This window comes from Flavitalea plasmicola, from assembly GCF_030546645.1.
Classification (GTDB): Bacteria; Bacteroidota; Bacteroidia; order Chitinophagales; family Chitinophagaceae; genus Puia.
Window position 1 is genome coordinate 1 of the sequence record NZ_JAUOTO010000003.1, and the last position, 57,671, is coordinate 57,671.

The following is a 57,671-nucleotide window of genomic DNA, read 5'->3' on the forward strand; positions in this document are numbered from 1 at the left end:
GCTGAGGCAGGAATTCTGCTGCTATGGGTATAAAAACATGACGGCCGAACTCCGGGATCTGGGATGGATCATCAACCACAAAAAGGTCTACCGCTTGATGAAAGAAGCCAGGCTGCTGTATGGGGCCAGGATCAGACCTGCACCGTTTAAGCGTAATTTTATCCGGTTCCGGAGCCTGAAGCCGGAAAGACCCTTGCAGTACCTGGCGATGGATATCAAATATGTGTATATCCATGGGACGGGCAGAAATGTACTCCTGCTGACGGTAATAGACATCTATAGCCGAAAGGTGTTGATCTATCAGCTGCGAAGCCATATCCGCAAAGGAGATGTCCTAGTGATGCTGTCGCTGATGCTGCTGGAGTACCCGGCCGAAGGCATGTCCATCAGAAATGACAACGGATCGCAGTTCATCGCTCAGGTGGTTAGGGCTTATCTGAAAGACAAGGGTATCCTTCAGGAGTTCTCTCACGTGGGCACACCGGAGGACAATGCTTATATCGAAGCGTTCCATTCCAACCTGCAGCGGGAGGTGATCGACAGGTATGAATTTGATTCTATCTATCACGCTCAAATGGTTCTGGATCGCTATTACGAGTGGTACAACGAGAAGAGGCGCCACGGTGCCTTAAATAGGCGAACCCCGAACCACGTGTTCAAAAATATTAATCCGGTCCCTTTTGAAAATGAAAAACTACTAAACTACCTTTAGAAAACTGTCCAGGTTATATGGGGTCGATACAAGAGTAGCAGCTTTTTCTTCTTTCAAGCCAGGGTAAAGGAATTTTCAATGGAGTTTTCCACATATATACTAACCTAGGTAATATGCGCAATATTGACAAATTTTTAATGAATTAATACTCGTCTTTTAGGATATAGTAGTTGTGCACAATTATACATCTTGCTCCATTCTTGTGGAATGGCTGATTTAAACAAGCCAGGTGGATGTTTGGATGATTTATATATATTACAAGGCATTGGATGTTACTTATCAGCATTCCAAATTCGTACTGTACCATCTACGGAAGTAGTAACGATTTTCCCTATATCAGATAGAAATATTGCATGGTTGACTGCTAGGTTGTGACCTACCAGTTGCCCTTGGATATTAAAATCTTTATCCCAAATAATAGTGGTGCAATCAGTTGAAGAAGTTAATAGATATTGACGGTCCGTTGATAATGAGAATCCATTAACTCCGCTGAAAAACATATCCAGTATGCTGTCATCATGCCCTTTCAAGATACGATAGCTGTTGTCATTAAAAGAATACACAATTGTTCTAAACCGATCGCCCGATATAAATAATCTATTGCTATCATCCAAAAATTCTACGAACCTTGTTTTTATGCCTAAGTCCTTCTTTTTAACCTTGTAGCTTTTGTCGCCAGTGGGGTGTACGTCAATCCTAAATGAATTGGCGCTAATTAAATTATAGGCAGTTAAAAAGCTCTTTCCTGAAGAACTAGCAACCAAATAATTTCCATCAGGGGAAATTGCATGACTAGTATCTTCCTTTTCGCCGGAAAATTCACCTTTTAGTTGAAAGGCTGAATCATATACCTTATATAGGGCCTTTGATTTGTGATAGGTAATTAGGTCACCGGCTATAGGATTAGTCGCCACCAAACAAAATCCCTTTTCCAGCTTTAGTTTTTGCATTTTGCCGTTGGCCCTGTCGTATTTTGCGATAAAGCAGGTACCCCAGCTTTGCCCATATCCGACAAAGACAAAGTCATTTGTAAACATTACGGGTGAGCCATTGGAGAAAGTAAGTACATTTTTATTGTGGATAATCTGATCCGTTTTAAAGATAGTATCGAAATGTTCATCCAAGGCGTAAACCTGGTTGTTATTGAATATAAAAAGCTGGTTATTTTTCTTGTCGACCATACTAAACGAATATGTATCTGTGCAGTCAATCTTTTTTACGAGATTGCCCGAGAAATCATACACGGCACTGAGGCTATTGATAAATAATAAATCTTTAAAGGCATGGAAGTAGCTTCCTCCTTTACAACCCAGATCTAGTATAATTTCTTCCTGAAAATGTAACAAATGCCTTGTTGACGATCGTTTGCCTTCATGCAGTTTTTCAGAAGATAAATGAAAAACAGGTTCCAAGACGAGTGTGAACCCAATTTCATTAGGTTGTAGCAGTTGGTCAGAAGAGGTTAACCCCCTGTCTATTAATGAACGAGTGGCATCACTAATATAGACCTGATCATTGTTGTCTTTAATTATTTTCATCTGAATGCTACTAATGTTTATTGGTAGAACTATTAATTCGAGGCTAAATTCCCTTCGAGTATTGAAAATCTATTAGATATCTCAAAAAATACAAAAATATCGGCCTCAAGCAAAAAACCGCACCGGGCAGTCGCTGGAACAGTTTTTCAGAAAGGTAAGTTAACCTATTACTTTTATGTCAGCGCCTTTTCCCGGTTTTTTACTGTTCAGCCGGTTCCTGAGCAATTCCATATCCATCCCAATCTTGGACTGCGTCTCCAACGGGACGCCATTTAACAAGGTGACGGTAGTAGCAAAAGTGTGCCGGGCGCAATGAAAAGTAAGGTTTCTCGGAATTTCGCAAATCCCGGCGATTTGTTTCAAGCTCCGGTTCACTTACTGGTTACTGACATAAGGGAATACTGTGTCCCGCGGCGTGGTTCCGGGCTCGATCCTGTATTTTTCCAGGATTGTCAAGGCTTGGAGCAGGAGCGGAACATTTACTGGAATATCTGTTTTCTTCCGCGTGGTCCTGATCCATTGCAAGCCATCGGCGGTGGTTAGGATATTGTGCGGTTTTAAGGCTATGAGGTCAATATAAGCCAGACCCGTATAACAGCTGAAAATAAAGAAATCCCTCACCCTTTCCAGCATGGCCGTGCCAAAGGTTTTTTGCTCTATTCGGGCCAGTTCTTCTTCCCGCAGATATTCCATAGAAGATGGCCTGTACCGGAGTTTGAAGGTCGAAAATGGATTTTTCTCTATCTATTCATTTTTGATGGCCCAAAGCAAAATTTTCTTTAACCGCTCCAAATTCTTCATGGCACCGTTATTTGTACATGGGCATTCCTTTTTGATCGGATTGTTTCGGATGTAGTATTCGAATGCCGTGATGAATTGGTAGTTGATGTCCTTCAAATGAATGTCCTTAGCAGGATAGGTCCGGTCCAGGAACTTGCGCACGTACATGGCCGTTCCCCGGTAGTTCTTCATGGCGCCGGGTTTAATGACGCCTTCCATATGCTGGTTGTGTAGCTCGACCAGTTTCCGCAAGGTCATATTTCCTTTTTCGCCAGAAGTGTGTACGCCCAGGTAGGCATTTTTGACAGCTTCGACGGTAATGAGCGTACCAGATACGGAAAAATCCTGGTAGTTATGGAACAACTTCGCTCTGATCTCTTCCAGGTAGTTGTTCAAATGCCTCAGTTCATCGGTACGGGGCTTGGCGGCGCCCTTGCCGGTATTCCAATCACCATCAGCCAGGTAATACTTTAGGGCCAGCTCTCAGCGGCTGCCATTGACGGTGATGCGGCAATAAAGAGGGGATTTCCCATTGACGGGACGGTTACGGCGCAGCGTAAAGTGTACGCCGAACGTGTTGGAGCTTCTCATAACAAATACATTTTTACGTGATGAATCAAAACTGCACTTACCGGGTCGCACGACCACGAAAAATGAACTCCGGTGAACAAAGATACTGTTCACCGCTGCGGAAAACCTGTTCACCGGATTGGCACCGGCTTTACTGGTCCCTATTGCTCCCAACTGACCTCTAAAAAATGCAAAAGCCTGTAAATAATCACTATTACAGGCTTTGGGTCCTTAATGGACCTTAATGATGCGGAGAGGGAGGTACTTGAACTTACTCTCCAATATTTTGTGAATCAAAGCGTTGCAAACCTGTGTCAGTAGACTCTTGAATTTCCGGCAATATAGAGCGTATCAATTTCTGTCGCTTTAAAGTTAGGCATTTGGAACAATTGTTTGGAAATGTAATTGGCAAATTTGATCAATCGGTTATCGATTCTACTAAAATTTTCGAAAATTCAATGTCTAAAGGCTCGGACCAGTTTGCTGGCAGAGTGAATTCCTCTGGGTCATATAATTGTCGAGCCATTGGAATGGTTGCATCTTTATGCATCTTTTTTACCATTTTTTTGATATTTTCAATTTCCACTTCGGGAATGCCGTTTGGTATTATCATCCCGCAACTCCGATCTGGAAAAGCAACTTTGTATCCCTTCGGGAACGCCGACGCAAGCTCGTTTTTGAAGAGAATTCGACTTGATCCTATACCATCCTGATTTAGAAATGATAAAAAGATTATTCGTTTCTTATCTTCGCTTTGTTTGGAGTGAGTATAAAAGTTGCCTGACTTCCTCGATAAATTTCTTAAATTCTCAAACGAATGTTGTTGCCAAATGGGGGAAATGGAGGTTAGAATTTCGAACTGTTTCTCAGTGATGTATTGCATCGAATCATTACCTTCAAAAACCACCCAGGTAAGTATAAAGTCTTGGATTGGAAAAACATGATGCGGTAGTTCCCATGTACCTTTCAAATAATAGTCTTTCGGTACGATCAGAGGATATACTTTGCTTATTAGTTCCATTGCTAAATTTTTATTCCTAAATAATCTGAATTCCGAAAATTACGGAAATAATTAGAGATTAAAATTTTGAAGTGTCGATAAGGTATGCGGCCTTCTGTCAGGTATATTTTTCTTTTCCTCAGCATCTTTATCAAACTATGCACTCGAAATCTAGGCCAGCTTTTGAGCTCACAAAATCTTCTTTAGGGCTTCCGAAGGCGCGACTCCGGAGTGCCTTCTACCTGGTCGGAGACCCCGTTGTCTGACAACGGTACATCTGGCCGATTGCACGCGAAGCAGGCAATCTCAAAATGCTGCGTTTAAATGAATATCGGAAAAATCACTGGATGTTGAAGGAAAAACCAGAAATTGCACAAGGCAGGAAGCCCCTGTCCAATTGATTTCAAGTTCTATCGATATCGTGTTTCCGTCCAAAATTGAATATTAAATGGAAAAGCATTTCTTACTTTATGTTCTTTATATTTCGATCGTAGAAATACGGGAAAAGAGCTATAAAAAAGGCGATAACCAGACATTCGGGTTGTGCAATTTATTGCATAATATTCCGCTTATGTTAGGGTCGGAATCGGATGCCGAAAAAGCTTACACAAAATTGATCGACGACGTTGAATTTTTGGGTATTCATAGCTGGCTGGAGAACCGGAAAAAAGAGTTCTACAGTCGCTATCCTGAATATGATCCAACCGAACATTAAAAGTGCTTGGGAAAGGAAAAAAATTATCTTTTTTCGCCGCCCTTTTCGGCGCAATGATAAACTTTCCCATTCAACTTTTCTTTAAGTACCTGCATGTCCTGACTTACCTTTCGATCCAGGACTTTCGCATAGTGCTGGGTTGTCTTCAAATTCTTATGTCCGAGCATCTTTGAAACCGTTTCAATCGGCACGCCATTGCCCAGGGTAACGGTGGTCGCAAAAGTGTGCCTGGCGATATGAAAAGTCAGTCGTTTGGTGATCCCGCAGCAGTCCGCAATTTCCTTCAGATATGCGTTCATTTTTTGATTACTTAATATGGGCAATACCCGATCTTTTGTCTGACATATAGGATGGTTGGCATACTTTTCCAATATGCGCATTCCGGCAGGTAAAATGGGCAATCGGGTGGGCGATTCGGTCTTCTGCCGACGGGTAAAAATCCACTTCTCTCCATCGATACCCGAACTGATCTCGGAACGTTTCAATTTGTGGATGTCTGCGTAGGCTAAACCGGTATAACAACTGAACAGGAAGGCATCCCGGACCTGGCCGAGTCGGTCTGTTGCGAAGGTCTTGGCGGCCATCACCTGCAATTCGTCCTCTGTCAATGCTTCGCGATTTACCTCCCTCAGAGCCATGTTAAAGCCAATAAAAGGATCTCTCAACAGCCAGCCATTCCGGATGCAGCGTAAAACGATCTTTTTGCAGCAGGCTATGTATTTCATTGTGGTGTTGTGATCACAGCGCTGTACACTTTTGAACCAAAACTCAAACTCGGAAATAAACTCGTAGTTCAATTTTCGAATATCCAGATCGAGAACCTTGAATTTCCATTCTAAATAGGCTCGCGTATGGGCCAAAGCTGTTTTGTACCTGGTTAGTGTCGCCGGGGCATATTCTTTTCCGATCAGGGCGGCGATCTGGTCATTATGATGCTGGAAGACCTCCAATAACATTCTGGGGCGTTCTCCGTCGACAGCTCGGCCTTGTAAAAGATTGCGGACAGCCGCGGCAGTGACAGTCTTGCTATCCAAAATGAGCTGGTGACGGGCTTCGTGGGCCTTGGCTTCCAAGGTGTCGAGATAGGCATTCAGCGCTCTTGCATCGTTTTTAGTTCCGGTTGCCCGTCCGCTGTCGGAATTCCATCGGTCAGGGTCCCAGGTTCTTTGGAGAGAGGATTCTTTGGCAATGCCATTGACAGTGATTCTTAGATAGATGGAGCGATTGCCCTTGACATAACCTTTCGGCTTTTTGAGGTAGAAAAGCAGACCAAAACTCTTCGAGTTCATACACAAATGCTTTAATGGTTTTAAAATTAGCAATTGTATACGCCCTTTATCGAGGGTTGCCTATGCAGAATCCGCAGTGGTGGCCTGTTTCAGTGATTTCCAGTGAGTCATTTTGTCGGACGATCCACGACTCATGAATTACTCACTAAGAAAACGGGACAAAACGGAACTTTCCGGCAGTGCCTGCAAAGCAAAAAGCCTGAAAACACCAGGTTTTGCAGGCTTTTGATTCGGTTGAGTATCTACTCAGCGGAGAGGGAGGGATTCGAACCCTCGGTACGGTTGCCCGCACAACGGTTTTCGAGACCGCCACAATCGACCGCTCTGCCACCTCTCCGGTCGGGCTTTTGAAAAGCCGGGCAACAAATGTAGTGTTTTTCGCCTAGTTTTGCACCCTAATTTCCTTTTCATGTCTACCGGTATCGTGCTCATCATCGACGACGAAGAGAAACTCCGCACCCTTCTGGCCAGGATCATCCGTCTGGAGGGATACGCCGTGCTGGAGGCCGAAAACCTAAAACAAGGGGGTAAACTATTGGAAAAAGAAGCCGTCGATGTCCTGTTCTGTGACGTGAAGCTGCCGGATGGCAATGGTGTCGACTTTGTGCAGGACGTGAAGGCACGCTTCCCCTCCCTGGAGGTGATCCTGCTCACCGCCTACGGAAATATTGCCGACGGGGTGCGTGCTATGAAGAACGGCGCTTTCGACTACATCACAAAAGGCGATGACAATGATAAAATTATCCCTCTTCTGTCCAGGGCCATGGAAAAAGGGCAACTCCAGAAACGGGTACGTCAGCTGGAACTGCAGGTGGGAAAAAAATATACGTTCGAAGGTATCCTGGGTGAATCGCCCGCTATCATCGACGCAATCAATATGGCAAAAAAGGTGGCGCCCAGCGAAGCCAATGTGCTGCTGCTCGGTGAGACGGGCACTGGAAAGGAAGTCTTTGCCCAGGCCATCCACAACGGTAGTAAACGCAGCGGCAAGCCCTTTGTCGCGTTGAATTGCAGCGCCTTTGGCAAAGAGTTACTGGAAAGCGAGCTCTTCGGTCACAAGACGGGCGCGTTCACGGGGGCTACAAAGGACAAAAAAGGCCTTATCGAAGAGGCCAACACCGGGACCCTCTTCCTGGATGAGATAGGTGAAATGCATATTGACCTCCAGGCCAAACTGCTGAGGGTCCTGGAGACCCACGAATTTATTAAAGTAGGGGACACCCGCCCCACAAAAGTGGACGTCCGGATCATCGCAGCCACCAATAGGGACCTGCAGCTGGAAGCAACGGAAGGTAAGTTCCGGGAAGATCTTTATTACCGCCTCAATGTATTCTCCATCTCCCTGCCTCCTTTGCGGGAAAGAAAAAAGGACATACCCCTGATCGCCACTTATTATCTGAAGATATTCGCCGCCAAGGGTGCTAAACGTATCGACGGCATGAGCAAGGATTTCCTGGCCCAGCTCCAGCAGCATGACTGGAAAGGCAATATCCGGGAGCTGAAAAACATCATCGAAAGAGCAACCATCCTCTCCGATGGGCCGGAGCTGACAGTGAACGATCTTCCCACGGACCTCAGGTATGCTTCTTCAAAACATCATGGCCCTCTCTCTGCGTTTGACCTGGCCAGCGTGGAAAAGCTCCACATCCAACGAGTGCTGAACCACACCAAAGGCAATAAGACAGAAGCCGCCCGCCTGCTGAATATCGGCCTCACCACCTTGTACAGGAAAATAGACGAATACCACCTCAGCTTCGAAGCCTGAGAACGGTGATCCCAAGTCTCCGGGCATTTCCATTTTGAAAATTACCTTTCCATTTTGGTACGGCGCCATCTCATGGCCGGCCGGGATAAAAAACTATATGTAATTAATAACCATCCTTCTATGAGCCCTTACCTGCTTCGGGCACCTCGTTTGGCCTATCCTGGCAGACTAAATTAGAAAAGCTATGCTGACAATCATCCTGATCCTGGCGGGGCTCGTCTGCTTCGCCCTCTTCTTCAAAGCCATCGATTTCTTTGACAAAATATAAAACCATGTTACTCCTTTTTATTATCTCCATCCTGGTCTTCGGTTACCTCTGCTATGTACTCATAAGACCGGAAAAATTCTAAGCCTTAAAACGAAAGATCATGAACACAGAAATAACAGGCGTCATCGCCATGTATGCCATCACGATCCTGCTGGCCATCCCGCTGGGGAAATTCATCGGCAAGATATACATGGGTGAAGCCAACTGGTCCGACCGTCTTTTCAACCCTATTGACAAACTCTTTTATAAGTTGAGCGGGATCAAGCCGGAAAAGGAAATGAACTGGAAACAACACCTGGCGGCCCTGCTAACCATGAACCTGGTGTGGTTCCTTTTTTCCATGCTCATCCTGATGAACATGAGCTGGCTGCCCCTCAACCCCGACGGGAACCCTTCCATGCCGGCGGACCTGGCTTTCAATACCACTATCAGCTTTGTATCGAATACAAATTTGCAGCATTATTCCGGTGAAACGGGCGTCTCTTACCTGGGACAGATGGTGCTGATGCTTTTCCAGTTCATCAGCGCCGGCGCCGGTATGGCCGCCTGTGCCGTGGTGTTCAATGCTATGCGGGAAAGAACCACGGAAAAGCCGGGGAATTTCTATTACTATTTTGTACGCAGCTGTACACGGGTGTTGCTGCCTCTTTCCATCATCCTGGCGGTCATACTTTTATTCAATGGAACACCGATGACCTTCCAGGGGAAGGATCAATTCATTTCCATGCAGGGAGACACGGTGCATGTCAGTCGCGGACCGGCGGCGGCGATGATTGCCATCAAGCAATTAGGTACGAATGGGGGCGGCTTCTTCGGCGCCAACTCTGCCCAGCCGATGGAAAATCCCAACTATCTCACCAATATGGCGGAAGATATCAGCATTATCCTTATCCCGATCGCCATGGTCTTTGCCCTGGGGCATATCCTGAAAAGAAAAAAATTCGCCTGGGTGGTCTTCGGCGTGATGACTGTGGGCTTCCTCCTCTTAGTAATCCCTTCCATCTACTATGAAATGAAAGGCAACCCGGCTGTCGCCGGCATGGGCGTCCATCAGAACCTGGGCAGTATGGAGGGCAAGGAAGTTCGCTTTGGTTCTGCGGCTTCGGCTTATTGGGGCGTGACAACGACGGTAACTTCCAATGGCTCGGTGAACGCCATGCACGACAGCTTTACCCCATTGACAGGCATGTTCGCCCTTTGGGGCATGATGATCAACTCTTTCTATGGCGGTGTGGGGGTAGGTTTCCTCAACTTCTATATTTTCATCATCATCGCGGTCTTTATCAGCGGTCTGATGGTAGGCAGGACACCGGAGTTTTTGGGGAAAAAGATCGAGGCAAAGGAAATGAAGATCGCGACGATCATCGCCCTGCTGCATACTTTGCTGATCCTTTCCTTCACGGCATTATCCTCGTATCTCTTTGCGCATGACCCGAAAGCTTATGCCAGCTGGCTGAACAACCCCGGCTATCATGGCTTTTCGGAGATGTTATATGAATACACTTCCTCTTCGGCCAACAACGGCAGCGGCTTTGAAGGGCTGGGCGACGGCGTTCCTTTCTGGAACATCACCTGCGGGATCGTGATGATCCTGTCTCGTTTCCTGCCCATCATCGGGCCCCTCGCCATCGCCGGTATCCTGGCCAAAAAGAAATATGTGCCGGAGAGCGCCGGTACCCTGAAGACCGACACAGGCACCTTTGGTATCATGACTTTCGCGGTCATCATCATCGTGGCGGCCCTATCCTTCTTCCCGGCCCTGGCATTGGGACCCATTGCGGAATTTTTTGGTATGACCCATCCTTAAATTGAAAGAAAATGGCAACACATAATAAAGCAAATAAATTGTTCGAGCCGGCCCTGGTACGGGAGGCGATCCGGCAATCTTTTATCAAGCTCAACCCCCGTATCCTGTTTCGTAATCCTGTCATGTTCACCGTGGAAATAGGAACAGCTGTGATGCTGGCGGTCTGTATTTGGATCCTGGCAGGGGAAAAGTCACAAGGCAGCTTTGTTTACAACCTGGTCGTCTTCATCGTACTCTTTGTCACCCTGCTCTTCGCCAACTTCGCAGAGGCCATCGCCGAAGCAAGAGGCAAAGCCCAGGCGGATAGTCTCCGCAGGACAAGAGAAGACACTCCCGCCAAAAAGGTCTTTCCCGTAGGAGAGATCTACGTAGGCGAAATAAAGACCATCCCTTCCTCGCAATTAAAAAAAGGCGATGTCTTTGTTTGCGAAGCGGGCGACACTATCCCCATGGATGGAGAGATCATCGAAGGACTGGCTACCATCGACGAGAGCGCCATCACCGGCGAAAGCGCACCCGTGATCCGGGAGGCAGGCGGCGATAAATCGAGCGTCACAGGGGGCACCAAAGTGCTGAGCGATAAAATTAAAGTACGTGTGACCACGCAACCTGGCGAAAGCTTCCTGGATAAGATGATCGCGCTGGTGGAAGGCGCTTCCCGGCAGAAGACGCCCAATGAGATCGCCCTTACCATCCTGCTGGCAGGCTTTACCATCATTTTTATCATCGTGTGCGTGACCCTGAAACCATTCGGGGACTATGCCAGCACACCTATTACTATTGCGGCCTTTATCTCGTTATTCGTATGCCTCATACCCACCACCATTGGCGGATTGCTGAGCGCCATCGGTATAGCCGGCATGGACAGGGCCTTGAGGGCAAACGTCATTACCAAGAGCGGTAAGGCGGTGGAGACCGCAGGAGACCTGGACACCCTGCTCTTAGACAAAACAGGGACCATCACCATCGGCAACCGTAAGGCTACGCACTTCTGGCCTGCACCTGGTGTGGACGAGAAAGCTTTTATAGAGGCCTGTGTACTCGCCTCGCTGGCGGATGAAACACCTGAAGGCAAGTCCATCATCGAACTGGCAGGACTGAACCCGCATGCTTATGCTACAAAGAGCGCCAGGTTCGTGGCTTTCACCGCCGAGACCCGGTGCAGTGGAGTGGACCTGTTGGAGACTGCCCAGGAGACCAATGGAGGACAAGGGGTTTTTATCCGAAAGGGCGCCTTCGATGCCATCAGGACCATCGTAACGCGCGCCGGCAATAATTTTCCGGATGCCACGGAGCTGAGAGTGAAAGAGATCGCCTCCAATGGGGGGACGCCCCTGGCCGTAAGCCAGAACGGAAAAGCGCTGGGCGTCATCGAGCTCCAGGACATTATCAAGCCTGGTATACAGGAACGCTTCGAACGTCTCCGTAAAATGGGCGTGAAGACGGTGATGGTCACGGGTGACAACCCACTGACGGCAAAGTTCATTGCCGAAAAAGCAGGCGTGGACGACTTCATCGCGGAAGCCAAGCCGGAAGATAAGATGAACTATATAAAGCGAGAACAACAGGGTGGCAAGCTGGTAGCAATGATGGGGGATGGTACCAATGACGCACCGGCGCTGGCCCAGGCCGATGTAGGCGTAGCCATGAACAGCGGGACACAGGCTGCCAAAGAAGCGGGAAATATGGTCGACCTGGACAACGATCCCACCAAGCTGATAGAGATCGTAGAGATAGGCAAGCAATTGCTGATGACACGGGGTACGCTGACCACTTTTTCCATAGCCAATGACGTGGCGAAATACTTTGCCATCGTACCGGCTCTGTTCATCGCCTCCATCCCCGGATTGCAGGCCCTGAACATCATGCACCTGCACAGTCCTGAAAGCGCCATCCTATCGGCTGTCATCTTCAATGCCATTATCATTCCCCTGCTGATACCGCTGGCCCTTCGGGGGATCAATTATAAACCCATTGGCGCCAGCGCCCTGTTGCGCCGCAACCTGCTGATCTATGGGTTTGGCGGGGTAGTGGTTCCCTTTATAGGAATTAAGCTAATTGATTTAATAATATCAAACTGGTTTTAAAATGCGACAACATATTCTGCCCGCCCTGAAGCTTACCGCCGTCTGTATCGGCTTCTTCTGCGGCGTCTATACCTTACTTATCTGGGGCATTGCCCAGGCATCTCCGGCCCATGGGCAGGGAGAGAAGATATCTGTCAATGGAAAAGTGGTAGGCTTTGCCCTTGAAGGACAAAGCTTCACCCAGGACAAATATTTCTGGGGCCGCCCATCCGCCGTGGGATACAACGCCGCCGGCAGCGCCGGCAGCAACAAAGGTCCGTCCAACCCGGATTACCTGAAGGATGTACAGGCGAAGGTCGATACCTTTCTTGCGCACAACCCGGGCGTAAAGAAAGAAGATATTCCGTCGGAATTAGTAACTTACTCAGGCGGCGGCCTGGACCCCGACCTGTCGCCGGCCGGAGCAAAAGTGCAGGTGAAACGCATCGCTGCCGTCCGGAAACTTACGGAACAGCAGCTGCAGTTGCTCATAGATAAAAATACGGAAGGGCCGTTGATGGGTTTATTGGGGCCTTCCAAAGTAAACGTGCTGAAATTGAACATCGCATTGGATAATCTACATTGATGGCGGACGAAGAAACCATAACCGGCAATCATGATCCCAACGTCCAGCACTTCCTGGAGCTGATACGGAATTCCCGCCGGGGTAAATTCAAGATCTACATCGGCATGAGCGCGGGCGTGGGCAAGACCTACCGCATGTTGCAGGAGGCCCAATCCCTTCTGCGCAATGGCGTAGATGTGAAGATCGGGTATATCGAGACACATGGCCGCAAGGAGACACACCTTCAACTGGAAGGCCTGCCGGTCCTGCCGAGAAGGAAGCTGTTCTACAGGGGCAAAGAGCTGGAAGAGCTGGATGTCCAGGCGGTGATCAACCTCCATCCGGAAGTGGTGGTGGTCGACGAGCTGGCCCATACCAATATCGAAGGCAGTAAAAATGAAAAGCGCTGGCAGGACGTGATGGATATCCTGGACGCCGGCATCAATGTCATCAGTGCCGTGAATATCCAGCATATAGAAAGTCTCAACGAAGAGGTGAAGAACATCACGGGCGTGGAAGTCGCCGAAAGGATCCCGGACAGCGTATTGCGGTCGGCCGATGAGGTGGTGAACATCGATCTTACGGCCGATGAGCTGGTTACCCGCCTGAAGGAGGGCAGGATCTATGCGCAGGACAAGATCGCCATCGCCCTGAAGAACTTTTTTCAGCCGGACAAGATCCTGCAGCTGCGGGAGCTGGCCCTGAAAGAAGTGGCTTCCCAGGTGGAAAGGAAGATCGAGACCGAATTGCCAAGAGGCGCCCACCTGCGGCCGGAACGTTTCCTCGCCTGCATCAGCAGCAACCATGAGACGGCTAAAAAGGTCATCCGCAAGACGGCCAGGCTGGCCACGTACTATCATTCAAAATGGGTCGTGCTATATGTACAGACGCCGCGGGAGGACGGGGACAAAATAGGCCTGGCGGCACAACGGCACCTGATCAATAATTTCAAGCTGGCGACGGAGCTGGGCGCCGAGGTTATTAAAATAAAACAAAGTAATATTGCCAAAGGGATCATGGAGACGGCGGAACAGCATGCCATCACCACCATTTGCATCGGCAAGCCGCACCTTAGTCTATATAATGTCATTGTGAGCACGGCTGTTTTCAACCAGCTGTTGACCAAGCTGGCCGCATCCGACATTGACGTGGTAATACTTTCCTGATATGAGCATACGACTAAAAACAAAATTATCCCTGGGACTGGTCTTCCTCTTTATCGTCATCCTGTTGTTTGGCGTCCTGGGTCTTTTTTATATCAACCGCCTCAGCAATGATGGCCGGCAGGTCCTGAAAAACAACCATGAATCCCTGGTATATTGCAACCGGATGCTTGGCGCGCTGGAGAATATTCACATACAGAAGGATGCGGAACAGATATTCCGGGACAACCTTCAAAAGCAACAGGCGAATATCACCGAAGTAGGGGAGAAGGAAGTGACAGACGAGCTGACAAAGAACTTTAAAGAGATGCTGGCCACCCCTACGGACACCTCCAATTTCATCGATATCCGACGGGCTATTTACCAGATCCAGGAATTGAATGAAATGGCGATCCAGCGGAAGAGCAACGCCGCCCAGCATACAGCCGAAAATGCAAAAAACACGCTGACCGTCGTCTTTACTATCCTCACCCTGGTGGCTTTTACGTTTATTTTCAACCTGCCCGGGGTGATCTCCGGACCCATCCGCAGTCTCTCCGAAGGCATCCAGGAGATTGCCGGTAAAAATTACAAGAAACGGATCTATCTCAAACAGAAGGACGAGTTCGGCGACCTGGCCAACGCCTTCAATATTATGGCAGGCAAGCTGGATGAGTACGAAAGCAGCAACCTGGCCAGGATAAAATTCGAGAAGAGCCGGATAGAGACCATCATTAACCAGATGCGGGACGGCATCATCGGGCTGGATGAAAAGAGGGGCGTGCTTTTCATGAATGCCGTGGCAGAAAAGCTGCTGGGGCTGAAAGAGACGGATATCGCCGGCAAATATGCACCCGATGTCGCGCTGACCAACGATTTGATGCGGACGCTCCTGCAGGAAGAGGCGTCAAAAAAGGAATTGAAGATCTATGCTGACGGCAAGGAAAGCTATTTCAATAAAGATGTGCTCGACGTTACCAATAACGCCGCCGTCATCGGGCAGGTGATCGTCCTGCGCAACATCACTCCTTTCCATGAACTGAACGAAGCGAAAACCAATTTCATCGCCACCGTGTCCCATGAGCTGAAGACACCCCTTTCTTCCATCAAGATGAGCGCCCGGCTATTGACGGACCTGCGGGTGGGGCAGCTCAGCGGAGAACAAATGGAATTGATCCAGGGCATCACCGAAGATGCCGACAGGCTGCTGAAGATCACAGGAGAGCTGCTCAACATGTCGCAGGTGGAGACGGGAAAGATCCAGCTGAAGCTGCAGTCCGCGGATCCCGTGGCAATTGTCGCACAGGCCATACATGCCGTCCAGTTCCAGGCTCAGCAGAAGCATGTGCAGATACGGACCTCTGTTGCAAGCAACCTGCCGATGATCCAGGCCGATGTGGAGAAAACGTCCTGGGTGCTGATAAACTTCCTGACTAACGCCATCAAGTATTCGCCGGAAAGGTCGGGCGTCGAGGTGATCGCCGCAAAAAAGGGAGACAAGATAGAGTTCCTTGTAAAAGACCATGGCAATGGCATCGAAGAGAAATACCTTCCCAGGATCTTCGACAGATATTTTAAAGTACCGGGCTCACACGACCACAATGGCACCGGACTGGGGCTGTCCATTTCCAAAGAATTCATCGAAGCACAAGGAGGAAGCATCTGGGTCGACAGCCATCTCGGGGAAGGCAGCCAGTTCGGCTTCGCCTTTACGGCCGCATGATATCCTTCTGCAAAAGGCCACTGTCCTATGAGGGATAAACGTCAAAAAAACAGGTAAAATCATGTCATTTGACGGCAGAAAAGGGCAAAATGAACGTCCGGAAGGAGCCCAAAAAAAAATTACAAAGTTAACTACATCATTAATAAGTGTTTATACCTACCGTTTTTAGGATTTCGGCACAAATGACCGCAGAAGTTTTTTGTCTGTTATTGGAAAAAGAAGTACATTCATGTTCTAATAGGATAAGGTTTAATGGTTATGGTATTTGATTAGTGCATCCCCCGCTAACACGGGGGATTTTTATTACCCGGAAGGGCTGTTTTCCCACCAGGTTTTTGTTACTTTTTGTATCAAAAATCCTATATTTAGTGACGGAAACAACCTTGTCTCAATACCCCTCCACACGGTAGTCTTTCAGAAAAGGCAAACAAACTTCTTTAACAGGCATCCTGGTTAGCAGCGTTAGAATTTAGCGGTAATTTTTTGGATAATTTCCAAACGAAGTCCTGATGCATAAAATGAACAACAGTCTCAGTATCCTGACTGTAGAAGATAATCCGAGTGATCTATTCCTGGTGGAACGCATGCTCCGGCAGTCACTGCTTGACGTTGGCAAATTGTTTTTCACGGATAGGGTTGGGCGAGCCTGCGACATACTAAAGTCGGAAGAGATCAATCTCGTCCTGCTGGACCTGACCTTGCCGGATAGTTTTGGCATTAACTCCTATCTCCATCTAAAGTCCGCCGTACAAAAGATCCCCGTGATCATTCTTACAGGTCTTTCCGACACATCCCTGGCAGTAGAAGCCATCAAGGAAGGTGCGCAGGATTACCTGGTGAAAGGGGAGTTCAATGAGAAACTCCTGACCAAGTCCATTCAATACAGTCTGGAACGCAAGCGTACGCTGGAAAATCTTCGTGAGAGCAATGAGCGATTCAATACCGTGGTGAAAGCGACCAACGACGCCATCTGGGACTGGGATCTCGGTTCCAATGAAGTATTCCTGGTGGGGGATGCCTATAAGCAGCTGTTCGGCTATGACATCGTCAATGCCATCAGTCCCCAGGATTTTTGGGAGAGCATCCTGCACCCGGACGACAGGTCCAGGGTCATGGATAAGCTGAAAGGCATCATCCGTGAGGCCCGGGTGACGAAATGGGAAGATGAATACCGCCTTAAAAAAAGCAATGGAGAATATGCATATGTGCATGACCGGGGGTATATCATTTACTCCCCCGACCATCGTCCTCAGCGCGTCATCGGCGCCATACAGGACATTACGGCGCGCAAGCGGTCCGAGGAGATCATCAGGACATCCGAGGAGAAGTATAAAAAGATCTTCTACAAAAATCCTTATCCCACCTGGATCTATGACCTGGACTCACTTCATATCATGGAGGTCAATGATGCGGCCCTGGAAAAATACGGATTCGACAAGAATGAGTTCATGCAGCTGACCATGCGGGACCTGCACCCGCCAGGGGAGGCGGAAGAGTTCCTGGAAAGCATGAAGTGCCTGGCCAATATGCAGCCTGTGGAAAGGAAGCTATGGCATCACAGCAATAAGGCAGGGGAGACCATGATCGTCGAGATCACGTCCCACCTGATCGATTATTTCGGGAAGACGTCCATGCAGGTGATCATCAATGACGTCACTGAAAGGGTGCGGCTGGAAAAAGAGCTGGCGCTGCAGCAAAAGCTCAAGCAGCAGCAGATCACCGAAGTGGTGCTGGGCGCGCAGGAGCGGGAGCGGTTTGAGCTGGGCCAGGAGCTGCATGACAATATCAACCAGATCCTGGCCACTTCCAAGCTCTACCTCGATGTTGCCATCGAAGAGCCGGAACCCCGCATAGAGCTGCTGGCTAAAAGCCGGAAGAACATCTCCATGGCCATTGAAGAGATCCGCAAACTATCCAAAGAGCTGATAACCCCCACCCTGAATGACCTGGGATTGGTTCAGTCCATCAAAGAGCTGATCCGGACCATTCTCTCCGTTAAGAAAATGAAGATCAGGCTCAACGTTTCCGGACTGGACGAGAACACGCTCCTGCCGGAGCAAAGGATCAACGTCTACCGTATCATACAGGAGCAGCTGAATAATATCCTGAAACATGCCCAGGCTACGACGGTCATCATCGAATTGAATAAGGAAAAAGAGCAGATCTCACTGCTGGTGAAAGACGATGGGAAGGGTTTCGACCCCCGGGTACGCCGGAAAGGCGTCGGTATTTCCAACATCATCAGCAGGGCTGAGCTTTATAACGGGAAGGTAGAGATCGATTCGGCACCGGGTAAGGGATGCAGGCTGGAAGTAATTTTGAACTCCAAGGCTTTGCCGGAACAATAGTTCCCCTTATAACAGGATACTATTCGTGCCCTTGTGCCGAATGCAGAAGGGATATTGTTTAGCCAGGAGGTTCAGACGCTGGATCGTCTCCTCATCGGGAGGTGTCAGCAATACGTTATCCTTGGCCTTTTTGGCCTGGGGATGGCGGACAATCTTGGCGGTTGGCAGAGCAGTCAGGGAAGAACTGACGGAATTTACTGTAGCGGTAAGTGCATTCGGCTTCATCTGATAGAGGTGTTAAAATTGAAAAAGATAATTGGAGACAACACTCATCTTTTCTTATGCAAGCTGTTTTTCGTAAGGGGCGGGGGGCTGTGAAAAGGGCAAGTTATTCACATGTTATAAAGGTAATACAAAAGCTGTATTCAGTCAATCATTGCCTGCATTTATTTTGAAATTAATTTTATGCAATCGGGTGATTTTTAAATGCGTGCGTAAGAAGTACACAATTAAAACGGTTTAGCAATACCTATAGCGTTGTGCATTATTTCGGATGATACAGTGCCTTCCCCATTGCTATCCTGTATTTTTTGTACAGCTGCAGTGCTACATTTACTGTCTTTCCTGCAGGGGTGGTGGGGAAGTCTTTCCTGGCGTTTACCCAGGTCCATTCCCATGCACGGATATTCTTGTCGAATGCTTCCGGGTCCGGCTGTACGGTTCCAACCGATGCCTGCAATAGCTGGAAGAATTGTTCCCATCGGGCCTTATAAAAGCCTGAGAGCAGCCCGCTCCATTGCCGGCAGGAGTATTCATGTAAGGGGCTATTGGCATCTCCCCAAAGAGTGATCAGGTCGCGGGCGTTCCTTTCATACAGGTCCTTTTCTGCTGGCGTCGCGCCCCAGTGCCGTGCATCCGCGATCCAGGGGCCCAGGAGAAAGTCCTTACGGGTGGCCAGCAGCTTGTCCATATCGTCTATCAGTTCCAGGAAGGCGCCGCTGTATCGGGCAAGGTCGGCGCTGTTCTTTTCCCGGAAAGCCTGTACCCATTTCTCCTGCAGCGGCCTTGCATAGTTGGCCAGCGTCTGCCGGGTGAGGTCCGCCAGGTCGTATTGGAAGCCGTCGCTATTGTGACAGGCCGGTATGGCCTTCATAAAAAGGTCCCAGGCGCCCAGGAGGTCGGCCGGATCATAATTTAACCTGGTGCGTGTCCAAACGGTAGCAGCCGAAAAGGTGGGCCTTCCCGTTATGATAGATTCCGCCCCGTCCCTTATCTCCTTACCGTTGTATACGGTGCTCCTCAGCTTTCCCCAGCCCGCAATGGCCGCCTTGTCTGCATGTCCATAACGGTTGGTGACATAGGATGTCAGCCATTTTTCCGGGTCGATGGCGTCATCCCGCCAAACATGGGCCGTCATCAGCTCGTACAGTACGGGGTTTTGTTCGATGCCCTCCATGGTAAGGCCAATCCCCTGCATCCGGCCTGAAGCCGTGTCGTGCAAGGCTCCTGCGGGTCCGGCGGCTACGCCGTCCATCCGCCCGAACATACTGATATTGCCGCCAAAATTGTGCAGCATGTTCCAGATCCAGGGCTTGCCATAAAAAGCTTCCGTCCGCCGCCAGACGGGCTCAATCTCCGCCGCCAGATCCAGCAGCAGCATATGCCTGTCCGGGACGGCATCCAACAGTGCCTTGATCTGCGGCGCTTTCCAGAATTTGCGGTCACTGTAGAACAGCCATCCCTGCATGACCCAGGTCGCGGCTGTGTCCGCAGCCTGCATGCCTTCATAAAGCCGCCGGCTCAGGCCGCTCAAATAAGAGGGGTCGTCCGAAGGTGGCTCATTTTCATTGAAGGTGTCGGCGGAATACAGGTGATCGGTGCCAAAGATCCGGGCCTGCGTGATCAAGAATTTTTTACCGATGTCTCCAAAGAGAGGATCCGCCGGGTCCAGAATATAAGTGTCCGAAAATCCATTCTTCCAGTTGGTGGTTTTGACCTTTGCCGAGGGGAAATGTTTGGTAAAGGCGGCAGGGACATGACCGGTGAAAGCAGGAAGTACGGGTTTCATGCCCAGCGCCCGCTCGCGCTGCAGGATCTTCTGTTGCAGGTCCGCATGGCTTTTGATCCAGCTCAGGGGTAGGGGGCCGCCCCAGCCGTCCAGGTTGCCCATCCAGTGCCAGGCGAAGTAGGCAGGGCCGCTGAAAAAATCCTGCAGCTCCTCGTCGGTGAACCCCATTTCCTTATATACGGTATACCAGGTGTACTCTTCCCCTGTGATGGCCAGCGGCGTGTTGATACCATGCAGCGCCATCCAGTCGATCTCCTTCTCCCAGCGCGGCCAGTCCCACCAGCTCATACTGTAATTGAAAGTGCAGTAGTTGAGATAATAGCGGTATTCATAAGGGGTGCGCTTATGCACTTTCGCCGGCACATCAGGCAGCCGCTGGTCCGGGAAGAAATCCAGGTGCGTACCATTCCAGGTGATCTGGAAATGGCAATATTCATTCAGGTAATAATATAGGGCGGAAGCAAGGGCCACACCGTTGTTTCCCCGTAAAACGATCTTGTGTCCGGGACCCTGCTCCACTTCGAAGGCGTCTCTGCCTAAGTCGTCTGCCGCGCCGGGCAATGCTTCGAGTAGAATGTCATTAGCTTGTCCGGCAGGCAGCGTACGCCGTACCAGCTCATCGGTGGCCTTGATAAAGCCCGGCTGGGCGTTGCAAATGAGGGTGGCCGTTAGGGTCGTCGTCAGCAGCAGGAGAATTTTCTTGGACATACAGGAGTAAAGCTAGCGATGATCCGGGGAATAGGACACTTTCGCGCGGGAATATTTACTTATCCGGTTTCGTTATTTCGGCGTCACCTTATATATGTAATGGTAACCGCCTGGCATCCCGCCCGGTTTCGGCGATGGAAGATCGATGTTCAGCTCCGGACCCTTGTCATTGCTTTGCAGGATGCCGATGACCAGGTAGCTGCCATCTGCCGTGATCTGCATGCCATGTCCCTGTCCATCGACGACCTTCCACCAGCGTATGCTTGTCGCTGTCACGGCCTCCTTCAAAAGCTTACGATAGATACCCGTGTAGGCGAAGGGACAGGATGTAGCATAATCTTCCCGCTGACCCGGTGCATCATAAATGACGGAATCGAAACCCGCCGGGAGCATCCATTTCATGCCCGACGGGGGAGGCGGTCTGGAAGCGCTACGATCTGCCGTTGTATCGCGCAATAACGTACTGTCCGTTTCGAGCACTTGCTCTACCTGCATCTCTCCTTTCGCATTGACGGTGTAACTGACATGCAATAGCCATGCAGTCTCGGAAAGGACATAGTCCGCCTTCACTGTCGCCATATCCGAGGAAGTGCTGGTGGAAAATAGCTGCAGCCTTAGCTCATGGGAACTATCCTTCCCGGGATCCGTCCTGAGCCCCGGCGTATCCAGCAGCATATGACCGCCCACAACATAATGCTCGAGCCACCCGGTCTGTTTGTTGAATCGCATATTCAGTTGCGTAGCAGGCGAGCTGATAGTAAAGCTGCCGACTTCATCCGTAAAGACCAGGTCTCCCGCGGGCGCTACCGACAGATCGCCTGCGTACGCCCGGAGGCGGAATTGCTCAGCAGCCATCAGGTTTCCCGCGGACGCTGTCCGCTCAGATTTTTTCAACCGGTAATATACAGTAAGCAACACCTCACCGGGGCTTACCGGCATCCTGACGGGCAGACGGATCACACCGGATCGCCGTGGACCAATGGTCAGCGTTGGCACCTTCCCCTTTTGAACAATGTTTCCATTCAACGATACTTCCCATTCCAATAAAAGGTTGGATAGACTGGCGGCAAGATATTCGTTATATACCCTTATACCCACGCCGGGAGCAGCTTTCACCGAGTCGGCCAACCGGGTGATCACCGGCCCGCAACTTCTATTGTGATCCCATCCGGAGTCCGCTCTGGTCGGCACCTGGGACGACGACAGTAAATGATATAGCAGTAAAACAGCAGTGAATACTGGCTTTTTCATCTATAAGCAGCTTAGGTAGACTAATAATAAGGAAAAAAAATAAATTACGGTAGCTAAAACGATTTAGTTATCTTTACTTTATCGTAACCCCATAAGTAATGAAGAAAGTTTCTATCAGCGACATCGCCCGCAAAGCAGGAGTTTCCGTCTCCACCGTCTCCTTTGTGATGAACGATAAAGCTGTTAAGATGCGCATCAGCCGCGAGGTCATCGAGAAGGTGGAGAATGTCGCCCGTGAAATGGGCTATCGTCCCAACCAGCTTGCCAGGGGGCTGCGCACCGGCAAGACAAAGACCATTGGCCTTATCGTCGAGAACATTTCGAATGCCTTCTTTGCGTCGATGGCGAAGACCATCGAGGACGAGGCTAAAAAATACGATTATAAGGTTGTTTACTGCAGCACTGATAACGACGAGACAAAGGCCCGTGAGTTGATCAGCATGCTGTCCCAGCGGCAGGTGGACGGGTATATTATCACTCCTACGCTTGGTCTGGCAGAGGAGATCCGAAAGCTGCAGGCGGAGAACAAACCTGTCGTCCTGATCGACCGCTATTTCCCCGAACATGAAGAAATACCCTCTGTCCTGGTAGATAACTACGCCGGCGTTACCGAAGGTATGGAATATCTCATTAACAAAGGTTACCGAAAAATTGCACTGGTGACCATCGAAGTGGATATGGCCCATATGCACGACCGCCTCCAGGCTTATTACGACACCCTGAAAAAGCATGACATATCTGTAGATCCCCGCCTGGTCAAGCAGGTGCCTTATGGCTATGTACGGGAAGCCGCGCTGGAAGAGATAGAAGACTTCTTCTCCGGCGATGGAAAAGACTCGGATGCAGTCTTCTTTCTCACCAACTATCTTGGGGTGCTGGGCATCGAGACCACTAAAAAAATGAATATCCGCATCCCGGAAGACAAGGCTATGCTTTGCTTCGACGACAACGATATCTTCCGACTGTATACACCCACCATCTCCGTCATTCGTCAGCCTATTTGCGAGATCGGCCAGCAGGCTATGACGGCCCTGATCGAGCGGCTTCGGCATACAGGTACGGAGGCCTTGCCGGAAAATGCACCGGTGAAGCTTTCCGCAGAGCTGGTCCCCAGGGACTCCATTTAAAAAAATAAAAAGTTACGTAACCGGTTTCGCTCCACAACGTATTATCTTTTTCTCTATTTTCGTTGGATATCTTTCCACCGATTGCTGACGACTGCGACATACGACGAAAAAATGCTCTTCTGCCGTCTGGCGAATGGAGATGAAGATGCCTTCCGGCAATTGTTCCACCATTACAATAAACTGCTGCAGCCTTTTGTGGCGAAATTGACGCGCAGCCCGAACGCGGCTGAGGAGGTGCTGCAGGAGGTCTTCCTCAAAATATGGGCCCATCGGAAAAAACTGGCTGCGGTGGATAATCCCAAAGCGTATATCATTCGCATCGTCTCCAACGAGTCAATGAATTACCTGCAGGCTCAGGCAAAGCATGAGCGTCTGGCAAAAGAGATGCTGCGCATCCCCATTGATGCTGCGCCTTCCCCTGAGCAATCCTTCTTTCACCGGGAGACGGAACAATGTCTGCAACAGGCCGTTGAGCAATTGCCGCTGGCCTGCCGGCAGATATACAGGATGAGCCGCGAACAGTACAAACGTATACCGGAAATAGCTTCCGAGCTCAATCTCTCGCATAGCACTGTTAAGAATCAATTGGTAAAGGCGTTGAAGACCATCCGGCTCCATCTGGGCAATATATTGCCTTCGCTGATCGCCTTCTTTATGTTGCAGCGCTGAACATTATATATTTTTTTTTGTTCCCCATAGTCCTATCTTCCCTGACGCCGGTCTTGAAACCATATGCACACTGACCGGATCACTTATCTGTTACAACAATACCTGAGCAACAGGCTCACGCCGGACGAGACGGAAGAATGGGGCCGCATCCTGGAGGACGACCTCACCGGGCAAGTACGCCAGGCGCTGGAAGGCCGCATCCTGCAGGAACAGGACGTTCCTGCGTACCAGGAAGCTGAATGGGACCCCCTCTTCGAAAAGATCCTGGCCGGGACCCGCCCGGTAAGGCGGATGCGGCAGATGAGAAGAAACTGGCTGATGGCCGCTGCTGCGCTGGTGCTCCTGTCCATCGCTGCCTGGCTGATCACGGGCAGCCTCCGGGGCAGCCCCCAGCTGGCAGCGCCTACGCCCGCAAAACAAACGCCTCCCCAGGACATTATCCCGGGGAGCAATAAAGCCACGCTCACGCTGGCAGACAACACTTCGATCAGCCTGGACGATGCAAAGGACGGCGTGTTGGGACAGCAGGGCAATACGAAGCTGATCAAACGGAAAGACGGGCAGCTGAGCTATCAAACAGCTGCAAGCTACAAGCAGCGAGCTACAAGCGAGCCTGTATATAACCTGCTCACCACTCCCCGTGGCGGCCAGTATCAGCTGATCCTGCCCGATGGCAGTAAGGTTTGGCTGAATGCCGCCAGCCGGCTGAAATATCCCACCAGCTTCAGCGGAAAAGAAAGGGTGGTGGAGCTGCAGGGAGAGGCTTACTTCGAGATAGCCCACAACCCTTCCATGCCATTTAAGGTATTCCTTCCACAGGCAAAAGGGGCCATGCCTTCCCATGTGGAGGTCCTGGGTACGCATTTCAACATAAAAGCCTATCCTGATGAGCCGGCCATCCATACCACGCTGCTGGAAGGCTCGGTAAAGGTGCATAAAGGCAATGCCGCTTCCCTGCTCCGGCCCGGACAGCAAGCCCGCTGGAATGACAATATGGATATCAGCGTGGCGGCGGCCGATATAGAGGAAGTGATAGCATGGAAAAATGGCCTGTTCAAATTCGACGAAGCCACCATCGGCGATGTCATGCGGCAGCTGGCCCGTTGGTATGACGTGGAAGTGGTTTATGTCAATGGCGTTCCAAGCGACCTCTTCCAGGGGGAGATCTACCGCAACGTAAATGTTTCCAAGGTGTTGAAAGTACTGGAAGCCAGCGGCGTCCACTTCACAGTAGAAGGTAAGAAAATATTGGTAAGAGCTTAATAAAACAAAGCCAAATGGATAAAGCACCCTAATCAGAGCGGGTATGGCCCAAAAAAAACCAGGAGCGCTTGAGACCGCTCCCGGTGAAAGTCCGGGCTAATACTGAACGACATCCTGTTAACGATTATCGAAAGTTGTAAACCCAAACACTGCAAATCTATGCAAATGGATCGTCATGTAAAAGCCCTCCTTTTAAAGTGGCTTTTGCAAACCAAAACGAATGCAGCCGTCGCTTCATGGACGGCCGGCAAGCTTAGTTCGAAAAGAAAAATTTTTCTTGCCATGAGAATGACCGCTTTTCTGCTTACAGTAGCCTGCTTGCAGCTTAGCGCCGGAACTTACTCCCAAAAGGTGAGCCTCTCGGTCAAAAAGCAATCGCTGGAGCAGGTCTTCAGGGAGATAAAGTCGCAGACGGGCTATGTCTTCTGGTATAAGCTCGATATGCTGAAACAGGCTAAGAAAGTCACCATCAGCGTGGTTTACCAGGATCTTCCCAAAGTCCTGGATGAGATCTTTAAGGATCAGCCATTGACTTACGAGATAGTGGATAAAACCATTGCCATAAAGTTAAAAGAGCCTGCGGGCCCGGTGACGGAAATCGCCGCCCCCCCTCCGGTGACGGTTACCGGAAAGGTCACCGATGAGAAGGGAAATCCCTTATCCGGCGTTTCCATACAGGTGAAAGGGGCAAAAGGCGGCGCTCAGACGGGAGCAGACGGGACATTCACCATCTCCGGCATCAGGGAAGATGCGGTGCTGGTGTTCAGCTACATCGGGTACCAGGCGCAGCAGCTGCCCGTGAGCGGGCACACTACGATGAATATCGTTCTCCACGCAGAAACACAGAGCCTGGGGGATATGGTAGTGGTGGGATATGGCCGCGCCACCCGGAAGAATCTTTCCAGCGCCGTCACCACAGTGAAGCCCGAAGATCTGAATAAGGGCGCCATCACCGATGTCGGACAATTGCTGCAGGGTAAAGTCCCGGGGTTGAACATCACGGCCAATGGGGATCCCAATACGCCTGCTGCGGTGATCCTGCGGGGCACTTCCACCCTCAACAGCAATCAGACCCCCTTTTATGTCATCGATGGTGTTCCGGGGACCGATATTTCCCTTATTGCACCGGATGATATTGCTTCGATAGACATTTTAAAGGATGCCGCAGCCACTGCCATTTATGGTAACCGTGCTGCGTCCGGTGTGATCATCGTGACGACCCGGAAAGGCAAGATGGGGCAGTCGCAGGTGAGCTACAGCGGATATGTAGGCGCCGAAAAAGTAGCCAGCCGGCTGAAAGTAATGACCGGAGACCAGCTGCGCGCCTATATGACGAAGAATGGTTCAGCCTTATTGCCTACCGATGATAAAGGCGCCAATACCGACTGGCAGAAGGCCATCCAGAGGAGCACGGCAATATCTCATAATCACAACATTTCATTCAGCGGTGGAGGTGAGCACGGTAGTTATATTGCCAGCCTGAACTATGCTTATAAGGAGGGGATCCTGCAGAATAGCTCGCTGGAGCGTGTCATTGCCCGACTGGCAGTGGAGCAGTATGCCCTAAACGATAAAATAAAATTCGGGGTGAATATTACCAATTCCAACAGCAATGCTAACGATATCCCGTACCGCAATACCGTTCTGCTGCAGGCTGCCCACTATCTGCCGACCTCCCCGGTGAAGAATCCTGATGGATCTTATTTCGAGAACTTTACCAACCAGAATTATTACAATCCCGTCGCCATGATGAACCATGGCCAGCTGAACACCAAGTACAATAACCTGGTGGGTAATTTCACCACCCAGGTGAAGCTGCCGTTGGGGTTCACCTATGACGTCAGCCTGGCATACATGAACCTGTCGACGTTAGTTGGACAGTACCTGGACAAGTACTTTACGAACAATTACACGAATATGTACGACAATCCCAACCCTGCCCTGAATTTCCATTCCCAGCAGACCTTCGGGAAGAACGGGCAGGCGACAAGGCAATCGTACACCAATACCAGCAAGATCCTGGAGACCTATCTTACCTGGAACAGGAAGTTCGGTTATCACAACGTGAATGCCGTGGTGGGTTATTCCTGGCAGAACAATGTGCTGGGTAACGGCTTCCAGGCTACTACTTTCAATTTTGCAGTGGACAACACCAGCTTTAACAACCTGGCTCTCAGCAATCCTTATGCTTATTCCTCTCCCCAGATAAGCTTCGGCTCGGATACTTATCAGCAGACCCGGCTCATCTCGGATTTTGCACGGGTGAATTATAATTACAAGGACAAGTATCTGCTGCAGGGATCTATCAGAAGGGATGGCAGCTCAGTCTTCGGCACCAATAAGCAATGGGGGTATTTCCCTTCTGTCGGTGCGGCATGGAGGCTGATGGAAGAGAACTTTCTGAAAGGGCAAAGCACATTCAGCGACCTGAAGCTAAGGGCCAGCTATGGTGTAGCGGGGAATTCCAGCGGATTCAGCGCTTATACGGCTCAGTTCATTCAGGGGAACGTAGGGTCCTATTATAGCCAGGGTGCTACCAGCGCTGCCTATGGACCACTGCAGACCCAGAATCCTAATCTGCAATGGGAGAAGACGGCTACGACCGACATCGGTGTGGATTTTGGCATTGCGCATGGGAAGGTCGCCGGGTCTTTGGACGTGTATAATAAAAACACGACCAATATGATCTGGTTTTACACGGTAGATCGTATTCTCGTGCCTACCGGCAGCATTACAGCAAATGGAGGCAGCATGAATAACAAGGGCATTGAGCTGATGCTCACGGCATCCATCGTGGACAGAGGAGATTTCACCTGGACCAGCACGCTGAACCTCGCTCATAACACCAATAAGATCACAAGCATGGTAAATCCTTATTTTGCCGGTGGAGACTCAGTGGGATCTGCGAAACCGGAAGGCGGCGGGAGGTCAGGCAGCAGCCTGGAACTGGTGAAAGCCGGGTATCCGCTGGGCCAATTCTATACCCTGCAGTGGGCAGGGAGACAGACGGCGGGTGACACTTCCCAGTTTGTGGCCCGTGATGGCAAGACACTTACCACCGCCCCTGTCATTGGCACGGACTATCATTACTTCGGGAATGCACAGCCAAAGCTGCTGCTGGGCTGGTCGAATACTTTCCGTCTGCGGAATTGGGACTTCGCCTTTTTCGTAAGGGCTGTGTTCGGGAACAAGATTTTCAATGCGACCCGTGCCGACCTGTTCAGTCCTGCTCTTGCGCAATTTGGGAATATTTCGCCCGATGCCATGAATGAACCCATCAAGGACATCAATGATTATAATTATTCCAATCGTTTTATAGAAAGCGGCACCTACCTGCGATTCGACAATGCTACCCTCGCGTATAATTTCAAAAACCTCAGTCAGTATATCAAGAAGCTAAGGGTATATGGTTCGGTGAACAACCTGTTTGTGATCACGGGCTATAAAGGCATCGATCCGGAGGTGAACCAGGGCGGCATAGCGCCGGGGGTGGATTATAACAATTTCTATCCCAAGACCCGCACCTTCCTGGTGGGAGCCAGCGTGACCTTTTAACCCAGAATAAAACGAATACTGTTATGAAAAAGATACTATTAAAATATACAACCCTCCCTGTACTGCTTATGGCTATACTGGGGTCCTGTCATAAGCTGAATGTACCGATCACCACCGAATTGACCCCGGATGTATATCCCCATGATTCGGCATCCTTTATTTCCGCCAGCGGTCCTGCTTATGTGGCTTTACGCGGGAATTATGCAGTGGAGTATTTTTTCCAGCAGACCTTGAGTACGGATGAAGCCATTCTTACTACCCATGGAGGCAACTGGTATGACGGCGGTCAAAATGTTCAGATGCATTATCATACTTATACGCCGGACAACGGATATATCACTGGTAACTGGGGATGGATGAGCGCCATCATCGGGGCTGCCAACCAGACCATTTCCATTCTGGGCAAGGCAATGCCCGAAGGCGCCTCCAAGAGTCAGGCATTGGCCGAAATGAAGCTGGTAAGGGACTTCGCTTATTTCATGATGATGGACAATTACGGCGGTGTGCCTATCGATACGGTCTATGGAGATTTCGCTCCGAAGGCAAAGTCCGACCGGGCTACGGTATTCAATTTTATCGAAAGCGATATAAAGGCTGCCATACCCAGCCTCAGCGCAACGGCGGACGTGTCCACCTATGGCCGGCCGACCAAGTGGATGGCCTATGCCCTGCTGGCCAAGATGTACCTGAATGCGGAGGTCTACACAGGCAGCAAGCGTAATGATGATTGTATCGCCGCGTGTGACCAGGTGATCAATTCGGGGCTGTTCTCCCTTCAGCCCATGAACAGCTATCTGAAGATGTTCTATCCGAACAATGGTCCACAGATACCGGAATTCATATTTGCAATTCCCTATGATCCCAATTTCGACAACGGCAACTGGGGTTTCAGGGGCGTAAATATCCATTCACGGTATGATGTGCCCCGCAGCATGGGCAAGGTGTCGGCAGGCGCAGGGTATAATTTTTTCAGTATCCCTTTTACCCCCAGTGCCCCTGTAAGCACAATCCCTTCCTTTTACAGGCACTTTTATGATGCGGGAGATGTCAGGAACGGGCAATGGCTCCATGGTTTGCAATATCAGCCGGATGGTGTGACCCCTATCACAATCTCGACCACTCTTGCTGGATACGATGCCATCGCCCATCCGAACGACAATACGCCGTATACGTATCAGCTGAACCTGGATTCGAACGTAGTATTGCGTGCCAGCGCGAGCACCCTCGATGTAGGTAATGACGAAGTGGGCTGGAACATGGGATACCGCTGTATCAAATTCTATCCGGATGCCACTTCCTCTTCGAGGAACCAAAACAATGATATTCCCGTGTTCCGGTATACGGATATTCTCATGATGAAGGCGGAGGCCATCTATCGCGGAGGAACGGCCACAGGAGGGACCGATGCGTTGACACTGATAAACCAGGTGAGGGCACAGCGCACTACTTCTCCCGCCTGGGCGAACCTTACCCTGGACTCCATCTATAATGAACGTAGCCGGGAGTTCACGCAGGAGAACTGGCATAGGAATGACATGATCCGGTTTGGCAAATACGAAGGCAGTTGGGGCTTCAAGACGGATGCCGACGTGAAACATCGTGTATTTCCCATACCCAACTCGGCGCTGCAGCTCAACCCGAAGCTGAAGCAAAACGACGGGTATTGAAAACGCTGCTATTTCCCGGTGTGTAGAGAGAATATTGGAAAACGATACTACGCATGAAAAACCTAGTGTTCATTGTTACTTGTACATTGGTGGCGGGTTCCTGTTTCGCACAGGCCCGCTCCTTTTTTAATGTACTCTCTTACGGAGCCAGGGCGGATGGCCGCACCATGAACACCAGGGCCATTCAGAAGGCCATCGACGCGGCCTCCGACCATGGTGGCGGCATGGTGCTCGTGCCTGCAGGCAGGTGGGTTACAGGAGTCCTGCGCCTTCGGTCAAACGTCGATCTGCGCCTGGCGGAGAATGCCGTTCTCCTGGGCAGCGCCCGGCGGATGGACTATGGTCCCGGGTCCGCCTCCGCCCTTATCGTCGCCGACAGCCAGCAGAACATCGCCATCACGGGTAGAGGCACCATCGACGGGCAGGGGCCGCTGCTGATAAAGGATATTTACAGGATGCTGGAAGCAGGCACCTTGCAGGACGAGGAATGGAAGACCTACAACCCCTGGCACCAGATGAGACCCGAAGAAAGGAACAGGCCCAAGCTCATCGAGATCCGGCATTGCCAGGGAGTAGTCGTAAAAGGCATTACGATCAGGGATGGGCTTTGCTGGATACAGAATTATAAAAGCTGCTCCGATATCACGATCGACAGTATCCAGGTCATCAGCAATGTCATGTGGAACAATGACGGCATCGATCTTGTGGATTGCCGAAAAGTGCGGGTGACCCACTCCTTTATTAACGCGGATGACGACGGTATCTGTCTCAAATCGGAGGATGCGCAGGGCCGCTGTGAGGATATTTATATCGCGGATTGTACCATTCGTTCCAGCGCCAGCGCTTTAAAGCTGGGGACAGTCTCTCACGGAGCTTTCTCCAACATCCGGGTCAGGGACCTCAAGATCTATGACACCTACCGTTCCGCCATTGCACTGGAGACCGTGGATGGCGCCACCCTGGAAGATATCGATATCCGTAATATAACAGCCACCAATACGGGCAATGCCATCTTTCTGCGACTGGGACGACGCAACCGGCGGGCGCCCGCAGGGAAACTACGAAGGGTCTACATCGGAAATGTCCATGTGGAAGTGCCCGCGGGCAAACCCGACAAGGGATATGAGATGGAAGGCCCTCCTGTGGATGAGCCGCACAACATTTTTCCTGCTTCTATTACAGGTCTTCCGGATCACCCGGTGGAGGACGTTACATTGGAGGACATTACCGTCATTTATCCTGGCGGAGCGTCAAAAGACACCGCTTACCGCTGCCCCGATTCGCTCTATCTCGTGCCGGAGCGGGAAGAGGCTTATCCCGAATTCTCCATGTTCGGGGAATTGCCGGCGTCGGGTCTGTTCGTACGGCACGCAAAAGGCCTGCGCTTTAAGAAAGTGCGTTTTATTTACAAACGGGAGGATTTCCGGCCGGCCTTTGTTCTCGACGATGTATCAGGCCTGGTGATTGAGCGCAATTGACGTTTGGTTCGTTCTGATGGATCAATAGCTGCGCCGGAAAAACTTAAAGAAAAGGACGGCGGTCAGTACGCCTGCAAGGAACCAGAATATGAGCCTGACATACATGTTTTTCACAATGTTGTCGAGGACTCGGATGGCTAAGTTCATAGTCCAGGGGTTTATGGGGTCGGGGTAAAAATAAACAAAAAGTCAGGCATTTTTGTCCTATTTTTGGCAACAAATTTTTGTACATGAACTTGCATGAATATCAGGCTAAAGAACAACTGAAAAAATATAATGTGCCCGTACAGGAAGGAATTCCGGTCGATAATGCGGGCGCGGCAGAAGAAGCTTACAAGCAGTTAAAGGTACAGTTCGGCAACAATTTCGCCGTGGTAAAAGCCCAGATCCATGCCGGCGGTCGCGGTAAAGGAAAGATCCAGGGCACCGAACAGAGAGGGGTAGCCGTAGGCAAAAGCGCTGAAGATGTAAAGCAGATCGCTTCCAATATCCTTGGCGGCACCCTGATCACCATACAGACGGGACCGGCAGGGAAAAAGGTCAACAAGGTCCTCGTGGCCCAGGATGTGTATTATCCCGGCCCCAACCCGGTGAAGGAATTTTACCTCTCTATTCTCATGGACAGGGCCAAAGGACAAAATGTGATCATGTACAGCACGGAAGGCGGCATGGACATCGAAGAAGTTGCCCACAACACCCCGGAAAAGATCTTCAAGGAATGGGTCCACCCCGGCGGCGGGCTGCAGCCCTTCCAGGCAAGGAAGATCGCTTTCAATCTCGGCCTTGGCGGAGAAGCTTTCAAGAATTGTGTGAAGTTCGTTACCAATCTGTATAATGCCTACGTAGGCCTGGATTGCAGTATGCTGGAGATCAACCCGCTGTTCAAGACCAGCGATGAGAAGATCATTGCCGTGGATTGTAAGATGAACCTGGATGACAACTCCCTCATGCGTCATCCCGACCTGGAGGCCCTCCGGGACATCAGCGAAGAAGATCCTACCGAAGTAGAGGCGGGGAAATATAACCTCAATTTTGTCAAGCTGGACGGTAACGTGGGCTGCATGGTCAATGGCGCAGGTCTGGCCATGGCCACGATGGATATGATCAAGCTCAGCGGTGGTGAGCCTGCGAATTTCCTGGACGTAGGCGGCACTGCAAATGCGCAAACAGTGGAGGCAGGGTTCCGCATCATCCTGAAAGACCCGAAGGTAAAAGCGATCCTCATCAATATCTTTGGCGGTATCGTTCGTTGCGACAGGGTGGCCCAGGGCGTCATCGACGCCTATAATTCCATTGGCGATATCAAAGTACCCATCATCGTCCGCCTGCAAGGCACCAACGCGGAAGAAGCCAAACAGCTGATTACACAGAGCGGGCTGAAAGTACAGTCTGCCATTCTCCTCAGCGAGGCGGCAGCCCTGGTGCAAAAGGCCGTATCCGCATAAAGAACAAAGACAACAGTATATCGAAAATCCCTCGCAAGAGGGATTTTTTTTATCTTATTATCGTGACCGACCCGCTGATCTGCCGTCTTCCATTCCCGGGCCGGATGATCCAATAGTATGTTCCCACGGGCAGGGGTTGTCCATTATAGGTCCCATCCCAGGGGGTCGAATAACCTACCACGTGATAGACAGGTTGACCATAGCGGTTGAATACCTGCAGATCCGCCGACGGATATGCACCGAGATACCGTATCACCCAGGTGTCGTTGATCCCGTCGCCATTGGGCGAAAAAGCATTAGGCACTACTGGTGGCTTCAATACGGTGACCTTCACCTGCGAGCTATCCGTACAGCCATCCACGGATGTCACCGTAAGTGTATACACGAGATCGTCCTGGGGCGCGATTTGCGGACGGGCGACACCGGGACTGCCTAATATGCTGTCAGCGGGCTGCCAGCTGAAGGTAACATTATTGCCGCTGCCGCTGCCGGCTAAAATGCCTGTTTCGCCCTGGAGTAAATATTGGGCTGGTCCGGCATCCGCCATTGGCTGCGGGTACACCAGGATGGTCTGGTCCGAAAATGAGGTACAGCCATTGGCGGCCGTAAATGTAAAACGCACGGTGTCGGCCCCGGGTCCTGCCAGCCTTGGGTTAAAGAAACCCAGCTGGCTCACGCCCCGGCCGGTGTAAGCGCCGATGCCGGCAAAACCCTCTGTCTCATGGCCTCCCTTCAGCGGGAAAAAAGGGATCTCCTCGCAGACATTACCCAACGCATCGAATTGTGTCCGCGGACTGGCCAGCACTGTGATAGACTGGTCGACCTGGTTCATACAAAGACCGCCGGAATACACCACATAATGGAGCCGGAGATTGCGGCTGGCAGGACTGCTGAAATCAGGATAAGCGTGATCATATTGCTTTCCGGAGGAAGGATCATCGTCCCGGGTATTGATGGCCGGGTCATTTTGATAATCCCAATATATTTCCGTCCTGACGATGCTGCCCGGCGAGACGGTGGAGCCGTCGGTGAGGACTACGGGTTGGTTGCTGCAAAGCAAGGCGGCATTCGCGATAGTAAAATGCGCCTGCGGATTGTCGCCATTGACAATAAAGCTTTTTACGGTGTCTTGCACACAGCCGGCGCCGGATGTCACCTTCAATGTGACAGCGTAGGGGCCTGCCGCCTGGTATTTATGGGTAGCGTTCTTTTGGGAGGAAGCATTGGCAGCCCCAGACACCGGCTCGCCAAAGTCCCACGCATAGGTAAAGGAAGAGGCGGTGCCGTCCGCAATGGTGGAAGAATCGTTAAAAAGCGCCTGCGGATCGGTGATACAGATCTTCGGCAGGCTGAAATCAGGGTGCGGTCTGGCATGTATAGTGAGGGTATTTACCTGGACGAGGTTGCGGCAGCCTTTATCGGTTGTAAGAATAAGGCTCACCAGGTAATCGCCTGTCGTAGCATAGGTATGGCCGGGGTTCTGCGCTGTGGAAGAATCCCCATCGCCGAAATACCATTTCCAGTCCGTGATGGCCTGGTTCAAAGCAGAAGAATGGTCCGTAAATCCAAGCGAAGTCTGTTCGCAGGCAGGGCCTGCGGTCGTGAACTGCGCGGTGGGCCTGGGGTAGGCAAGGACGGTAGTAACGCCCGTCTGCGTACAGCCATAGCTGCTGGTGACCAGCACCTGGTACTGTCCGGATTCCAAAGAAGCAACATTACGCAGTACCACTGAGTCCCCGCTGGCAGTAAAGCCGCCCGGACCCGTCCAGTTATAGCTGGCGCCATCGGAGGCTTTCAACGTAATGGTGTCGCCCGCGCATTTGGGTCCATCGTTAGCGGCCTGCGGCACAGGCTTGGGATTCACTTGTACGGTGATCATGTTCGAGGAAACGCGACAGCTGGGCAGGATCACATTGGCGCCTTCTCCCACTACCAGCCTGTAAAGATAATATCCGGCTGCTGCACCCGGGATGCGGGTGTAGGTGGTGCTCACTTCTCCGGCTATGTCGGACCAACTCCTGCCTGTATCCCGGCTCATCTGCCATTGATAACGGGGAGCGTTGTAACCGGGGGAGAGTGCCCCGTTAAAGGTCAACGGGGTTTGCGCGTCCACACAGAAGCTGACTGTGTCGGACCCTCCGTTGCCGCCTGTAATGCCCGCCTGGACCTTCGGCCCGCAGGGGCGGAAAGTAATGTCGTCCAGGGCCAGGTCGTTGCCGCATCCGCCGGGAGCATTGTTGGTCATGCGCAGTACGATGTCCGTGACGCCGCCGGGCGTGGTAAACACCAGCCCATATTGCTGCCAGGCAGGGCTGCCGGAAGTGGGAATATCGCCCGACTGGGCTATCGCGAGCTTTGTGCCCGAAGTGGACTCGATGCTAAAGGTAATATTGGGGCGAATGCCGCTGCCATTGCAGCCGAAGGGCGCCAGGACATTGGCGATCCAGGCGGCGAATTGATAGGTTGTGTTGGCGCACAGCCCTTTCACCGTGTCCAGGTAAAAATCACCGGGATTATAGGAGGCGTTGATCAGCATAAAATATCCGTTCGGATCGCCAGTATGGTCGGAGGCGATATTATGCCAGGTATTTGTAAAGCAATTGAAAGTGCTGTTCGTCACGGTGTAATTGCCATCGGGGGGACAAAAACCGGTCACATACCCATATGCTTTCGAGGCGGCAGGAAACGGAGGCCCGGGATTATTGCCGGCGCCGAAGGTGATATTTACTACCGGGTCTCCAAAGCTCGTGCACTGCTGGGCTGAAGCAAATGGGGCAACACCCGCCAGGATCAGGCAGGTACAGAGCAGCAGTTTGGTGAATAGGGCCTTTTGCATCGCGATAAGGGCAAGTCTTTGTGCCTCAAATTAAGCATTTTGGCGTAGGTTTGCAGCCGTTTCTTAGCGGACCACAACAACCACTAAAATGGCAAGCAAAATCATCCAGGAATTAAAAGAGACTGTCGGTTACATACGTTCTGTCCATGCCGGGGATACGCCTAGGGTAGGCATTGTCCTGGGCAGCGGCCTGGGCAACCTTTCCAGGGAGATCCGGGTCGAAAAAGAGATCCCTTACGAAGATATTCCCCACTTCCCTGTCTCCACCGTGGAAGGGCACCAGGGACGGCTGATCTTTGGCACGCTCAGCGGCAAGCCGGTGGTAGTGCTTTCGGGGCGCTTCCATTATTATGAAGGATACACCCCCGAGCAGGTGGTATTTCCCATCCGGGTCATGAAATTCCTGGGTGTGGAAGTCCTGCTGCTATCCAATGCAGCCGGTGGTATGAACAAGGCATTCAAAGTAGGGGACCTGATGATCATCCGGGACCATATCAGCCTGTTTGTCGTCAATCCCCTTTTGGGAAAGAACGATACAGAACTGGGTCCCCGTTTTCCCGACATGAGCGAGCCCTATGACAGATCGCTTATCGCAAAAGCAAAGATGATAGCCGCAAAGCTGCAGATCCCTGTACACGAAGGCGTCTATGCGGGCGTAACAGGCCCTACTTTCGAAACGAGGGCGGAATACAAGCTGCTGCATATCGCCGGCGGCGATGCCGTGGGCATGAGCACCGTGCAGGAAGTGATCGCAGCCAGGCATGCGGGACTTTCTGTATTTGCCATGAGTGTTATCACGGACCTGGGCATCCGGGAAGAGGACAATATCATCACACACGAAGAAGTGCTGCAGGCTGCCGGCGAGGCGGAGCCTAAGCTGACGGGAATATTCAGCCAGCTGATCGCCGCACTTTAACTTTATGGAATAAGGATATTAACTTTCTTATAACCGACGAAGACCACGTAATGAGTAAATTGTCCGCAATTATTACACCAGTGAAGAGTCGACTAATTACCCTCATAGGATCGTTGGCATGCTTGTTACTCTTCAGCACGTTGCTCCATGCGCAGGACCCTTTCTCACGGTTTCGCAACTTTGGCGGCGGCGGCGGCGGCAGAAGCGGCGGCGCGGATACCCTCGCTCACCGCAAAGCCGACACGATCACGCTTAATTACCGTTACCTCGACTCCTCCCGTTATCAAAAGCTGGATTCCTCCGTATACGATTTCTCCAGGAAGATGCCACAGCCGCCTACCTGGATCAACCTGGGCAACAACGGCGCGGCCGCCCGCAACCTGGTGTTCAGCCCCCGCATGATCTCGGGGTGGGACCCGGGATGGCATGCCTATGACCTCTATCTCTTCACGGTGGATCAAACGAAATTCTACCAGACCACCAAGCCTTATACTGAGCTCGGCTATTTCCTGGGCGGCAAGTCGGAGCAGTTCATCGGCGTACAGCACACACAGAATGTCCGCCCCAACTGGAATATCGGCTTTGAATACAGGCTGATCAATTCCATTGGCGCATTCCCCAATATCAATACCAATCACAGCAATATCCGGCTACACTCCTGGTATCAATCGAAGAACAAACGGTACCAGAATTTCTTTGTCCTCGTCAGCAATAAGCTGGCCGCAGCTGAGAACGGAGGACTTCAAAATCCCGCCGACCTCAACAGCATCAATTATTCGGACCAGGCCACTTTACCCGTGTTCCTCGGCAACGGACTTAACCGCGCAACCACCAATATCTTCAACACGCCCATCAGCACGGGAACCCATTATGTCAATGCCACCTTCATGATGCGGCAGCAGTATGACCTGGGACAGAAGGACTCCATCGTCACCGACACCACGGTGATCCCCCTTTTCTATCCGCGCCTGCGATTGGAACACAATATTTCCTATAGTACTTACAGGTACACTTTCAGTGACGATTCCATCGCCGGCTCCCCGCTTAACACCGCATATTATACGGGAAAGCTCAACCTGCCCTATGTGCTCACGACCGACAGCTTCCTGCGGCGCGATCGATGGAAGGACCTTACCAATGATTTCTCCATTTACCAGTTCCCGGATTCGAAAAACCCGCAGCAATTCATCAAGGTCGGAGCCACTCTGCAGCTGCTGCAAGGCACTTTCGACACGGCGCTTGCCGGTCCGATCGCCACTGCCCACCGGCTGAAGGAGCAGAATGTCTTTGTTCATGGAGAATACAGGAATAAGACAAGGAACCAGAAATGGGACGTCGAGGCTTTTGGCAAGCTTTATCTCAACGGGCTGAATACCGGCGACTATAATGCCTACATCAGCCTGAAGAGATTGCTGGGGCGGAGAATAGGTTATCTGCAGGTGGGGTTCCAGAATGTCAACCGCACGCCTTCCTTTGTTTTCGACGCAGCCAGCAGCTTCTATCTCGATACGCTGAAAAGATCCTTTTCAAAAGAGAATACCACCAACCTTTTTGCGTCTTTCGAGCAGCCGCAGATCCACCTGAAGCTCAGAGGTTCCTATTACCTGCTGAGCAACTATACGTATTTCCAGGACTATTATAAGGAGCGCCAGGAGTCTGCTTTATTCAATTTGCTGCAGATCACTGCGGAGAAGGAGTTCATCGTCGCCCGGCATCTGAAGTGGCGGGCCCTGGCCGTCGTGCAGCAGGTGGCCGGCTCATCTCCTGTACATGTTCCCCTGTTGACCGTGTATAACCAGATCGGGTACGAAGGCAGCCTGGGATTTCCCAATCTGCTGCTGGACGTCGGCACGGAGATGAGATACATCAGCTGGTATAAGGCCGACGGATATTCACCCGCGAATGGCCAGTACTTTTCTCAGAGCAGCACCACCCTCCATCAGCATTTGCCGGACATCACTGCCTACATGCACTTACGCATTCGCAGCTTTACTGCCTATCTGCGGGCCGAGAACCTCAACTCCATCGCATTCAGCCCGCGTGGTTTCGGCTGGTACCATAATAACTTCGTCGCGCCCAATTATCCCTCACCGGGCTTTGTGATCCGCTTTGGCTTCTTCTGGGGATTTGTGAATTGAGGTGGTAACCATTCGGGCACCCGTTTGTATTGATGACCTCAACAGTCCGGCTCTTCGCAGGGACTATTTTCCATCTCGATCTCCAACGTGGCGTGCTGGATGTTCTGGTGCAGCAGCTCGTGCTTGACCTTATGCTTGAGGTCCTCGATAAAGGCCATGTCGCTGTTGCGGGAGACCACCATATGGGCCGTGAGGGCATTTTCCGTCGTGCTGATGGCCCAGACATGGATATGATGAAAGTCTTTTACGCCGCTGATGCCGTCCACGATCCCCTTGATCTTTTTGATCTCGATCCCTTCCGGCACGCCATCCAGGGATAGCCGCAGGCTGTCCTTCAGCAATTGCCAGGTGCTGAACAGGATGACGATGGCGACAATAAGGCTCAGGGCGGCGTCTATCCAATACAGGTGGGTAAAATAGATGATGATGCCACCGACGACCAGGCCTGCTGAAACGATGGCATCCGACAAAAGGTGCAGGAAGGCGCTCCTGATGTTGAGGTCGTTTTCTTTATTCCGCAGGAAAAGCAGGGCGGTGATGGCATTGACCAGGATACCAATGGCTGCAACGATGGAGATCGTTTTACCTGGCAGGGGTTCCGGGATCATCAGCCTATGGACCGCTTCATACCCGATGGCGCCTATGGACAGCAGCAGGACAGCTCCGTTGAGCAGGGCCACCAGGATGGTAGTCTTTTTGTATCCGTAGGTATATCGTTCGTTGGGCTTCACCTTCATCAGCCGGAAGGCGATGAGGGACAAGGCCAGACTCGCTACATCCGCCAGATTGTGTCCCGCATCCGACAAAAGAGACAAGGAGTGGATAGAGAGACCCACAATGGCTTCAATAAATACGAAGGCCAGGTTCAGGATGATCCCGATGATAAAGGCCCGGTTCACGCTTTTAAGCTCTACCTGGTGATGATGGTGGTGGCCAAAACCGTGGGAATGATCATGCGTATGATTGTGCTGATGCGAATGTTCCATAGAATATCCTTTTTTTTCACCGGTAATCGTCCCTCGCCGGGGCGAAGGAATCGATGATCTTACAATCCGTCAGGGCGATGGCGGAATGCGGTACGTTCGAGGGTATCACATGAACATTACCGGCTGTAAACAGCATTTTCTCTCCCCCGATGATCATTTCCAGCTGCCCTTCCAGGACATACGTGATCTGCTCGTGGACGTGATGATGTTCCGGGGACACGCTTCCTTTACGGATGTCCCAGAAGACCAGGGAACTACTTTCCCCGTGCACCATTTTGCCATAAAAACCAGGCAAGGTCTGCCGAACGGAAATATCATCGAGATGCTGCATTGCAATTTTATTCGAAAGTACAGAAAAAGGGGGAGGCCCCGGCATATCGAATGTGGAAAAGTGGATAAGCTGTTGTGGGACAGCTGTTAGAAAAACTGTACTCTTGTTGCAAATTCCAATCTGATGAAAACAATTATACCCCCCCGGTTTAAAACAACCTTCACCCTGGTGATGGCCGTCGTGATCGCCTCGGCTTCATTTGCACAGAACGTAGCTGTTCCGGACACATCCAGGTCCCCTTCATTTCCCTCGGTGATCGACGCTGTCCTCCGTGATTTCCCCAACAACCTGCGGAATCTTACGGGTGAGCTGGTGCTGGCGCAGGGAGAGTTCGAGAACTATGCTTCAACGCTGGCATTGCCGGAATCGCAGCATTGTCTCATCACCCGCTGGCATTCCACGCAGGATACCACGGTCAGCTGGCAAGCGGCCATGCTCACCACCGATGATTTCGGCAAAGCCGATCGCGCTTATCGCGACCTCTACCGGAAATTGCAGGAATGTTATATTCAGCTGTTGGATGGTACGATCGTTTACCTGAAAGGCTCCTGGCAACCCGCAAAGGAGGGCGCTTCTTTCACTACCAGCACGCTGCGCCTGACCTTAGATGACCAACGGTACCGGGAGGTGCGGGTGGAGCTGGAGCTCGTATACCAGCTTGCTGAATGGGGCGTCAATATCAATATTTTCAGCAAGAAGCCCGACGATGAAGCAGGCAATGGCACGGTCGGGTTGCAATAACCTCATGGAGCAGTAGCCCGGATGGCTCCCCCGTCTATGGGAATGGTGGCGCCCGTAATGTATCCCGCCAGCGGCGAAGCGAGAAACGCCACCAGGTCTCCCAGTTCTTCCGGCCGGCCAATGCGGCGCACAGGAATGCTTTTGGCGCGTTCCGCCAAAAGCCGCGCTTCCTCATCCGGCGAATGGGGCGGAAGCGTATCTTTCACCCTGTCGGTGAGGATCAGCCCGGGAGCTACGTTATTCACCGTGATGTGATCGGGTCCGACCTCATCGGACAATAGCTTGGCCATACCTGCCACGCCCATGCGCATACTGGTGGACAGGACGGAGCCTGCCAGGAAAGTCCTGACAGAAAGGCTCACTATATTGATGATCCGTCCGCTGCCTGTCTTCCGCATATGCGGGATCACCAGGCGGCTGAAGCGTACTACGCTGAGCAGATTCAGCTCGAAGGCCGCCTGCCAGGCCGCTTCGTCAAAGGTTTCGAACGGTCCAAAGGGCGGCCCCCCCGCATTATTGACCAGGATGTCTATCCGGCCGAATGTCCCGGCGGCGGCTGCTACCAGGGCCTCCGCGGCGGCGGCATCACTGATGTCCGAGGAGATAGCCAATACCTTACCTTTTCCCAGGCTGCGGATCTCCTCCGCAGCCGTATCCAGCGCTTCCCGGTTGCGGGCGGTGATGACGACATGCGCGCCTTCGCGGGCCAGCGCAAGGGCGCATGCTTTTCCCAGGCCTTTGCTGGAGGCTAGTATCAATGCGGTTTTGCCTTGTAGCTGAAGGTCCATGAGGTGCAATTGAAGGCCAAAGATAACAATAAGCATTATCTTGCCGCCGGAGTTCGGGATATGGAAAAAATAATCAAGATCCTCATCGTTTTTGCCCTGCTGATTTTCATCATCAGCCGCTTCATCCGCAACCGCGATCGCAAATTCCGGGAATTTGTTTTCTCTCATCGCATTCCCGACCTACCTGACGCCGATGAGCCAGAAGGGTTCTCTTCCATTATATCCCATGAAGGAATAGCCTCCATCACAGACCCGGCCGCTGGGATCGTCTACAATTACACGGTCGACGGCATGCTGACCATTTACAGGGAAGGGTCGATAAAAGCGCTACAGCGTTTCACCGTGCCATCGGACGCTTACTATCTCTCCATCGATCCTATAAAAGAAGAGATCCATCTGCATCATGAGGGGGAAATATACGTCTACAAGAGATCATCCGACATCTAACGCTGGAAGAAGCAAACGCTGCCACCTACCCATTCTTTGTCCTTATTATAGCGTACCCCGATCATCTTGCCTTTGCTGAGACGGGCCAGGTTGATAGCCAGGGTGGGGCGGGCATCGCCATCTTTCCAGAGATACAGCAGCCGTATCTCTACCTTGGCGGGCACATCGGGTGTGGGTATCAGATCGGCATAGGTCACTTTCCGCTGAAGGATCCAGTTCTCCGGATCTTCAATCTTTTCGAGATCCTCATGCGTAACGTCGATGACCACGCCCTGTCCGGCAAAAGAGAACAAAGGTTTCAGCACATAATTTTCCAGGTCTGCCGGCGGCTGTCTGATCTCGTTCAAAAAAAAGCTGGCGGGTACGCAGGGATGATGAAGATAGGGGAGTAGAAATTTACTGATACGATAGAACCAGTTGGGATGGGCCACCCATTCCACGTCCAGGTCGGCACGAATATCCACATACGATCCCGGCGCGAGTCCTGCGGCATGCAGCTCATCGAAGATCACCCGGTTGTAAATGCGTTTTATCAGGGTCTTTTCACCGGTGCCCGCGTGAATGTAGTATAGTTTTCTGTCTTCCTGGATCAGTTCCAGGAGATCCACCACCTGGATGCCAAGGTAATCCCGTGTACAGTAAAAATCGATGCGGGTCTTTTGTTCGTGCGGCCGCAATTCCAGCAGGATCACTTCTTCAGGACGGCGGCCGCCCAGCACCGTGCGGCGAAGTTCGTCGATATATCCCTCACGGCTAAAGCCATTCAGATACTGGCTGTAATCCGATGGCACCGTAAAATGCTGCTGCAGCACCTCGGGGTAGAATACCTGGAAGCCATAAAGACTGGCAAATCCCTGCAGCTCGATCAGCTGCGGCTGCCAGGCACCATCGTCGCCTACGCAGACGCCAAAGTCGAAAGCCAGGAAATGACTATGACCATTCTCATTTGGTACCCTGTCGGCCTCTGGTATCGAACGCGCCGTCAGTTCCTTAAAATCCGGGTCAAGGATGAGGTCGATGATATATTCGCAGGCATCTGTCAATTGTGCGGCAAATGATAGAGGAACGAAAACGGGCGTCTCTGCCACGCGGAATTCGATGGCGCCGGGATAATGGCTGTGGAGGTCCTGCAGGAAGGTCTCATATTCTTCCCGGGTAAAGGCTTCGTTGAATGCTTTCCGTATACTGGGAACCATGAAGGGAAGTTACATTTTTTTCACGAAGCTACTGCCAGGCCCTTCAGGGCATAGTCCAAAAAGTTAGGGATGACATGTGAATGGGTCCAAAGGATCTTATCGGGATCATTCAACTGCTGGATCATGCTTTGCCATTTTTCCTCCCCGTATTCGAAGATAACGGTCTTTTTCCTATCGGGGGTTTGCAGGTGTATGCTCATGCCCTTGGGGTCGGCTTCCGGGTGGAATTGGGTGCCGATCATATAGTCGGAGAACCGGACGGCCATGATCGCCCGTTCCAGGGGGATATGTGGCCGCTCTTTTTCAATGGCCAGGACCCGGGCGCCCATTTCCGTAAGCCTCCCATTGTCGGGCTGTATCACCTGGTAACTACGGCTGTCCACTGCGTAAAAGGGATCTTGCAGGCCCGCAAACACAGGTTCGTGCTTACCCGCTTCCTGCAGGTGGATGGGAAAAACGCCAAAGGCTGTTGATTTGCGGCTGGTCACCTGCGCGATGGCGTAATGCCGGCATATCAGCTGAAAAGAGTGACAGATGAATAGGACATGTTTTTTGTCCGAGGCGTTGACGTCGTTGTTATATTGTTCCACTGCAGACAGCCAACCAAAATAGACCTCCTCCCATTCGCTGCCGATGCTGTCCAATGGGCTGCCAGGCCCTCCGCTGGAGATGTAAATATCGTAAGAGAGATCCGGTACTTCCTGACGGATCCTTACTTCGAATTCGTCATATACCAGGTCGATGTTGTGATCGGATCCGTATTGGTCCAACAATTCCCGGATGCAGCGCATACCCTGGTTGGGCTGCCCTTCATAAAGGTCCAGGATCGCTACTTTTAGATTTTGTGGCCTGTCCATCGCCCGTAAAGGTACGATTTTACGAATTCCATTCGATGACCTGGTAAAAATCATCCTTGAAGCTGTCGCCGATGGGAATGATCTTTTTGCCGATGTAAATTTCGTTACGCGCGATGGAATCGATATGCGAGAGCGAGACGATGAATGATCTGTGGACCCGGATAAACTCTTCGGGTGGCAATTTAAAGGAGAAGGATTTGAGGTTGTTCAGGGTGAGGATGGGGTCGGATTTGCCTTTGAGATAGATCTGCGTATAGTCCTTCATCCCTTCGCAGAAAAGGATGTCCTCGAATTTGACCTTGATGATCTTATACTCCGACTTGATGAAAACGAACGGTTTGTTCCGGGCATGATGGATATAGATCGTGGCAGAGAGATAGTCCTGGATCTTGCTGATGGTGGAGAGGAAGCGCTCAAAGGAAAGAGGTCTGTTGAGATAGCTGAACACATCCATGTCCGTCTCTTTCTTATCCTGTTCCTGTTTGTCTGCAATGCAGATGACGATAGGGTAGTAGCCGGACTCCCTGAGCCTGAGCATGACACGGTTGTCCAGCAGCCGGATATCCCAGAAAATGATGTCCGCCCTGGAAAGCGTCACCTGCTGAAATACTTCTCCGGCGGTGTCGCACCTGCCGGCAAAATTCAGCCGGGGTGTTTTGGCGATATATTCTTTTAAGAGGGCGCTTTGTTTGTTATTATCCTCTACGACAATACAATTCAGCACGCCCATGGAGGGAAGGCCTTTTAGTGGTCGAAGGTCATGACTAGTCATATTTTTTTCCTCTCGTAAACCAGATAGTTCCGTAGTTGACGACAAAAGTGAGGTTGAAATATCGCTGTTCGATGAGATTATTCTTTTGGGTGCCTTTGATGCCGTATTGGAAGACAACGCTGTAGGACAGGGGGTTTTTCAGACCATTGACGCCAAACGCTGCCGTCAGGCCGTAATCCTTTATCTGTTGTCCATTCAGCTGAAGATAGGATTCTCCGTAGTAAGCGCCTGCCTGAAAATAGCTCAGCTCGACCTTGCTGTTGTAGAAGGACTTTTTACGGGAGATCTCGAAGCCGAGGGACCCGCGGTTGGCATCCGTGACGGTGTAGTTCTTGCCGGGATAGTTGTTTGTCTCCGCGCCCCAGGCCTGGTGCCTGAAGTCTCCCAGGATTGAATATTTCTGGTTGTAGGTAAGGGAAAAGCCAGCTCCAAAGGCATTGGGAACAGACAGGTAAGACTGGGGCTGTTCCTGGTTATTGTGCTGTATGGAATCATTGTCAAGGACTACCCGCGTGGTGGCAGCCAGCAGATCGGCCCTTGGGTTGAAAGTGCCTCCCAGGGAGTATTCCCATTTCTTCCCGATCTTGCCGTATACCTGCAGGCCGTAGGTCATGTACAGGTTATTAAGGTCCACCGTATTGGTAGTCGAAGCAAGGGTGCTGAGGCTTCCCAGGCTTTGAATGATGTCTTTTTGATTCAGCTGCCCGAACAGATACCCTGCCTCTACACCGAGGGAGAGATGATGGAAGAACTCGTAGGAGTTGCCCCAGAAAACCTTGTTGACGCCGCCATGTCCCTGGTAGTGATGGTTGGCCAGCTCGGAAGTGCTACCCTGCAAATAATAAGGTACGTCGTATTCGTAGTTCTGGGTGCTAAAAGGGACCAGCCCGATGCTGGAACCCCAGTGCTTGGAAAGCTTCATACCCATCGCCAGACGACGGAAAGTGATATCCGCGGATTGTTTGTTGGCGGGGTCCACCGGTGTGCCATAATAGTTAATCAGGCTTCCCCGGATGCCCATCTCCACCGTAAAATACTGGTCTGTCAGCGCGCTGTACGATGCAGGGTTATTAGTGATAAGATAGCGATTGTGCCTGTAGGCAAGGCCCGTATTGCTCATCCCGGAGGTACGATTGTAAAAATTATCTTCCAGGTCCCCGATGCCCATCTGGGAATATGGAGAGAAATTTCCCTGAGCCATTGCCCCTGCCGCTGAAAGCAACAAACAAGATATGAATATGGATGATCTTATGTTCATTTTCTGGTATACGTAAGAGTTAGTTATGAGGATAAAGGGATAGATAATATACACTAAGGGTCACCCGCTGATTCACGGGAAAGCTCTGATCCGCCAGTACGGTCCTGGCGAAGGAGGTGGTGCTGGCAGGGGCCGGAGCGCTCAGCATGAGGCCCTGCTGTGCGGCGTTGGGGCCGGCATTGGTGATCTGGGTCTTGATGAAATTGGTGACATCATAAGAATAGACCGTATTCAGAGGGGAGCTGTAATTCACTACCAGGTTACCCGTCTGGGCCTGGCCTGTCGTGGAGCTTGCCACCGGCGATCCGATGAGGTTGTGGAAATCAGTATAGTCAATGGAAAGCTGAGGGGGAAGGGTCCAGGTAGTGGTAAAGCTCTGCGGGATGGGTTTGATGGTCAGCTGCGCACGGATCACGCTTAAATAATCCTGCCGGTGGGCAATGCCATTCAGGTAAGGAAAGGTCAGCTTTACGGTCAGGCCTGTAATGCTTTGCATATAACCTCCGCCGAACAGTTTGTCAGAGAGCGTGGCGGGAGGGGTTTGCACCAGTTGAGTGGGTGTATCAAGCTTATCCAGGCGTGAGCCAGCCCTGTTGGTAATGATATTGTTGAATTGAAAGCCTTTATTGGTAATGCCGAAATCAACGGTTTTAAGGGTAGTGGTGGTGCCGACGTCATGGTAGTAGATCCGCATGAGGATACTGTCCGAAAAGCCGTAGATGATCCCTTTGCCCTGGGTGGTGTCCGGAGAGATGCAAAGCCCGTGGAACCAGTTGAGGAAGTTCGGTGATTTCTTAATGGAGTCCGAGTTGTTGTAGATCATATCGAACATCTTCTTTCCCAGCGCCTGGTTCAGCCTGATCTTCACGGTGTCCCCGAAACCCTGGCTCGCATAGGGAATGCTGGGAAAAAGCCGGAATGAACCGGAGCCCAGGGGCGAAGGATCGATGTTGAAGGAGCTGTTGCTGAAAAAGCCCTTTTGGTTCCTGGCCTCGTTCAGCTCATACAGGTCCGTGACCTGGTTGACATTATAGGTCATGGAGACCGTAGTGTCCCCATAATAGGGATTGCCTTTTTTGAAGAGCATCACCAGCCCGATGGAGTCATATCCGCTGAACTGGTTGATGGTAGGGAAACTGGATGGCAATCCCACCTGCAGAAAAGCCCGGGAATAGACATTCCCAAAATAAGCATCGTTGTACGAGCCCACCTGCAGATACCCCGTACCCGCCGTGGCGGAAGAGTCGACAACGACTGTGGACAGCTGCACTGTGGCTGTATCCACCAGAACGATGTTGGCGGAACCGTTGTCGCCGATGTAATCCTGGCCAAACTTGAGATTAGGCTGTTTTTGACAACTTTGCAGGGAAAATAATGACAAGACCGATAAGAGTAGATATGCCTCTTTCTTAAGGTATTTATTTATAGTCATGAGATTTTCTATATTCCGGCTAATCGCCTGGTTATGTTACGTACGGGAAGCAGTCTCACCAGCTCGTTCTTAGCCAAGAAGTGCAATAATAAGGGCACTATCTGTTACTATTTTGTTAGTATGTATCAAAAGTAACAAAAAAACGACGAATACGCGATTTTCATATACAAATTGAAAACGGCCCCCAGGGGCGGAACGGCTATGTGCAGGGGTACTGAAGATGCCTTTTCTCCTTCTTTTTCAGACAGATAGAATGGGCAGACCTCCCGGTGTTTGGCCTGAAATTGTTAATGGACGCGAAGTTTCTTTTTTTGTATATAAAAAAAGACGAATTATCTATAAATAATGGCCGGACATACATTTTAACGAATTTGCTATGTCGACTTCGAATACATTAGCGCAAAATATCAAAAAAATATGAAGCGGATTAACAGTCTGTTGTTCTCCTTGATGTTACTTGGTCTCTTATTTTCTTGTTCCAAAGCTAGCTTGAGCTATACACAAAACGGCAACTGGGTATCCCGCGCGATCTTTGCAGGTGTGCCCATGGGCTACGGCACTTCTTTTACGATTGGCGATTCTGCTTATGTGGGCACTGGATTGAACCCCAATACTCCCAATACTAAATTGGCAACAGTATTCAGATATGTTCCCGATCCTATCCCTACCAGCACTCCTACGGGCTATGACAGCGCTTTCGGCGGCTGGAAACAGATGGCGGATTACGGTGGTGGCGGCCGGATGAAAGCCGTAGGCTTTGGTGTCGGCGGCTTTGGATATCTTGGAACCGGAACCGCTGACGGGATCACTCCTTTATCGGATTTCTGGAAGTATGACCCTGCAGCCAATTCCTGGACGCGGGTAGCTGATATCGGCACGCCTTCCAAGAAGTACCCCCGTTTTGACGCCGTATCCATGAGCTTTTCGAATTCTGCTTTTGTGCTCACTGGCACGGATGCCAGCAATTATTTTGGAGACGTTTGGGAATATGATCCTTCTGCCGACAGCTGGACCCAACGCCCGGACATGCCCGGCTCCAAGAGGTCCCAGGCGGTTACCTGGGTGTACAATGGCATCGGCTATCTGGTGACAGGCTATACTCCCGGCTCCCAATGGCAGGTGGGAAATGCCTGCTATGACTTCTGGAAGTTTGATCCTACGCAGACAGGCAACAAGGGATGGGCCAGATTGCGTGATATCTATAACACCAACTCCGACACGCATGATGACGCCTATACCAATATCATCCGCTATCGTGCGGTGGGTTTTGTCATCAAGGGGCAGACGACAGGCGATAAGGCGTATATCACCACAGGCAGCAACGGGACGCCGAATACCTATACATGGGAATATGATTTTGCTACGGACCAATGGACGGAGAAGACCCCTTATGAAGGAGCTTCCCGCGAAGGCGCCATCGGCTTCACCGTACAGAACAGGGGTTTCATAACCACTGGTATCAGCGGTACGGCTGCTTATGACGATTGCAGGGAATTCTTCCCCGGCCAGATCTATAACCAGTATGACTAAAAAGAGCTGGAACGGTTTCTCCCGGCAATGGATCATCACCGGACTGATCGTACTGGCAGGCGCTGCGCTCTTTTACAAAGGCTACAGGGATCGGCAGTGGAAGAAAGATCATGTGCTGATAGAGCTGAAACCTTTTCAGACCGCCAAAGGATGGGGATATAACATCTACACCGATGGAAAGGTCTATATTCACCAGGATATCATACCTGCCCTGCCCACCAACAGAGGCTTCCGGACAAAGGAGGATGCGCTGGCGGTAGGCTCGAAAGTATATGAACGATTAAAGAGCGGACAGGTACCCATGGTCACTGCCAAAGAAGTGCAGGACATGGGGATCACTCCCCAACCATAATACTGATGCCCCCCGGCGACCGGGGGGCATCATAAATTCTACATCATGAGAAAAACAAGGTTTATTCTCCCGGCCTTTTTACTCCTCTTGCAGATGGGTAATGCCCAGACACCCGGCAATTCCCGTTTCGATCAGCACAAAGTATTCGATCCTTTCTTTTATCCTTCCCAGGCGACGGCGACCCGCTCAGCGGGTGGCGAACCTACCGCCAGGTATTGGAGCAACCGCGCAGATTATAAGATCAATGCGTCGCTGGATACGACAGACCACACTATCACCGGGTCTGTCACCATCACCTATACCAATAACAGCCCGGATAACCTGCCTTTTCTCTGGCTGCAGCTGGATCAGAACATTTATCGCAAGGACTCCCGCGGCGAAGCCACCAACCCGGTGACGGGCGGCAGATGGGCCAACAAATCATTCACGGAAGGCGATATGATCAAATCTGTGTCCATCGTCATCAACGGCCAGGCTTCCAAAGCCGATTACCTGGTGACGGACACCCGTATGCAGATCCGCCTTGCCAACGCATTGAAGTCTGCCGGCAGTATACAGATAAAGATCGATTACGCCTTTGCGGTACCACAATATGGCACGGACAGGATGGGCCGTCTAAACACCAGCAACGGTTGGGTATACGAAATAGCCCAATGGTTTCCCCGCATGGCCGTATATGATGACATTTATGGATGGAATACCCTGCCTTATCTTGGCGCAGGGGAGTTCTACCTGGAATATGGCGACATCGACTACTCCGTCACAGCTCCTGCCAACCTGGTGGTTGTCGGCTCAGGTGAGCTGCTGAACCCCACGGAAGTGCTTACGCCCACGCAGATCAGCCGGCTGGCGCAAGCCAAAGCCAGTGATAAAACGGTGTTCATCCGCACTGCAGGCGACGTAACAAACCCTGCTTCCAGCCTTTCTAAAAAAAGTCTCACCTGGCATTTCAAATGCAGCCAGACCCGTGACGTGGCTTTCGGCGCCTCCAGGTCCTTTATATGGGATGCGGCTAAGATCGACCTGCCCAGCGGCCGCAAAGCCCTGGCCCAATCCGTCTACCCGGCGGAAGCCGCCGGCGACAGCGCCTGGGGCCGCAGCACCAACTTTGTAAAGAACTGTATCGAGCTATATTCCAAACAGTGGTTTGAGTTCACCTATCCTGTAGCTACCAATGTGGCTGGCATCGTAGGTGGAATGGAGTACCCCGGCATCGTCTTTTGCTCCTCCAACAGCAAGCAGGGCAGCCTGTGGAACGTCACCAACCACGAATTCGGCCATAACTGGTTCCCGATGATCGTCGGGTCCAATGAAAGAAAGTACGCCTGGATGGACGAAGGCTTCAACACCTTCATCAACGGCGTGGACACAAAAGTGTTCAGGAACGGAGAGTTCTTCAGGAAGGAAGATGCACAACGCCTCGCCGGCTATTATTTCGGCGCGAATTCTGAAACGATCCTGACTATTCCCGAAGTGCTGCAGTCCAGCAATCTCGGTACCGCCGCATATGCTAAACCTGCCATGGCCCTGGACCTCCTGCGCAAATATGTCCTGGGGGAAAAACGCTTCGATTACGCTTTCCGCACCTATATCAAACGATGGGCTTTCAAGCATCCTACCCCCTGGGATTTCTTCCATACCATGGAAAATGCGTCGGGAGAGGACCTTGGCTGGTTCTGGAGAGGCTGGATCCTGAACAACTGGAAGCTGGATCAGGGAGTAAAGGAAGTGAAATATCCGGATAACGATCCTTCCAAAGGCGCCTTTATCACCCTGGAAAACCTGGAAGAAATGGCCATGCCCGTCAACCTCGCCATTGAACAGGAAAATGGAAAAAAAGATACGATCCTGCTCCCCGTGGAGATATGGCAAAAAGGCGGTGTAAAGACCATCGCTTATGGTTCCACTTCCAAAATAAAGGCTGTCGTCATCGATCCCGATCATGATTTCCCGGATATCAATCCTGCCAACAATTCCTGGACAGGCGTGGCTCAGACCAAGCCCGTACCTCCCGGGACTTCCGCCAGTGATGTCATCAATAAATACCTGCAGAGCGTCGGCGGGAAGGAGAAACTGACAAGCCTCCAGGATATCGTCATCACTTCTACCGGAGAAGTACAGGGACAGAAGGTCGTACGTACTCAAAAGATTAAAGGGAACGATAAATACCTTATGGAGATCACGCTGCCGGACATGAACATGACGGCAGTGAGGATCCTTGTCAATGGTGACAGCGTCAAGCTGAGCCAGATGGGACAGACGCCTGTGCTGGATGAAGAGACGCGCAGGGAGATCAAGGAAGAAGCAATGCCATTCCCCGAACTGAACTTCCAGAACAGCGGCTATAAGACGGAGCTCACCAGCATAAAAGTGCTCGACGGCAAGGATGCCTATGAATTAAAAGTATCCCTTCCTTCGGGCGGCACCGCGATCGTATACTACGATGTGGCCACCGGCTACAGGGTTAAGACGATCCGGACGGACAAACGCGGGCAGACAAGCACCGTGGATTACGGCGACTACCGGGATGCAGGCGGCATCAAGGTCCCTTATCACCAGGTGATCGACCAGGGAGAGATCGTATTGGACCTGACGACACAAAGCGTTAAGGTGAATTCCGGTTTGACGGATGCCGATTTCAAGCTGGCTTTTTAGGTATTGTGCAGGAACTGTCCATGTATATAATCCATCACTGCCGTCAGGCTTTTGGATTCCTCATATACTTTCAGCTGCCTGTCCGCGCCTGTCCCGGTCTCCAGGATCTTTTCGGCAAAACGTGCCGCCGACCGGCTGCCCAGGGGATCCAGCACATCGTCCACAAAGTCCAGCAGCTCATAAATGAGCACCCGTGTGTTGACCTCCTCCTCTTTTCCGAAATCGATGAGGTGGCCGTCGATGCCATAACGGCTGGCTCTCCATTTATTCTCGTTGATGAGGGCCCGTGAGTACTGGATATAGTTCATGTTCCGGGACCGCAGCTTGTAGATCTTGACGCAGATGGCCTGGAAAAGGGCGGCGATACAGATGGTCTCATCCACTGTCATCGGGACATCGCAAATGCGGAACTCCACTGTATTGAAAAAAGGATGCACCCGCAGGTCCCACCAGATCTTTTTGGCATTGTCGATGCAATTGGTCTTTACCAGCAGCTTGACAAAGCTGTCATAAGCTTCGATGCTTTCAAAAGTTTCGGGTATGCCCGTTCGGGGAAATTTGTCGAAAACCTTCGTCCGGAAAGATTTATAGCCTGTAAGCCGGCCTTCCCAGAAAGGGGAGTTGGTGCTCAATGCATAGATATGGGGCAGGAAGTAACGGGTGGAGTTGGCGATGTGATTGGCCATTTCCCGGCTTTCCATGCCTACGTGCACATGCAGTCCGAAGATCAGGTTGCTGCGGGCGGCTTCCTGCAGCTCGTTGACGATCTCGTTATAACGGGCATGGTCGGTGATCAGCTGGCTTTCCCAGTGACTGAAAGGATGCGTGCCCGACGCTCCTACCCAAAGGCCCAGGCCTTCGGCTATCTGGGAAATGGTCTTGCGCAGCGTGGAGACGTCCTTGCGCGCCTCTTCTATGTTCTGACAGATGTCCGTGCCGACTTCCACCACGGCCTGGTGCATTTCGGCCTTGACCTTGTCCTTGATCACTTTTTGTCCTTCCGATACGATCTTCTGTTCGTGGCTTTTCAGCTCCCTTGTAACGGGATCAACCACCATGTATTCCTCTTCTATGCCCAGCGTGAACGTGTTGTAATTGATGTCTGCCATATGTTTTAAAAACGCTTGTGTTCGGTGCTATGTTTAATATATTCTCCCCATGTAAGATTGTCCGCTCCCTCCTGGTGTGCCGCCGCCCTTTCGATGGCATAATCCGCAGCTTTCTCCACCACCCAGTTGAAATTATCCTCTCCCACGCTGGTCCTCTCCGCATCGGGGGCGGGATTGCAGAAATCGATGGCATAAGGGACCCCGTCCCTTACGGCCAGCTCCACCGTATTGAAGTCGTAGCCCAGCCATGCATTGATCCGCAGCACGATCTCTTCCATTTGCAGCAGCCTTTCCTGCGAAGGGGAAAAGTCCGCCTCGTACCGCAGGTGATGCGGGTTACGAGGCTCGTAGGACATGATGCGTACATATTTTCCACCGATGCAATAGCAGCGGTAATATTCCGTAAAAACGATCTCTTCCTGCAATAGCATCACCAGCTGCCCCGTCTCTCCATGTTTCTGGTAGAAATCCTCTGCGTTATGCAGCTTATACACATTCTTCCATCCACCGCCGGCAAAGGGTTTCATATAGGCCGGAAAACCTACATAGCGGAAGATGGTCTCCCAGTCCAGCGGATAGGCAAGATTCATAAAAGACTGGTCGCTGGTGTCCGGCGGCAGGTCCCTGGATGGAAGGATCACGGTCCGGGGGACGGGAACGCCGATCTTCGTGGCGAGGCAGTTGTTGAAGAATTTCTCGTCCGCACTCCACCAGAAAGGGTTATTGATCACGGCCGTCCCGCACAACGCCGCATTTTTCAGGTAAGCACGGTAGAACGGAACGTCCTGCGAAATGCGGTCCACGATCACGTCGTAGCCGCTGGGTTCACCCTGCATTACCTTGTCGATCCGTACAGGTTCTGCTGTGATATCTGGCAGGTTCTTCCGGTTAATTGCTTCGATGAAAGCCGTGGGGAAGCTTCTTTCCTTACCGAACAGGATGCCGATCTTTTTACTTGCAGTCATAGACCTCTTTTTTGATGTTTGAAAAAACAATGCCTTATCAGCCGGTGGCACCGGGCAGCATGCTCAGATAATGAGGAAACATTTCCCGCCAGACAGGCCAGTCGTGGCTGCGGTTGGGACGGATGTCCAGCCAGTGACCGATGTTCTTGGCGGCAAGCTGACCGCTCATCAGCTCGTTCTGCGACCGGCAGCTATCCCATTCCGCCGTCCCGAGCACAATGCCCATTTTCCATAATCCGGAATCATGTGCGCCAGGGACGAAATCCACTGGATTATTGAAATAGACATTGTCATCGTAATATCCATCCACGAAATCACGGATGTCGAAAATGCCGCTCATGGAAAAGCAATATCCCGCGATCTCCGGGTGCCGGAAAGCAAAATTGGCGGCATGATACCCTCCAAAGCTGCAGCCGGCGGCGGCAATACGGCTCTGCCCTGTCTCATGTCGCATGCGTGGTACGATCTCTTCCAGCAGCAACCGGTCATATCGTGTATGCTCCCTGGCCCTCTCCGCAGGCGCTATGGACTTGTTGTACCAGCTTTGGGCGTCGATGCTGTCCGGGCAGTAGATCTTCACCTTCCCGTTCTCCAGGAACCACCGGGCCGTCTCTATCAGGCCCTGGTCCTTATTCTGGTAATAGCTGCCCTGTGAAGTGGGGAAGAGGATGACAGGGTAGCCGGCGTGCCCGAATACGAGCATTTTAAAATCCCTGCCAAGGGCGGGGGAGTGCCATGAATGAAATTCTTCCCGGAGATCCATGCTTAAATCTATTGAAAAAAACGCATATGACCACTGTGCTATTCGAAAATTGGGTGTTATTTTTGGGCTCATGCAAGTAGAAAAGAGGCGTACCAATTTACAGCAGCGTATCGAGCTTTCATCCGTCACCCTTCAGCGCAACGTAATCGTCGATCTTTACCTTCCCGGCAACGTTGCTTCCTTACCGGAAGACATTCCCCTTTTATTGATCAACGATGGGCAGGACCTGGAGAAGATGGGACTGGCTGAAGTCCTGGACGATCTGTATAGCCGCGGATTGCTGGCGCCGCTGGTATGTGCGGGCATCCATGCCGGTGCTGACAGAAAAATGGAATACGGCACGGCCTGTACCGCTGATTTTCTGGGCAGGGGCGCCCTGGCTGCCGGATACACGCAGTTTGTGCTCCGGCAGGTGATCCCGGCCGTGCAGGCGTATTGTAAAGTAGACGCCTTTAAGGCAAAGGGGTTTCTGGGATGGTCGCTGGGTGCTTTAAGCGCCATGGATATCGTATGGCGTCATCCGCGGGAATTTTCCGTCGCAGGTCTTTTTTCCGGCAGTTTCTGGTGGAGGACGAAGGACAAGTCAGACCCGGAATACAACGAGCATATCCATCGTATCATGGAGCGACAGGTGGCCGAAGGGACCTATCATCCCGGACTGAAGTTCTTTTTCGAATGCGGTACGGAGGACGAAGAAGAAGATCGCAACCAAAATGGCATCATCGATTCCATCGATGATACGCGCGACCTGATAGCGGCGCTGGTCAGCAAGGGTTATGATCCGCTGAAGGATATATACTACCTGGAAGTGCCTGGCGGGCGGCACGAAACAACCACCTGGGCGAAGGTGCTGCCGGAATTTTTGATATGGGCCTATGGCAAATAAAAAACCCGGCCAGCAAGCCGGGTTCTTTATAATCATTAAGATGTTTTATTTCGCATAAGTGGCCCTGCTGTCTGTCGAAACGATATTCCCAAACTTGCTGCTGGTATTCAGGCTATAGCCGAAGGTCGCGGTAGACACGATCTTGACCTTTGCCGTGACGGTGGGCACCGGGAAACCGATGGTTGTCTGCCAGCGGAACAGGCCGCTTTTGGCCATACCCACCGTGTCAAATATCACTCCGGAAAGCTTTGGCACATACAATACGCTGTAGGTGGTCTTGTTGACGGAGTCGGCGGCTTTGAGGTTGGCATTGATGCTATAGGTCCTGGAAGTATCATTGATACCGCCGGATACGGACAGCCAGATCGTGTCGCCTTTGCTGCTGATAGTATCTTTCGCATGCGTCATCTTGGTGGCCGCCGAGAAAATGGTCACGGTCGGCACCGGAGACAGAATTGTCTGCTTATTACAAGCCAGAACAACCAGGCTTGCTGCAACCGCTGAGAACAGGATTAATTTCTTCATAACAAATATTTTCGATTAGCGATGTTTTTAATTAATTGAACAGGTAACGGATGCCGAACTGCATCTGCCAGCGGCTGCCCGTAAAGGTTTGGTTATTGGCAAAATTGGTCAGGTTGGTGTTGTTGGCAAAGCTGTTCGTGATAGGCACCTGGTTGCCGGCGTCTGCGTAAGGGAAGGAGAAGAGAGGCGTCTTGCCGTCAGCGGCCATTCCTTCGAACTTAAGGAAGTTGGCGGCAGTGGGTGACTTTATCAAGCCCCAGTTCCTGTTGATCAGGTTACCTACATTGACGATGTCCACGCTGAGACGCAGTGTGTGCTTATCCTTGGTTCCGTTGTTCTTCGTATAGAAGTAGATGTCCTGGGTGACGTTGAGGTCCAGGTGCTTGTACCAGGGGTACATCACCGAGTTAGCCTGTGCGTATTTCCCACGGCGTCTGGACATATAGTGGTCCTGGTTGATGAAGTTGTTCAGCTGTGTCCAGATCTGCGCAGCGCTGCGGGTATCGCTGTGATCCAATGTAGCGTTGGTAGCATTGGAGCCGACGCTGTTCACCTGCACCAGGTTGATCTCGCTGGCATTGCGTGGGATATAGATCAGGTCGTTGCCCGAGTTGCCGTCTCCGTTGAGGTCTCCGTTGTATACATACGAAGTAGATCCGGCCGTGGTCGCTTCGTATACTGCGCCGATGGACGTAGACGTGTGGCTGCCTTCTTCAATGCGGTAATTGG

At 51.3% G+C, this 57,671-nt stretch carries 49 protein-coding genes and 1 tRNA gene (1 of these 50 running past the window's edge); 25 read left to right on the forward strand and 25 right to left on the reverse strand.

What is annotated here, in order from left to right; all coding sequences use genetic code 11:
• Positions 1-712: IS3 family transposase (locus Q4E93_RS10065; protein ID WP_303584812.1), on the forward strand; the 712-nt coding region annotated here is incomplete at its 5' end.
• Positions 713-984: 272 nt separating this feature from the next.
• Here Q4E93_RS10065 and Q4E93_RS10070 read toward each other — a convergent pair.
• From Q4E93_RS10070 to Q4E93_RS10090, 5 genes are all read right to left on the reverse strand, one after another.
• A complete protein-coding gene (locus Q4E93_RS10070; protein ID WP_303584813.1) occupies positions 985-2,250 on the reverse strand; it encodes a WD40 repeat domain-containing protein in 1,266 nt (421 codons plus the stop codon).
• Positions 2,251-2,625: 375 nt separating this feature from the next.
• Positions 2,626-2,943, reverse strand: coding sequence for a site-specific integrase (locus Q4E93_RS10075; RefSeq protein ID WP_303584814.1), 318 nt, complete (start codon positions 2,941-2,943; stop codon positions 2,626-2,628).
• Positions 2,944-2,994: 51 nt separating this feature from the next.
• Complete coding sequence (locus tag Q4E93_RS10080) at positions 2,995-3,426, reverse strand: phage integrase SAM-like domain-containing protein (protein WP_303584815.1); 432 nt, start codon at positions 3,424-3,426, stop codon at positions 2,995-2,997.
• An 87-nt stretch (positions 3,427-3,513) separates the two neighbouring features.
• Entirely contained in the window at positions 3,514-3,621 is a 108-nt protein-coding gene (locus Q4E93_RS10085; protein WP_303584816.1) for an Arm DNA-binding domain-containing protein, read from the reverse strand.
• Between the two features lie 397 nt (positions 3,622-4,018).
• Complete coding sequence (locus Q4E93_RS10090) at positions 4,019-4,621, reverse strand: hypothetical protein (protein ID WP_303584818.1); 603 nt, start codon at positions 4,619-4,621, stop codon at positions 4,019-4,021.
• 427 nt (positions 4,622-5,048) lie between these two features.
• Here Q4E93_RS10090 and Q4E93_RS10095 point away from each other — a divergent pair, with 427 nt between their 5' ends.
• The gene (locus Q4E93_RS10095; protein WP_303584820.1) at positions 5,049-5,315 is read left to right on the forward strand and encodes a hypothetical protein; all 267 of its coding nucleotides are present in this window, start codon (positions 5,049-5,051) and stop codon (positions 5,313-5,315) included.
• A gap of 23 nt (positions 5,316-5,338) precedes the next feature.
• On the opposite strand, the gene Q4E93_RS10100 is transcribed toward Q4E93_RS10095, so the two are convergent.
• Positions 5,339-6,604, reverse strand: a complete 1,266-nt coding sequence (locus Q4E93_RS10100) for a site-specific integrase (RefSeq protein ID WP_303584822.1) — start codon at positions 6,602-6,604, stop codon at positions 5,339-5,341.
• A gap of 250 nt (positions 6,605-6,854) precedes the next feature.
• Positions 6,855-6,941, reverse strand: a tRNA-Ser gene (locus tag Q4E93_RS10105).
• 72 nt (positions 6,942-7,013) lie between these two features.
• On the opposite strand from Q4E93_RS10105, the gene Q4E93_RS10110 reads away from it, so the two are divergent.
• From Q4E93_RS10110 to Q4E93_RS10145, 8 genes are all read left to right on the forward strand, one after another.
• Positions 7,014-8,369, forward strand: a complete 1,356-nt coding sequence (locus tag Q4E93_RS10110) for a sigma-54-dependent transcriptional regulator (RefSeq protein WP_303584823.1) — start codon at positions 7,014-7,016, stop codon at positions 8,367-8,369.
• Positions 8,370-8,641: 272 nt separating this feature from the next.
• Entirely contained in the window at positions 8,642-8,719 is a 78-nt protein-coding gene (kdpF, locus tag Q4E93_RS10115) for a K(+)-transporting ATPase subunit F (RefSeq protein WP_303586312.1), read from the forward strand.
• Positions 8,720-8,737: 18 nt separating this feature from the next.
• Complete coding sequence (gene kdpA, locus Q4E93_RS10120; protein WP_303584825.1) at positions 8,738-10,444, forward strand: potassium-transporting ATPase subunit KdpA; 1,707 nt, start codon at positions 8,738-8,740, stop codon at positions 10,442-10,444.
• 11 nt (positions 10,445-10,455) lie between these two features.
• Positions 10,456-12,531: a potassium-transporting ATPase subunit KdpB gene (gene kdpB, locus Q4E93_RS10125; RefSeq protein ID WP_303584827.1), complete on the forward strand. Its 2,076-nt coding sequence runs from the start codon at positions 10,456-10,458 to the stop codon at positions 12,529-12,531.
• Between the two features lies 1 nt (position 12,532).
• Positions 12,533-13,096, forward strand: coding sequence for a K(+)-transporting ATPase subunit C (locus tag Q4E93_RS10130; RefSeq protein ID WP_303584828.1), 564 nt, complete (start codon positions 12,533-12,535; stop codon positions 13,094-13,096).
• Positions 13,096-14,241 carry a sensor protein KdpD gene (locus Q4E93_RS10135; protein WP_303584830.1) on the forward strand — a complete coding sequence of 382 codons (1,146 nt, stop codon included), beginning with the start codon at positions 13,096-13,098 and terminating at the stop codon, positions 14,239-14,241. The genes Q4E93_RS10130 and Q4E93_RS10135 overlap by 1 nt, the downstream gene beginning before the upstream one ends.
• A gap of 1 nt (position 14,242) precedes the next feature.
• A complete protein-coding gene (locus Q4E93_RS10140) occupies positions 14,243-15,940 on the forward strand; it encodes a HAMP domain-containing sensor histidine kinase (protein WP_303584832.1) in 1,698 nt (565 codons plus the stop codon).
• Between the two features lie 509 nt (positions 15,941-16,449).
• Positions 16,450-18,288, forward strand: coding sequence for a hybrid sensor histidine kinase/response regulator (locus tag Q4E93_RS10145; protein ID WP_303584834.1), 1,839 nt, complete (start codon positions 16,450-16,452; stop codon positions 18,286-18,288).
• Between the two features lie 6 nt (positions 18,289-18,294).
• Here the strand turns inward: Q4E93_RS10145 and Q4E93_RS10150 are convergent, their stop codons facing one another.
• The 3 genes from Q4E93_RS10150 to Q4E93_RS10160 form a co-directional block, all read right to left on the reverse strand.
• Positions 18,295-18,513 carry a hypothetical protein gene (locus tag Q4E93_RS10150; protein WP_303584835.1) on the reverse strand — a complete coding sequence of 73 codons (219 nt, stop codon included), beginning with the start codon at positions 18,511-18,513 and terminating at the stop codon, positions 18,295-18,297.
• A gap of 259 nt (positions 18,514-18,772) precedes the next feature.
• Entirely contained in the window at positions 18,773-21,004 is a 2,232-nt protein-coding gene (locus Q4E93_RS10155; RefSeq protein ID WP_303584836.1) for an alpha-N-acetylglucosaminidase, read from the reverse strand.
• Positions 21,005-21,076: 72 nt separating this feature from the next.
• A complete protein-coding gene (locus tag Q4E93_RS10160; RefSeq protein ID WP_303584837.1) occupies positions 21,077-22,255 on the reverse strand; it encodes a beta-galactosidase domain 4-containing protein in 1,179 nt (392 codons plus the stop codon).
• A 98-nt stretch (positions 22,256-22,353) separates the two neighbouring features.
• On the opposite strand from Q4E93_RS10160, the gene Q4E93_RS10165 reads away from it, so the two are divergent.
• The 6 genes from Q4E93_RS10165 (at position 22,354) to Q4E93_RS10190 (ending at position 32,014) form a co-directional block, all read left to right on the forward strand.
• Positions 22,354-23,382 carry a LacI family DNA-binding transcriptional regulator gene (locus tag Q4E93_RS10165; protein WP_303584838.1) on the forward strand — a complete coding sequence of 343 codons (1,029 nt, stop codon included), beginning with the start codon at positions 22,354-22,356 and terminating at the stop codon, positions 23,380-23,382.
• 111 nt (positions 23,383-23,493) lie between these two features.
• A complete protein-coding gene (locus tag Q4E93_RS10170) occupies positions 23,494-24,051 on the forward strand; it encodes an RNA polymerase sigma-70 factor (RefSeq protein WP_303584839.1) in 558 nt (185 codons plus the stop codon).
• Positions 24,052-24,114: 63 nt separating this feature from the next.
• Positions 24,115-25,314 carry a FecR domain-containing protein gene (locus Q4E93_RS10175; RefSeq protein WP_303584840.1) on the forward strand — a complete coding sequence of 400 codons (1,200 nt, stop codon included), beginning with the start codon at positions 24,115-24,117 and terminating at the stop codon, positions 25,312-25,314.
• Positions 25,315-25,596: 282 nt separating this feature from the next.
• Positions 25,597-28,869 carry a SusC/RagA family TonB-linked outer membrane protein gene (locus Q4E93_RS10180; RefSeq protein WP_303584841.1) on the forward strand — a complete coding sequence of 1,091 codons (3,273 nt, stop codon included), beginning with the start codon at positions 25,597-25,599 and terminating at the stop codon, positions 28,867-28,869.
• A gap of 23 nt (positions 28,870-28,892) precedes the next feature.
• Entirely contained in the window at positions 28,893-30,536 is a 1,644-nt protein-coding gene (locus Q4E93_RS10185) for a RagB/SusD family nutrient uptake outer membrane protein (protein WP_303584842.1), read from the forward strand.
• Positions 30,537-30,589: 53 nt separating this feature from the next.
• On the forward strand, positions 30,590-32,014 hold the full coding sequence (locus Q4E93_RS10190; protein ID WP_303584843.1) for a glycoside hydrolase family 28 protein: 1,425 nt from the start codon (positions 30,590-30,592) through the stop codon (positions 32,012-32,014).
• 21 nt (positions 32,015-32,035) lie between these two features.
• Here Q4E93_RS10190 and Q4E93_RS10195 read toward each other — a convergent pair whose 3' ends face one another.
• Positions 32,036-32,161, reverse strand: a complete 126-nt coding sequence (locus Q4E93_RS10195) for a hypothetical protein (protein ID WP_303584844.1) — start codon at positions 32,159-32,161, stop codon at positions 32,036-32,038.
• 83 nt (positions 32,162-32,244) lie between these two features.
• Between Q4E93_RS10195 and sucC the strand changes: the two genes are divergently transcribed.
• Positions 32,245-33,459: an ADP-forming succinate--CoA ligase subunit beta gene (gene sucC, locus Q4E93_RS10200; RefSeq protein ID WP_303584845.1), complete on the forward strand. Its 1,215-nt coding sequence runs from the start codon at positions 32,245-32,247 to the stop codon at positions 33,457-33,459.
• A 49-nt stretch (positions 33,460-33,508) separates the two neighbouring features.
• On the opposite strand, the gene Q4E93_RS10205 is transcribed toward sucC, so the two are convergent.
• A complete protein-coding gene (locus tag Q4E93_RS10205; protein ID WP_303584847.1) occupies positions 33,509-36,295 on the reverse strand; it encodes a PKD domain-containing protein in 2,787 nt (928 codons plus the stop codon).
• A gap of 88 nt (positions 36,296-36,383) precedes the next feature.
• Here Q4E93_RS10205 and Q4E93_RS10210 point away from each other — a divergent pair, with 88 nt between their 5' ends.
• Both Q4E93_RS10210 and Q4E93_RS10215 read left to right on the forward strand, forming a co-directional pair.
• Positions 36,384-37,211: a purine-nucleoside phosphorylase gene (locus tag Q4E93_RS10210; RefSeq protein ID WP_303584849.1), complete on the forward strand. Its 828-nt coding sequence runs from the start codon at positions 36,384-36,386 to the stop codon at positions 37,209-37,211.
• 80 nt (positions 37,212-37,291) lie between these two features.
• Complete coding sequence (locus Q4E93_RS10215; protein ID WP_303584851.1) at positions 37,292-39,349, forward strand: putative porin; 2,058 nt, start codon at positions 37,292-37,294, stop codon at positions 39,347-39,349.
• Between the two features lie 38 nt (positions 39,350-39,387).
• Here Q4E93_RS10215 and Q4E93_RS10220 read toward each other — a convergent pair whose 3' ends face one another.
• Entirely contained in the window at positions 39,388-40,335 is a 948-nt protein-coding gene (locus Q4E93_RS10220) for a cation diffusion facilitator family transporter (RefSeq protein ID WP_303584852.1), read from the reverse strand.
• A 16-nt stretch (positions 40,336-40,351) separates the two neighbouring features.
• Positions 40,352-40,666, reverse strand: coding sequence for a cupin domain-containing protein (locus Q4E93_RS10225; RefSeq protein WP_303584854.1), 315 nt, complete (start codon positions 40,664-40,666; stop codon positions 40,352-40,354).
• A gap of 123 nt (positions 40,667-40,789) precedes the next feature.
• Between Q4E93_RS10225 and Q4E93_RS10230 the strand changes: the two genes are divergently transcribed.
• Complete coding sequence (locus tag Q4E93_RS10230) at positions 40,790-41,407, forward strand: hypothetical protein (protein ID WP_303584856.1); 618 nt, start codon at positions 40,790-40,792, stop codon at positions 41,405-41,407.
• 2 nt (positions 41,408-41,409) lie between these two features.
• On the opposite strand, the gene Q4E93_RS10235 is transcribed toward Q4E93_RS10230, so the two are convergent.
• Entirely contained in the window at positions 41,410-42,195 is a 786-nt protein-coding gene (locus Q4E93_RS10235) for an SDR family oxidoreductase (protein WP_303584857.1), read from the reverse strand.
• A 60-nt stretch (positions 42,196-42,255) separates the two neighbouring features.
• On the opposite strand from Q4E93_RS10235, the gene Q4E93_RS10240 reads away from it, so the two are divergent.
• Positions 42,256-42,642, forward strand: a complete 387-nt coding sequence (locus Q4E93_RS10240) for a hypothetical protein (RefSeq protein ID WP_303584859.1) — start codon at positions 42,256-42,258, stop codon at positions 42,640-42,642.
• Here the strand turns inward: Q4E93_RS10240 and Q4E93_RS10245 are convergent.
• The 5 genes from Q4E93_RS10245 to Q4E93_RS10265 are packed head-to-tail and all read right to left on the reverse strand — an operon-like array spanning position 42,639 to position 48,157.
• On the reverse strand, positions 42,639-43,838 hold the full coding sequence (locus Q4E93_RS10245) for a hypothetical protein (protein ID WP_303584861.1): 1,200 nt from the start codon (positions 43,836-43,838) through the stop codon (positions 42,639-42,641). The two genes, Q4E93_RS10240 and Q4E93_RS10245, sit on opposite strands and share 4 nt — an antisense overlap.
• Before the next feature lie 20 nt (positions 43,839-43,858).
• Entirely contained in the window at positions 43,859-44,695 is an 837-nt protein-coding gene (locus Q4E93_RS10250) for a type 1 glutamine amidotransferase (RefSeq protein WP_303584863.1), read from the reverse strand.
• A 19-nt stretch (positions 44,696-44,714) separates the two neighbouring features.
• Positions 44,715-45,467: a LytR/AlgR family response regulator transcription factor gene (locus tag Q4E93_RS10255; RefSeq protein WP_303584865.1), complete on the reverse strand. Its 753-nt coding sequence runs from the start codon at positions 45,465-45,467 to the stop codon at positions 44,715-44,717.
• A complete protein-coding gene (bamG, locus tag Q4E93_RS10260) occupies positions 45,460-46,725 on the reverse strand; it encodes a BamG family beta-barrel-assembly machinery protein (RefSeq protein WP_303584867.1) in 1,266 nt (421 codons plus the stop codon). The genes Q4E93_RS10255 and bamG overlap by 8 nt, the downstream gene beginning before the upstream one ends.
• Positions 46,726-46,744: 19 nt before the next feature.
• Positions 46,745-48,157 carry a DUF4270 family protein gene (locus Q4E93_RS10265; protein WP_303584869.1) on the reverse strand — a complete coding sequence of 471 codons (1,413 nt, stop codon included), beginning with the start codon at positions 48,155-48,157 and terminating at the stop codon, positions 46,745-46,747.
• Between the two features lie 489 nt (positions 48,158-48,646).
• Here Q4E93_RS10265 and Q4E93_RS10270 point away from each other — a divergent pair, with 489 nt between their 5' ends.
• The 3 genes from Q4E93_RS10270 to Q4E93_RS10280 are packed head-to-tail and all read left to right on the forward strand — an operon-like array spanning position 48,647 to position 52,694.
• Positions 48,647-49,687: a Kelch repeat-containing protein gene (locus Q4E93_RS10270; protein ID WP_303584871.1), complete on the forward strand. Its 1,041-nt coding sequence runs from the start codon at positions 48,647-48,649 to the stop codon at positions 49,685-49,687.
• Positions 49,680-50,039 (forward strand): DUF4907 domain-containing protein, encoded by a 360-nt coding sequence (locus Q4E93_RS10275; RefSeq protein ID WP_303584873.1) that lies wholly within the window; start codon positions 49,680-49,682, stop codon positions 50,037-50,039. The genes Q4E93_RS10270 and Q4E93_RS10275 overlap by 8 nt, the downstream gene beginning before the upstream one ends.
• Before the next feature lie 45 nt (positions 50,040-50,084).
• A complete protein-coding gene (locus Q4E93_RS10280; RefSeq protein ID WP_303584875.1) occupies positions 50,085-52,694 on the forward strand; it encodes a M1 family metallopeptidase in 2,610 nt (869 codons plus the stop codon).
• Here the strand turns inward: Q4E93_RS10280 and Q4E93_RS10285 are convergent.
• Genes Q4E93_RS10285 through Q4E93_RS10295 form a run of 3 tightly spaced genes read right to left on the reverse strand, consistent with a single transcriptional unit; the run spans position 52,691 to position 55,531 of the window.
• A complete protein-coding gene (locus Q4E93_RS10285) occupies positions 52,691-53,803 on the reverse strand; it encodes a carboxylate-amine ligase (RefSeq protein WP_303584877.1) in 1,113 nt (370 codons plus the stop codon). The two genes, Q4E93_RS10280 and Q4E93_RS10285, sit on opposite strands and share 4 nt — an antisense overlap.
• 5 nt (positions 53,804-53,808) lie before the next feature.
• Positions 53,809-54,768, reverse strand: a complete 960-nt coding sequence (locus Q4E93_RS10290) for an ATP-grasp domain-containing protein (RefSeq protein WP_303584879.1) — start codon at positions 54,766-54,768, stop codon at positions 53,809-53,811.
• A gap of 37 nt (positions 54,769-54,805) precedes the next feature.
• Positions 54,806-55,531 (reverse strand): esterase family protein, encoded by a 726-nt coding sequence (locus tag Q4E93_RS10295; RefSeq protein WP_303584881.1) that lies wholly within the window; start codon positions 55,529-55,531, stop codon positions 54,806-54,808.
• A gap of 70 nt (positions 55,532-55,601) precedes the next feature.
• Between Q4E93_RS10295 and Q4E93_RS10300 the strand changes: the two genes are divergently transcribed.
• Positions 55,602-56,417, forward strand: coding sequence for an alpha/beta hydrolase (locus Q4E93_RS10300; protein ID WP_303584883.1), 816 nt, complete (start codon positions 55,602-55,604; stop codon positions 56,415-56,417).
• 45 nt (positions 56,418-56,462) lie between these two features.
• On the opposite strand, the gene Q4E93_RS10305 is transcribed toward Q4E93_RS10300, so the two are convergent.
• On the reverse strand, positions 56,463-56,942 hold the full coding sequence (locus Q4E93_RS10305; protein ID WP_303584885.1) for a hypothetical protein: 480 nt from the start codon (positions 56,940-56,942) through the stop codon (positions 56,463-56,465).
• Positions 56,943-56,973: 31 nt separating this feature from the next.
• Positions 56,974-57,671 carry the 3' portion of a TonB-dependent receptor gene (locus tag Q4E93_RS10310; RefSeq protein WP_303584886.1) on the reverse strand. The gene runs 2,665 nt beyond the window's last position, so only the last 698 of its 3,363 coding nucleotides appear in the window; its start codon lies off the right edge, out of view; it ends in the stop codon at positions 56,974-56,976.

Excerpts from the sequence above, each read along its gene's own strand:
- Q4E93_RS10130 (WP_303584828.1), top strand. The coding sequence starts at position 12,533 with ATGCGACAACATATTCTGCCCGCCCTGAAGCTTACCGCCGTCTGTATC.
- Q4E93_RS10210 (WP_303584849.1), top strand. The coding sequence starts at position 36,384 with ATGGCAAGCAAAATCATCCAGGAATTAAAAGAGACTGTCGGTTACATA.
- Q4E93_RS10300 (WP_303584883.1), top strand. The coding sequence starts at position 55,602 with ATGCAAGTAGAAAAGAGGCGTACCAATTTACAGCAGCGTATCGAGCTT.
- Q4E93_RS10220 (WP_303584852.1), bottom strand. The coding sequence starts at position 40,335 with ATGGAACATTCGCATCAGCACAATCATACGCATGATCATTCCCACGGT.
- Q4E93_RS10135 (WP_303584830.1), top strand. The coding sequence starts at position 13,096 with ATGGCGGACGAAGAAACCATAACCGGCAATCATGATCCCAACGTCCAG.
- Q4E93_RS10110 (WP_303584823.1), top strand. The coding sequence starts at position 7,014 with ATGTCTACCGGTATCGTGCTCATCATCGACGACGAAGAGAAACTCCGC.
- Q4E93_RS10285 (WP_303584877.1), bottom strand. The coding sequence starts at position 53,803 with ATGGCAGACATCAATTACAACACGTTCACGCTGGGCATAGAAGAGGAA.
- Q4E93_RS10290 (WP_303584879.1), bottom strand. The coding sequence starts at position 54,768 with ATGACTGCAAGTAAAAAGATCGGCATCCTGTTCGGTAAGGAAAGAAGC.
- bamG (WP_303584867.1), bottom strand. The coding sequence starts at position 46,725 with ATGAACATAAGATCATCCATATTCATATCTTGTTTGTTGCTTTCAGCG.
- Q4E93_RS10075 (WP_303584814.1), bottom strand. The coding sequence starts at position 2,943 with ATGGAATATCTGCGGGAAGAAGAACTGGCCCGAATAGAGCAAAAAACC.
- Q4E93_RS10070 (WP_303584813.1), bottom strand. The coding sequence starts at position 2,250 with ATGAAAATAATTAAAGACAACAATGATCAGGTCTATATTAGTGATGCC.
- Q4E93_RS10090 (WP_303584818.1), bottom strand. The coding sequence starts at position 4,621 with ATGGAACTAATAAGCAAAGTATATCCTCTGATCGTACCGAAAGACTAT.
- Q4E93_RS10100 (WP_303584822.1), bottom strand. The coding sequence starts at position 6,604 with ATGAACTCGAAGAGTTTTGGTCTGCTTTTCTACCTCAAAAAGCCGAAA.
- Q4E93_RS10225 (WP_303584854.1), bottom strand. The coding sequence starts at position 40,666 with ATGCAGCATCTCGATGATATTTCCGTTCGGCAGACCTTGCCTGGTTTT.
- Q4E93_RS10265 (WP_303584869.1), bottom strand. The coding sequence starts at position 48,157 with ATGACTATAAATAAATACCTTAAGAAAGAGGCATATCTACTCTTATCG.
- Q4E93_RS10175 (WP_303584840.1), top strand. The coding sequence starts at position 24,115 with ATGCACACTGACCGGATCACTTATCTGTTACAACAATACCTGAGCAAC.
- Q4E93_RS10230 (WP_303584856.1), top strand. The coding sequence starts at position 40,790 with ATGAAAACAATTATACCCCCCCGGTTTAAAACAACCTTCACCCTGGTG.
- Q4E93_RS10160 (WP_303584837.1), bottom strand. The coding sequence starts at position 22,255 with ATGAAAAAGCCAGTATTCACTGCTGTTTTACTGCTATATCATTTACTG.
- Q4E93_RS10180 (WP_303584841.1), top strand. The coding sequence starts at position 25,597 with ATGAGAATGACCGCTTTTCTGCTTACAGTAGCCTGCTTGCAGCTTAGC.
- sucC (WP_303584845.1), top strand. The coding sequence starts at position 32,245 with ATGAACTTGCATGAATATCAGGCTAAAGAACAACTGAAAAAATATAAT.
- Q4E93_RS10140 (WP_303584832.1), top strand. The coding sequence starts at position 14,243 with ATGAGCATACGACTAAAAACAAAATTATCCCTGGGACTGGTCTTCCTC.
- Q4E93_RS10245 (WP_303584861.1), bottom strand. The coding sequence starts at position 43,838 with ATGGTTCCCAGTATACGGAAAGCATTCAACGAAGCCTTTACCCGGGAA.
- Q4E93_RS10275 (WP_303584873.1), top strand. The coding sequence starts at position 49,680 with ATGACTAAAAAGAGCTGGAACGGTTTCTCCCGGCAATGGATCATCACC.
- Q4E93_RS10155 (WP_303584836.1), bottom strand. The coding sequence starts at position 21,004 with ATGTCCAAGAAAATTCTCCTGCTGCTGACGACGACCCTAACGGCCACC.
- Q4E93_RS10145 (WP_303584834.1), top strand. The coding sequence starts at position 16,450 with ATGCATAAAATGAACAACAGTCTCAGTATCCTGACTGTAGAAGATAAT.
- Q4E93_RS10190 (WP_303584843.1), top strand. The coding sequence starts at position 30,590 with ATGAAAAACCTAGTGTTCATTGTTACTTGTACATTGGTGGCGGGTTCC.
- Q4E93_RS10250 (WP_303584863.1), bottom strand. The coding sequence starts at position 44,695 with ATGGACAGGCCACAAAATCTAAAAGTAGCGATCCTGGACCTTTATGAA.
- Q4E93_RS10095 (WP_303584820.1), top strand. The coding sequence starts at position 5,049 with ATGGAAAAGCATTTCTTACTTTATGTTCTTTATATTTCGATCGTAGAA.
- Q4E93_RS10305 (WP_303584885.1), bottom strand. The coding sequence starts at position 56,942 with ATGAAGAAATTAATCCTGTTCTCAGCGGTTGCAGCAAGCCTGGTTGTT.
- Q4E93_RS10170 (WP_303584839.1), top strand. The coding sequence starts at position 23,494 with ATGCTCTTCTGCCGTCTGGCGAATGGAGATGAAGATGCCTTCCGGCAA.
- Q4E93_RS10165 (WP_303584838.1), top strand. The coding sequence starts at position 22,354 with ATGAAGAAAGTTTCTATCAGCGACATCGCCCGCAAAGCAGGAGTTTCC.
- Q4E93_RS10255 (WP_303584865.1), bottom strand. The coding sequence starts at position 45,467 with ATGACTAGTCATGACCTTCGACCACTAAAAGGCCTTCCCTCCATGGGC.
- Q4E93_RS10185 (WP_303584842.1), top strand. The coding sequence starts at position 28,893 with ATGAAAAAGATACTATTAAAATATACAACCCTCCCTGTACTGCTTATG.
- Q4E93_RS10150 (WP_303584835.1), bottom strand. The coding sequence starts at position 18,513 with ATGAAGCCGAATGCACTTACCGCTACAGTAAATTCCGTCAGTTCTTCC.
- kdpA (WP_303584825.1), top strand. The coding sequence starts at position 8,738 with ATGAACACAGAAATAACAGGCGTCATCGCCATGTATGCCATCACGATC.
- kdpF (WP_303586312.1), top strand. The coding sequence starts at position 8,642 with ATGTTACTCCTTTTTATTATCTCCATCCTGGTCTTCGGTTACCTCTGC.
- Q4E93_RS10295 (WP_303584881.1), bottom strand. The coding sequence starts at position 55,531 with ATGGATCTCCGGGAAGAATTTCATTCATGGCACTCCCCCGCCCTTGGC.
- Q4E93_RS10205 (WP_303584847.1), bottom strand. The coding sequence starts at position 36,295 with ATGCAAAAGGCCCTATTCACCAAACTGCTGCTCTGTACCTGCCTGATC.
- Q4E93_RS10280 (WP_303584875.1), top strand. The coding sequence starts at position 50,085 with ATGAGAAAAACAAGGTTTATTCTCCCGGCCTTTTTACTCCTCTTGCAG.
- kdpB (WP_303584827.1), top strand. The coding sequence starts at position 10,456 with ATGGCAACACATAATAAAGCAAATAAATTGTTCGAGCCGGCCCTGGTA.
- Q4E93_RS10085 (WP_303584816.1), bottom strand. The coding sequence starts at position 3,621 with ATGAGAAGCTCCAACACGTTCGGCGTACACTTTACGCTGCGCCGTAAC.
- Q4E93_RS10240 (WP_303584859.1), top strand. The coding sequence starts at position 42,256 with ATGGAAAAAATAATCAAGATCCTCATCGTTTTTGCCCTGCTGATTTTC.
- Q4E93_RS10235 (WP_303584857.1), bottom strand. The coding sequence starts at position 42,195 with ATGGACCTTCAGCTACAAGGCAAAACCGCATTGATACTAGCCTCCAGC.
- Q4E93_RS10195 (WP_303584844.1), bottom strand. The coding sequence starts at position 32,161 with ATGAACTTAGCCATCCGAGTCCTCGACAACATTGTGAAAAACATGTAT.